Below are 56,796 nucleotides of genomic sequence, written 5' to 3'. Positions count from 1 at the left end.
TCCAGGTCGCCGTGATGACGCAGCGCATCCTCGACCTGACCGAGCACCTCAAAGAGCACAAGCACGACCACCACTCGCGTCGTGGCCTGCTGCTGCTCGTCGGCCAGCGCCGTCGCCTCCTGGGCTACCTGTCCAAGGTCGACATCGAGCGCTACCGTACGCTCATCGGTCGTCTCGGCCTGCGCCGCTAGTCTTCGCGCTCCGAACATCTCGACGACGGCCCTCTCGGCACTCAGCTCCGGCTGCACGCCGAGGGGGCCGTTCTCTCGTTCCCGCCGAGGCGCTCCCGACTGCCGGTCGACGCGACCGGACTCAGTACCAGTTGTGCGCGACCGAGTGCGCCCACGCAGAGCACATGGTGCCGTAGCTGCTCTGGATGTACGAGATGCCCCAGTTCACCTGGGTCCTGTAGTTCGTCTGCCAGTCCAGCCCGAACGAGGCCATCTTGTTGCCCGGCAGCGACTGGGGTATCCCGTACGCACCGCTGGACGGGTTGGACGCGTTCGTCCGCCAGCCGGACTCCTTGTTCCAGAGCTGCACGAGGCAGGTGTACTCGGCTCCGCCGCCGACCTTCGTGGCGGCGTAGGCCTTCGCACTGGCCGGATCGTTCACGGCACCGACCGGGGGAGCCGTGCCGCCGCCGCCCGAACCGCCGCCGGTGCCGGGCGCCGTGCCTCCGGACGAGGCGCTGCCTCCCGACGATGCCCCACCGGCTCCGGACGAGCCCGACGGAGCCTTCGCCGCCGACGCGGCCTGAGCCTTCGCCGCCGCCTGTTGCGCCGCGAACGCCTGCTGAGCCGCGACCCCGGTCCGGTACTGCTGTTCGAGCTCGGCCGTCGAGTCCTTGAGGGCGGCGAGCTGGGCGTAGAGATCGGCCGATCGTTCGGTGGCGTCGGCGACCTCGCCGTCCGCGGTCGCCTGCGCCGCGGTGGCCTGGTCGGCCGTGGCCTGCGCGTCGCGGGCGAGGGCGTCGCGCCGATCGGCCGCGGTGGTCGCCTGCTCGCTGAGCGAGGACACCGTGTTGCTCGCGGAGGTGGCATCGGCCAGCACCGTCTGCCACCGGTCGCCGAGTTGCGTCAACGAGCCCAGTTGGTAGAGGGCGGCGCCGGGGTCGGGCGACGTGAAGAGGTCGGTGCCCATGGTCTGCGTGCCGCCGGTGCGGAACAGGCTGCCGGCCAGCTGGCCGGCCTCCCGCTTCGCGGTGTCGGCGGTGGCCCGCGCACGCTCGGCGTCCGCGGCGAGTTCGTCCGCCCGTTGCGCGGCAGCCGCGAGGTCTGCCTGGGCCGTCGCGTTCGCCTGGTCGGCGAGGACGGCCTCGTCGCTGCGGTCGGACGCGGCCTTCTCGAGGCTGTCGAGCGACGCGTCGATCAGGTCGACCTGCGCCTGGGTCGCCGCGGCGTTCCCCTTCGCGGCCTCGACCTGTTCCCAGGTCGGGTACCCCGCGGCGGACGCGGCGGACGGTGCCACGAGCGTCGTCAGGACGAGAGCCAAGGAGGCGCCGGTCGCCACCGCGAGACGGCTCGCGCGACGATCCCGGCCGGACCTGTCGTGAGAACGCATGATCTCGACCCTAATGCCGTCCCCCCGGCACCGCGCCTCCCCGTCCGGGCGACACCCACCGTCCGCACCCCGGCCGGACGGGTGCGAGTGCTAGCATCGCCCTCGGAGCAGGCCGGTACGGCTGCTGGTCACCGGTGGTGACAGGCGGAATGCCCCGACCGGCGCCGAGCGTCCGGGTCGGGCGCGGGGTCCGACCGTTTCTACTGTTGGCCAGACGTGCCACCGCCTCCGTCGCGTTGTTGCACGTGCATGTCGCCATGCCGTCCACGCCGCCCGCTCCGGTACACATCGATGCCCACACGGGGCCTCGATGCAAAACAAAGAGGAGTAGCCCCCACATGGAGGGTCCAGAGATCAAGTTCGGCGAAGCCGTCCTCGACAACGGCAAGTTCGGCAAGCGCACCATCCGATTCGAGACCGGTCGTCTCGCCCAGCAGGCTCAGGGAGCCGTCGCTGCCTACCTCGACGAAGACACCATGCTTCTGTCGGCCACGAGCGCCAGCAAGAAGCCGAAGGACAACTTCGACTTCTTCCCGCTCACCATCGACGTCGAAGAGCGTTCGTACGCCGCGGGCAAGATCCCCGGCTCGTTCTTCCGTCGCGAGGGTCGTCCCTCGACCGAGGCCATCCTGGTCTGCCGCCTCATCGACCGGCCGCTGCGTCCCTCGTTCGTCGAGGGCCTGCGCAACGAGGTCCAGGTCGTCATCACGGTGCTGAGCATCGCTCCCGACGAGTTCTACGACGCCCTCGCGATCAACGCGGCCAGCGCCTCCACCCAGATCTCGGGTCTGCCGTTCTCCGGGCCGATCGCCGGTGTGCGTCTCGCCCTGATCGGTGAGCAGTGGGTCGCCTTCCCCAAGGCGAGCCAGCTCGCCGACGCCGTCTTCGACCTCACCGTCGCGGGCCGTGTCGTCACCGACGCCGCCGGCAACGAGGACGTCGCGATCATGATGGTCGAGGCCGAGGCCACCGAGCACGCCTGGGGTCTCATCCAGGGCGGCGCCACGAAGCCCGACGAGGCGATCGTGGCCCAGGGCCTCGAGGCCGCCAAGCCTTTCCTCAAGCAGCTCGTCGACGCCCAGGCGACGATGGCCGCCCAGGCCGCGAAGGAGATCGCGGACTACCCGGTCTTCCTGCCCTACACCGACGAGGTGCTCGAGGCCGTCACGGCCGCCGCCGGCACCGAGCTCGCCGAGGTCTACAAGATCGCCGGCAAGATCGAGCGCCAGGACGCCGACGACGCCCTCAAGTCGCGCGTGAAGGACGTCATCGCCGCCAAGGTCGACGCGGGCGAGCTGCCCGACACGTCCCTCGGCCAGGTCGGTGCCGCCTACAAGTCGGCCACGAAGAAGGTCGTCCGCGACCGCATCCTCACCGAGCAGATCCGCATGGACGGCCGCGGCCTCGCCGACATCCGTCCGCTCGACGCCGAGGTCCAGGTCATCCCGCGCGTCCACGGTTCGGCCATCTTCCAGCGCGGCGAGACCCAGATCATGGGTGTCACCACGCTGAACATGCTCAAGATGGAGCAGCAGATCGACTCGCTGAGCCCGGTCACCAAGAAGCGCTACCTGCACCACTACAACTTCCCGCCCTACTCGACCGGTGAGACCGGCCGCGTGGGTTCGCCGAAGCGTCGTGAGATCGGGCACGGCTTCCTCGCCGAGCGCGCCCTCGTTCCGGTGCTCCCCAGCCGCGAAGAGTTCCCCTACGCCATCCGTCAGGTGTCCGAGGCCCTCGGCTCGAACGGCTCCACGTCGATGGGTTCGGTCTGCGCGTCGACCCTGTCGCTGCTGAACGCCGGCGTGCCCCTCAAGGCCCCGGTCGCCGGCATCGCCATGGGCCTCGTCTCCGACACGGTCGACGGCCAGACGCGCTACGCGGCCCTGACCGACATCCTCGGCGCCGAAGACGCCCTGGGCGACATGGACTTCAAGGTGGCCGGCACGAGCGAGTTCGTCACGGCGATCCAGCTCGACACCAAGCTCGACGGTCTGCCGACCGCCGTGCTCGACGCCGCCCTCAAGCAGGCCAAAGAGGCGCGTACCGCGATCCTCGGCGTCCTCAACTCGGCGATCGACGCCCCCGACGAGATGGCCCCGACCGCACCCCGCGTGATCTCGGTCCAGATCCCGCAGGACAAGATCGGCGAGCTGATCGGCCCCAAGGGCAAGACGATCAACGCCATCCAGGACGAGACCGGCGCCGACATCAGCATCGAAGAAGACGGCACCGTCTACATCGGTGCCGTCGACGGCCCCTCGGCCGAGGCCGCCCGTGCCCAGGTCAACGCCATCGCGAACCCGACCAACCCCGAGATCGGCGAGCAGTTCCTCGGAACGGTCGTCAAGATCGCGTCGTTCGGTGCGTTCGTCTCGCTCCTCCCCGGCAAGGACGGCCTGCTGCACATCAGCGAGGTCCGCAAGCTCGCCGGTGGCAAGCGCGTCGAGAACGTCGAGGACGTCCTCGGCGTCGGCCAGAAGATCCTCGTCGAGATCACCAAGATCGACGACCGCGGCAAGCTCTCGCTCGCCCCGGTCGTGGCCGACGAGGCCGACACCGACTCGAGCGGAGCGACCGAGCAGTCGACCGACGAGTCCGTCGACGCGTAGTCAGCACGCCACGAAGGGCCCGTTCCGACCTCGGTCGGGGCGGGCCCTTCGCCGTCGGTGCAGCGCTCCCGGGTCGCGGTCCGACCAGGAGGCGCGCCCCCCGGACCGGGGCGGCGACACGGCGTAACGATTGGGTGCGGCGGCGGTGGAAACCGGGCGCGTGGCCGTATTCTTGATGGTGGAGGGCGAACCATACCCCATGCGATCGCACAGAGTCGCATCGGCGGTTCGCGACGAGAAAGGGACGGCGTGACCGAGACGACGGCCGAACTCGCCCGTTCAGCCATGTCCGACTTGGCCGCTGCCGCGGTCGCTGCGGCCCGTGCCTCGGCTGCCCAGCCCACCGTTCCCGTCGACCTCGGCATCATCCAGCCGCGTCGGCGCCTCGGTCTCTCCGACCTCAAGGTCTTTCCCCTCGCTCTCGGTGGCAACGTCTTCGGTTGGACGGCCGACCAGGCCGAGACGACCTCCGTGCTCGACGCCTACTTCGACCTGGGCGGCAACTTCGTCGACACGGCCGACTCCTACGCGGGCGGCCGCAGCGAGATCATGATCGGATCGTGGATGCGTTCTCGCCGATCCCGGGACGACATGGTCGTCTCCACCAAGGTGGGCAAGAGCGCCGACAACCCCGGGTTGACCCCGCGGTCGATCGAGCGAGCCGTCGACGCGTCCCTCGAGCGGCTCGGCACCGATCGCATCGACCTTCTCTACCTGCACGTGGACGACACCGAGGTGGCGTTCGAGCGCACGCTGCTGGCCGTCGACCACCTCATCCGGGTGGGCAAGGTCCGGTGGTTCGGTGGCTCCCACCACTCGGGCAACCGCCTCTATGAAGCCCGCATCGCGGCGGGGATGCTCGGCATCGCCCCGATGGTGGCGCTGCAGAACCAGTACAACCTCCTCGACCGTGCCGAGTACGAGAAGGGCCTGGCGCACGTCGCCGCACAGCAGCGTCTCGCCGTCATGCCGCGCTTCGCCCTCGCGAGCGGCTTCCTCACGGGCAAGTACCGATCGCGATCCGACGTGGCGCACAGCCCACGTCGTCGCGTCCTGGCGAAGTACCTCTCCAAGAGAGGACTCAAGGTCGTCCACGAGCTCGACCGCATCGCGTCCGTGCACGAGGTCTCGAGTGCCGCCATCGCGCTCGCCTGGCTGCTCGCCAAGCCGAACGTCGTGGCCCCGGTCGCGAGTGCGACGAACGCCAAACAGGTCTACGAACTCGCACAGGCCGCACGGGTCCAGCTCACGCGCAACCAGGTGCTCGACCTCGACCGCGCCTCCGCCTGATCGTCGGACGTCATGGTCGAGAGGTGACCTGCGCGCTGTGTGACCGAGACGCCCGCGGACACCCGGGCGTCCGGTGGAATCGGCCGGTGACCTAGGCGGCGAGGAGTCGTTCCGCCGTGCGGCGGAGCGACGCGGCCGCCGCGATGGCGTCGCCGGCGTAGGCGCCCACCTGGGCACCGTCCAGGGCGAGGACGAGATCGTCGGCGGCGTCGCCCGGCAAGGGGTGGCCGGCCGCCTTGAAGAGGGAGACCATCTCGCCCGTCAGCCACTCGCGGTGTTCGGCGATGGTGACGCGCACGGGGTGGGTCGGGTCGCTGAACTCGGACGCCGCATTCGCGAAGGCCGAGCCTCGGAACGAGACGGTCTGGACCCGGGTGACGACCGCGTCGAGGTAGGCCTCGAGGGTCGCGCGACCGCCGTCATGGGCCTCGACGAGGGCCGCCAGCTCGGCGGCCTCGAGGTCGTGCCGACCGGCGAGGTACTCGAGCACGAGCGTGTCCTTCGCGCCGAAGTGTTTGTAGAACGTGGCCTTGGTCACCGAGGACTCGGCGATGAGACGGTCGACGCCCACGACGCGGACGCCCTCGTCGTAGAAGAGGCGGTCGGCGGTCGTGAGGACGCGGGCCCGAGCGCCGGGGACGGGGGAGTCGGCGCGAGGGCGACCAGGGAGACGCTGGACGGCCGGTTGGGGGGAATCGACCGTCACAGCGTGGCTCCTTGGGACGTCTCGGCTTAGAGCCGCGTGGGGGACGCGCGCTCCGGACCTTCTGACGACGTCCGACCAGCCGCCGACGGCGACCATCAGGGGGGATGCGGTCGTCGTCGGTGGATCGACTCTAACACCGATGAGGACAAACAGAGTTGTCTGTTTGTCCCCAAGATCGTCCCCCAATTCGGGTGCCAGCCGTTCCGAGCCGTTCACGGACGACTGCGGGGGAGGTCGCCTAGGCTCGACGTGATGAACGGCCCTGTCTCCTTCCCGCTCGACGAGGTCGAGATCTCCTTCCGCGCCACGGGCGACGCGCTCGTGAGGCGCACCGTGTTGCCCTCCGGCGTCCGCGTGCTCAGCGAGCGCATGCCGGGGGCTCGCAGCACGACCATCGGTCTGTGGGTGGCGGTCGGTTCCCGCGACGAGTCCGACGCCGAACGGGGGTCGACGCACTTCCTCGAACACCTCCTCTTCAAGGGCACGCCGACCCGCTCGGCCCTCGACATCGCCGTGGCGTTCGAGTCGGTGGGCGGCGAGCACAACGCCGCGACCGCCAAGGAGTACACCTGCTACTACGCGCGGGTGCGCGACGTCGACCTCGACGACGCGATCGACGTGCTGAGCGACATGGTGACCTCGTCGACCCTCGACCCGGCCGAGTTCGAGACCGAGCGCGGGGTGATCCTCGAAGAGCTCGCGATGGCGGACGACGATCCCGCCGACATGGCCGGTGAACGGCTGTTCGAGTCGGTCTTCGGCGACCATCCGCTCGGGCGTCCGATCGGAGGCTCACCCGAGAGCATCCGTGCCGCGGCACGCGACGACGTCGACCGGCACTACCGCGAGAACTACCGTCCCCGAGACCTCGTGGTGTCGATCGCCGGTGCCGTCGACCACGACCGCGCCCTCGACCGGTTGACGGCGGCGCTCGACCGGGCCGGGTGGCCCACCGACGCGGCGTCGCCCGTGCCCCGTCGCGACGACGCGCCCGTCGGACTCGTCGCCGGCGAACCGCTGCAGGTGATCCGTCGTCCCCTCGAGCAGGCCACCGTCCTGCTGGGCCTGCCGGGCATCTCCGTCGGGGACGACCGTCGACCCACGTTGGCCGTGTTGAACTCGGTGCTGGGCGGGGGCATGTCGTCCCGCCTGTTCCAAGAGATCCGTGAGCGCCGTGGCCTCGCCTACTCGGTCTACTCGTTCGCTCCGAGCTACTCGGACGCCGGTCTGTTCGGGCTCTACGCCGGGTGCACCCCTGCCAACGCCGGAGACGTCGCCCGCCTCATGCTCGACGAACTCGCCGGACTCGCCACCGACGGCATCACCGACGACGAGCGTCGTCGGGCCCTCGGCCAGTTGGGAGGGGCTGCAGCCCTCGCCCTCGAGGACAGCGACACCCGCATGAACCGCCTCGGTCGAGCCGAGATCTCGACGGGCGAGTTCGTCGACCTCGACACCTCCCTCGCTCGCGTCGAGGCCGTCACGTCCGACGACGTCCGATCGTTGGCGGCCCAGCTGCTCTCCGGCCCCTTGTCGACCGTCGTGGTCGGCGAGGTCGACGAGACGTCCTTCCCGGTCCCGACGACGACGTCGGGAGCGACCCCTCGATGAACCAGGAGACGACGGTGTCCCATTACCTCTACCTCGTCCGGCACGGCGAACAGCAGGACGCCGAGCACGGGCTGCCCGACGGTCCCCTGAGCGAACGGGGCAAGCGTCAGGTGCGCCTCCTCGCCGAACGGCTCGGCGGCGTTCCCTTCGACGCGGCGTGGCACTCGCCCCTCGAGCGTGCCGAAGAGACGGCCGCCATCATGACCGAGCGCATGCCGGCGCTCGAGTCGCAGCCCTCGACCCTCCTCTTCGACTGCGTGCCGTCCGGACCGACGTCCGACATGCCGTCGTCGTACAAGCCGTTCTTCGGCGGGGTCACCGACGAGCAGATCGAGGCCGGGCAGGCCCAGATGGCCGACGCCGTCGCCGAGTGGCTCACCCCGGCCCGAGAGGACCGCCACGACCTGCTCATCACGCACAACTTCGTGATCGGATGGTTCGTCCGCGAGGTGTTCGGGGCGCCCGACTGGCGGTGGATGGGCGTCAACCAGGCCAACGCGGGGTTGACGATCATCCGGGTGCGATCGGCGAAGCCACCCGAGCTCGTGACGCACAACGACCTCGGCCACCTTCCGGTCGAGCTGCGCACCGGTCTTCCCGTCGAACAGCCTTTCTGACCCGTCGTCCGCCCGGGCCGCCTCTCGTCAGGCGGGGCCGTGCGGGGTCCCGGCCCGGACGATCTTGCCGTACCAGGTCGTCGCATTCGGATTCGCGTTGTACGGCTCGATCGTCCCGTACCCCGCGCTGCGGTACAACCCTCCGGCAGCCGCCAGGCTGTCGTTCGTGTCGAGGACGATCTCGTCGGCACCGAGAGCAGAGGCCCGACGTTCGAGCTCGTCGAGAAGGGCCCGCCCGAGTCCCTGCCCCCGACCGGTGGGACGCACGTAGAGGTGCTTGACCTCGTACCGCACGGCCCCCGAGGCCGAGGGGGCGATGAGTCGGATGCCTCCGCACGCGGACGGCTCGGCGGCCCGGCCGGGGTCCGAGTCGGCCGTCTCGCCGTCGACGACGACGAACACGCCGCCCGGGGGAACGAAGGCCGTGGCGTCGGGCAGGGTCGTGGTGTAGCTCCCCTGTGCCGAGGGGAACGTGTTCTCGCGCTCGGTGAAGTACTCGGTCAGGAGGGCGGCGGCATCGGGGGAGGAGACGCTCGTCTCGCGGAACCGGGGCATGCCCTCCATGGTAGGTCGGGGTTCCGCCCTCGTCCGTCCGGGTGCCCCCGGTAGATTGGACGGCATGACTTCGCGCATCGCCGTGGTGGGAGCCACCGGCACCCTCGGCTCGTTCATCGTCGATCTCGTCGAGCGCACCCCGGGCCTCGAGCTCCACGCCGGTCTCTCGTCCCGTGACGATCTCGACGACGTCCTCGGAGCCGACCTCGTCATCGACGTCACGCACCCGGCCGTCAGTCCGGGGATCGTCGAGCACGTCGTCCGCGCCGGCATCCCGGTGCTCGTCGGCACCTCGGGCTACAACGCCGAACGGCTGGCCCGTCTCGCGACGGTCGTCGCCGACGCGGGTGGTCCCGGCGTCCTGGTGGTGCCGAACTTCTCGATCGGCTCGGTCCTCGCGACCCGGTTCGCCACTCTGGCGGCGCGATTCTACGAGTCCGTCGAGATCGTCGAGGCACACCACCAGGGCAAGGTCGACTCGCCCTCGGGCACGGCCGTCCGCACGGCCGAACTCATCGCCGAGGCCCGCCGCGACCTCGGCCCGGTGTCGGCACCGCACGCTGACCAGCGGGCCAGGGGGCAGCAGGTGGCGAGCGTGCCGGTGCACAGCATGCGCCTGCGCGGCATCGTCGCGAAACAGGAGGTCGTCTTCGGCGGAGAGGGCGAGACCCTCACGCTCACGCACGACACGCTCTCGCAGCGCGCCTACGAGCAGGGGCTCCGCGTCGCCATCGAGGCCGCCCTCGGCGTCACCGGGGTCGTCGTGGGTCTCGACGCCGTCCTGCCCCTCGAGTCGTGAAGGGACGTACTGCGGCGCTCCTCATGGCGCTGCTCCTGCTGCTCTACGTCGTGCTGGTCGGTCAACGGGCCGTGCTGTTCCTGTCGACCGGCGAGCCGGTGGCGATCGCGCTCGGCGTCGCCCTGCTCGTCCTTCCCCTCCTGGGGCTCTTCGCCCTCGTGGTCGAACTGCGCTTCGGCCTCCGCACGCAGCAGATCGTCCGACAGCTCGCCGACGAGGGCGCGCTGCCGGTCGACGACCTGCCGCGCCGCACCTCCGGTCGGTACGAGCGGGAGGCGGCGGACGCCGCGTTCCCGGCCTACAAGACGGCCGTCGAGGCGGCGCCCGACGACTGGCGGGCGTGGTTCCGGCTCGGCCTGGCCTACGACGCCTGCGGCGATCGCCGACGGGCCCGTCAAGCCCTGCGTTGGGCCATCAAGCTCCGACGCGAGACGACCGACTGAGCACGCCGGCCCGGTTCGGCCGAGTGGTCAGAGTGCGTCGACGAACGCCGTCAGTGCGTCCTCGACCGTGCGGTGCTGGAACACGAAACGGTCGCGCTCGAGCGCCTCGGGCACGACCTGCTGGCTGGGCAGCAGCATCTCGCGCCCGGCCTCCTGCATGGCGGTCGAGATGACGACCTCGGGCACGCCCAGCAGGTAGGGGCGGTGCAGGTCGGCGGCCAGGGTCCGCGTGATCAGGTCGCTCGTCGCCGGCGTGGGGCCGACCAGGTTCACGGGGCCCGAGACGGACGACGTGAGCAGGTGCACGATCGCGGCGGCCTCGTCGTGCAGGCTGATCCAGGGCCAGAACTGGTCGCCGGTACCCAGTCGCGAGCCCAGGCCCAGCTTGGTGAGGGGCAGCAGGGGCTTGAGCGCGCCTCCTCCGGGGCCGATCACGATGCCGGTCCGCAGCGTGACGACGCGCGTGGCCTCGGGGGCCTTCTCGGCGGCGGCCTCCCAGGCGACGACGACGTCGCTGAGGAATCCCTCACCCCGGCCGCTCGCCTCGGTCAGGCGTTCGCCGGGACGGTCGCCGTAGACGCCGACGGCCGAGCCGCTGAGGAACGTCGCGGGTGGTGTCGAGGCCGCCGCCATGCCGTCGACGAGCGTCGACGTCGCGGCGAGGCGCGATTCGAGGATGTCGCGCTTGTACCCGGCCGTCCAGGGCAGACGACCCAAGGAGGCGCCGGCCAGGTTCACGACGGCGTCCGCGCGGGCGATCAGGTCGTGGTCGACGATGCCGGCACTCGGCACCCAGGTGTACTCGTCCTCGGCTCGGGGTTCGTGACGCACCAACGAGAGCGGACGGTGGCCTGCCTCGCGCAGCTGGCGGGTGAGTTCGGTGCCGATCATGCCGCTGGCGCCGGAGATCAGGACGGTGAGTGCGTCGGTCATGGGGACACCGTATTCCGGCCCGCTGGGGGAGCGTCCGCCGGCGGCCACGGTGCTTCCCGGCGGGGGCGCCCTGCGAGGTAGAGTCGACGCCGTGCCCGAGACCGAAGCCACCCCCGCCGTGCCCTCCGCCAAGACCCCCGAGTTCCGCTCCGACGTCACCGTCGAGTTGGTCCGCTCGAGCGCCCACGACTCCGACGTGCTGTTCGCGGCCCGGGTCTCCACCATGGGTGAGCTGACCCTCGACGGCGCCCAGGCATCGGCCGACGGTGCCCAGGCGACCAAGGGTGCCGGTCTCATCAACTACCTGATGCGCGATCGCCACGGCTCGCCGTTCGAGCACAACTCGATGACCTTCTACGTGCAAGCGCCGATCTTCGTGTTCCGCGAGTTCATGCGTCACCGCATGGCGAGCTACAACGAAGAGAGCGGTCGTTACCGCGAGCTCAACCCCGTCTTCTACGTGCCCGCCCCCACCCGCAACCTGCAGCAGGTCGGCAAGCCCGGCGCGTACGACTTCCTGCCCGGCACGCCCGAGCAGTCCGCCCTGGTCGACGAGGCCACCCGCGCCGCGTCGGTCCAGGCGTTCGAGGCGTACCAGCGCATGCTCGACGCCGGCATCGCCCGTGAGGTCGCGCGCATCGTGCTGCCGTTGAACATCTACTCGTCGATGTACGTGACCGTGAACGCCCGGTCCCTGATGAACTTCCTCAGCCTCCGCACCAAGCGCGAGGGCACCCACTTCCCCTCCTTCCCGCAGCGTGAGATCGAGATGTGCGCCGAGAAGATGGAAGACCTCTGGGCCGAGCTCATGCCCCTCACCTACGCGGCATTCGGGGCGAACGGGCGCGTCGCCCCCTGACGGCGGTCCTCGCCGACGCGACCCGCGCCTCCTGACCGGGGCGTCGGACGCGGCGCGGGGAGGTCGGGCCCGACGCGAGACAGTACGCTGGAGGGCGTGTCGAACATCAGCAACCCCTTCGGTCAGGTCCTCGTCGCCCTCGTGACGCCGTTCACCGCTGACGGCGAGGTCGACTGGCCGGCCGTCGAGAAGCACATCGACGACTGCATCACCGCGGGGGCCGACGGCATCGTCGTCACCGGCACCACGGGCGAGACCAGCACCCTGACCGACCCCGAGAAGCTCCGTCTCGTCGAGGTGGGCAAGTCGGTGGCCGCCGGCCGGGCCAAGATCATCACGGGTGGCGGGTCCAACGAGACCGCGCACGCCATCCAGCTCTACAAGGCCAGCGAGAAGGCCGGCGCCGACGGCGTCATGATCGTCACCCCCTACTACAACAAGCCCACGCAGGCCGGTGTGCTGACGCACTTCCGCATGATCGCCGATGCGACCGACCTGCCGGTCATCCTGTACGACATCCCCGGCCGCACCGGCATCCCGATCAAGTACGAGACCCTGCTCCGGGCCGCCAAGCACCCCAACATCGTCGCGGTGAAGGACGCCAAGGGCGACTTCGCCGAGGTCAGTCGTGTCCTCAACCAGACCGACCTGCTCTACTTCTCGGGCGACGACGCGAACGTGCTGCCGCACCTGGCCATCGGCGCCTCGGGCCTCATCGGCGTCACCGCGAACATCGCTGCAGCCCCGTACCGCACCATCGTCGACGCCGTGAACGCCGGCGACCTGCACACGGCGACCGAGGCGCACCAGATGCTCGAACCCCTCGTCCGCGCCGTCATGACCCACGTGCCCGGCACCGTCGCGGCGAAGTACATCCTGCACGGCCTCGGTCGCATCTCGAGCCCCCGGGTGCGCCTGCCCCTGGTCGGCCCGGAAGACAGCGAGGCCGCTCTCATCGAAGACGAACTGTCGCACGTCGGGTCCATCCCCGGCCTCGACCTCAGCCGCTTCCGGCCCGACCGCAACGCGGCGGCCGGCGGTGCGCTGCCCAAGGTGCACGGCACCACGCGCTGACCTCCTGATCCCCGCCGACGACGACGTCGGCCGCACACCTCCCGCACACAGGGGCACGAGCCCCACCCCAACCGAAGGAACAGATGCCCACGACAATTCACGCTCCCCGAGAACTCGCCAAGGGCACGCTCCGCGTGATCCCCGTCGGCGGTCTCGGCGAGATCGGCCGCAACATGACGGTCTACGAGATCGACGGCAAGCTGCTGATCGTCGACTGCGGCGTGCTCTTCCCCGAAGAGCACCAGCCCGGAGTCGACCTGATCCTTCCCGACTTCTCGCCCATCCGCGATCGCCTCGACGACATCCTGGCCGTCGTGCTCACGCACGGGCACGAGGACCACATCGGTGCCGTGCCCTACCTGCTGCGCCTCCGTAAGGACATCCCGCTCATCGGCTCGCAGCTGACGCTCGCGCTGATCGAGGCGAAGCTCAAAGAGCACCGCATCACGCCGTACACCCTCGCCGTCAAAGAGGGCGGGCGTGAGTCGCTCGGGCCGTACGACCTCGAGTTCATCGCGGTCAACCACTCGATCCCGGACGCCCTCGCGGTCGCCATCCGCACCTCGGCGGGCACCGTGCTCCACACCGGCGACTTCAAGATGGACCAGCTGCCGCTCGACGACCGCATCACCGACCTGCGGGCGTTCGCCCGCCTCGGTGAAGAGGGCGTCGACCTGTTCCTGCCCGACTCGACGAACGCCGACGTGCCCGGGTTCACCGCGCTCGAGCGGGACATCGGGCCCGTGCTCGACGACGTGATCCGCCGGGCTCCCCGCCGCGTGGTCGTCGCGAGCTTCTCGAGCCACGTGCACCGCGTCCAGCAGGTGCTCGACGCGGCCCACGCCAACGGCCGCCGTGTCGCCTTCATGGGGCGCTCGATGGTGCGCAACATGGGCATCGCCGCCGACCTGGGCTACCTCAAGGTGCCGGACGGCGTCCTGATCGACGCCAAGAAGGCGAAGGACCTTCCCGACGACCGCATCGTCTACATGAGCACCGGGTCGCAGGGCGAGCCGATGGCCGTCCTCGCCCGCATGGCGAACCTCGAGCACCAGATCGAGATCGGCGCGGACGACACGATCATCCTCGCGTCGAGCCTGATCCCCGGCAACGAGAACGCGGTCTACCGCGTCATCGACGGCCTCACGAAGCTCGGGGCCAAGGTCGTCCACAAGGGCAACGCCAAGGTGCACGTCTCGGGGCACGCCTCCGCCGGCGAGCTGCTGTACTGCTACAACATCCTGCGACCGAAGAACGTCATGCCGGTCCACGGCGAGCACCGTCACCTCTACGCCAACGCGGCGCTGGCGGTCCGGACCGGTGTGCCGCAGAAGAACACCATCCTCGGCGAGGACGGCATCGTCGTCGACCTGCGCGACGGCGTCGCCGAGGTCGTCGGCCAGCTCGACATCGGCTACGTCTACGTCGACGGCTCGACCGTCGGCGAGATCACCGACGCCGATCTGAAGGACCGCCGCATCCTGAGCGAAGAAGGCTTCATCTCGGTCTTCATCGCCATGGACGCGTCGACGGGCCGTGTCGTCGTCGGGCCCGAGATCCAGTCGCGCGGCTTCGCCGAAGACGAACGGGTGTTCGACGACGTCAAGCCGAAGATCATCGCAGCCCTCACCGAGGCCGCCGAGAACGGCACACGAGACACGCACGCCTTCAGCCAGGTCGTGCGTCGCACGGTCGGCCGGTGGGTGAACACGCAGCACCGTCGTCGTCCGATGATCGTGCCGGTGGTCATCAGCGCCTGAGCCACGAGTTCACGACGACGGCCCGCGGGGGAGACCCGGCGGGCCGTCGTCGTCCCCGGGGCCGGTCCCGGGCCGCCCCGATCCCCGCGGAGGAGATCTCATGCTCCCGATCATCCTCCGGGGTGAGGCGGTGACGCGCCTGGCCTCGCTACGGTGACGTCTGACACGTCAGTACATCGACCGGGGGTAGCCGTGCGCATCGCCAAAGTCTGGGTCTTCCCGATCCTGCGCATCCTGATCTTCGTCGCCATCGCGGCGGCACTCGTCAAGCTCGCGTTCTTCGCGGCCCCGGCTGCCGGTGACGACACCGTCGCCGTCCCGACCGGCGAGCTCGTCGAGCCGCAGATCGCGGTGGCCGTCGGCACGATCACCAACGACGTGTCCGTCGACGCGACCGTGGTCGCCGACCCGGCGGCTCCCGTGCCCGCGACGCTCGCGGGCACGGTCACCGGCGTCGACGTCGTCAAGGGGCAGGCGGTCGCCGCGGGCGACCGGCTCGCGACACTCCGGTCCGAGACGCCACAAGAGCCCCTCGTGGCCGCCGACGGCACCGTGACCGAGCGCAAGCCGATCGTCAAGACGGCCGTCATCACGTCACCGGTGGCCGGGACGATCACGTCGGTCGCCGTGATCAAGGACCAGACGGTCGTCGTGGGTGACGCGGTCGCGCAGGTCGCGCCTCCGACGTTCCACGTGACGGGATCACTCGCCGCGGACCAGCTGTACCGTCTGGTCAGTCGGCCGGCCGAGGGGTCCGTCGCCATCACCGGGGGGCCGGCGCCGTTCCCGTGCACGGCGCTCACCGTCGGGGGGAGCACCTCGTCGTCCGCGGGGCCGGACGACGGCGGGGAGGCCGGTGCGCCGACGGGGGACTCGTCGGGACAGAGCGTCTCCTGCGTCGTGCCGGGCGACGTCACCGTGTTCAGCGGACTCGCCGCCAGGCTGACCATCCCTGCCGGTGTCGCCACGGACGTCCTGACCGTGCCCCTCACGGCTGTGGAGGGCGCGGCGGGCAAGGGCGTCGTCTCGGTCGTCGGAGCGGACGGCTCCACCGAGAAGCGCGACATCACGCTCGGCATCAACGACGGCACGATCGTCGAGGTCACCGGCGGCCTGGCCGAGGGCGACCTGGTGCTCGAGTTCGTCCCGGGCGCCGCTGCGGCGCCGCAGGGTGACTGCGTCGACCCCGCCACGGGCGCGGACCTCTGCAGCTGATGGCCCTGATCAGGCTCGAGGCGGTCACCAAGACGGTGCCGCTCGCCGATGACCGGACACTGGACATCCTGACGGGCGTCGACCTCGAGGTGGACGCGGGCGAGCACGTCAGCATCGTGGGGCGTTCGGGGTCGGGCAAGTCGACGTTGCTCAACATCCTCGGTCTCATCGACGAGCCCACCACGGGGACGCACTGGTTCGACGACGTCGACGTGCGCGCGATCCGGCGCGGTCGGCGCGATCGGCTGAGGGGCGCCCAGGTCGGGTTCATCTTCCAGCAGTTCAACCTGCTGCAAGGGCGCACGGCACTCGAGAACGTCATGACCCCGCTGCTCTACTCGTCGGGTGCCGAGTTCTGGCGTCGGCGGTCCATCGCGGGCGAGATGCTGGAGCGCGTGGGTCTCGGTCACCGGGCCGACTCCATGCCCCATCGCCTGTCGGGCGGCGAACAGCAGCGCGTGGCGATCGCCCGCTCGCTCGTCCGCCGGCCGCGCGTCATCCTCGCCGACGAACCGACCGGTGCGCTCGACGTCGAGACGGGCGCGGGGGTGATGACGCTGCTCGACGGCATCGCGACCGAGAACGAGGCGGCCCTGGTGACGATCACCCACGATCTCGCGGTCGCCGCGCGCGCCTCGAGGCATTACCGGCTCGACGAGGGTGTCCTCTCGGCATCGGCCGACGGAGCTCTCCGGACACCGACGCCGACGTCGTCGCCCGTCGCGTCGACGTCGTCCCCCCGCGACGAGGTCGACGCGTGAGGCGTGTGGTGGCCGACGTGGTGGGGGCCGTCGCCGAGGCCTGGGCCGAACTGCGCGTCAACAAGCTCCGCGTGCTGCTCAGCCTGATCGGGGTGGCCGTCGCCGTCGCGGCCCTGACCGGCGTGGTCGCCCTCGGCGGGCTCGCCGAGCAGTCCTCCCGCGAGAACGCCGAGCGGTTCGGTGGCCGTCCCGCGAACTACTACGTCAACGCCTATTCCGACGGCGCCACGTCGCCGAGCACCGAGGCGATCGCGGACGCCTTCGCCACGACGACGGCACGCTACGGGATCGAGCAGACCAGCCGCGTCGTGTACGGCAATCGAGCCGTCCAGCTGCCGGACGGTGTGACCGAGGTCGGGGCCGTCACGGTCGACGTCCCCTACGGCGAGATGCACCGGGTCGTCATGACGGAGGGGTCGTGGTTCACGGACGGGGACGCGTCACGTCTCGCGCCGCCCGTCATCGTCAACGAGGTGCTCTGGCGGCAGCTCGGCTCCCCGCCGTTGTCGTCGCATCCGACCTTGCTGGTCCGGGGGTCGGACTCGGCGACGCTCGTCGTCACCGGAGTCTCGGCGGCGACCGAGTACGACGGCCCGCAGATGTACCTGCTGCCGATCACCGACTACGACCTCGCCCTGGCGAGCTACGGCGCCGAGACCCCGCAGTACGAGATGTGGCTGCCGCCCGAGACCAGCGATGCCCTGAGCGCTCAGGTGGCGTCCGACATGGGGGCGAGCCTCGGCGACGACGTGCAGGTCGACGTGTCACGACAGGACTACGCCGCCGGCGGCGACGCCGACCCCTTCGGTCCCATCAAGCTGATCATCACGGGGGTCGGCGTGCTGGTGTTGCTCCTCGGCGGTCTCGGCCTCGTCAACATCGCGCTCGTGACGGTCCGTCAGCGCATCCGCGAGATCGGCGTGCGTCGGTCCTTCGGGGCCACGGCTCCCCGGGTCTTCTTCTCGGTCATGCTCGAGAGCGTCGTCGGCACGGTCGTGGCGGGCGCCGCGGGCGTCATGGTGGCCGTCCTCGTCGTCGAGAACCCGACGGTGCAGGGTTACATCGCCCAGGGCGCCGTCAGCGATCTCCCCCCGTTCCCTGTCGAGGCGGCGCTGATCGGCCTGGCATCGGCAACGGCCATCGGGGCGGTGGCCGGTCTGCTGCCGGCTCTCGTGGCGATCCGTGTCAAAGTGATCGACGCCATCCGCTACTGACACACACCGGAGCACCTGCGGCCGCTGTCGGTGCTGAGAGGTACCTTGGAGCCCATGGCCACGCCCACCAAGTCGACCGCGCGCGCGCGCTCGTCGTCGCGAGCGTCGCAGACCTCCGGCGCCACGAAGGCGACCAAGAAACTGCCCGCACCCCGCCAGCCCGACCCGGTCCGCGAGGGTCCGGGGCCGTTCGTCGCGGCATGGATGGGGCTCGCACACCTGACCGGCGGCGCGTTCCGGCTCCTGGGCAAGGAGTCCTTGGCGAAAGACGAGCGACGGGACGGCGTGCCCTTCCTGCTCGTCCTGCTCGCGATCGCCGGGGCGGTCGTCGAGTGGCTGAACCCGACCAGCCCCGTCGCGATCGGATTCGACGCCTACACGTTCGGCGGGCTCGTGGGACGCGTCGCCTACGCCCTGCCGGTCATCATGGTCCTCTTCGCGGGCTGGCTCTTCCGTCACCCGGCATCCGTTCACGACAACACGCGCATCGGCATCGGACTCGGCCTCTCGATCGTCTCGATCAGTGCGCTGTGCCACATCTTCGGCGGGCAGCCCGAAGCCGCAGCAGGGCTCCGCGCCCTCGCCACGGGTGGTGGCGTGCTGGGCTGGGTCGTCGCCTCCTGGCTCGTGGCCCTCGCCACCGAATGGGTCGCGGTCCCTCTGGTGGTCGTCCTGCTGGCGTTCTCGCTGCTGATCATCACCAAGACCCCGCCGAACCGCATCCACCGTCGGCTCGGCGAGCTCTACTCCTACCTCTTCGGTGAGACGACCTCGGCGGCGGCCGGGGCCGACGGTGATCCCGACCTCGTCGACCTGGCCGAGTCCGAGTCGCTGCCCTGGTGGCGGCGGAACAAGGATCAGCGCGAGGACGACCCCGCGTACGACACCCCGCTGGTGAAACCGGACGAGTCCTCCTCCACCGACACGCTCGGGCGCCGTCGACGGAAGAAGCCCGTCTTCGAGCCGGGCGTGGACGACGGGGGCAGTGCTGCCGCGGCGGGTGCGGCAGGGGCCGCCGCGCCGACGACGGCTCCGACCGACGTCTTCTCCGCCGACCTCCTCGGCGATCTCGATCGGGCAGAGGACGCCGTCCGTGCCCAGGGGTTCGACGTCCCGTCCGTTCAGCCCACCGCGGCGACCACGGTGCTCCCGGTCGTTCCGTCCGAGCCCGTCGGCGAGAGCGACGCAGCGGCCGACTTCCTGGCGGTCGACCCCGACGAGGCTGCACCGCCCTCTCTCGACGAGGTCGACGACGGTGCCGAGAGCGCCCCGTATCGTCTCCCGGCCGCCTCGAGTCTGTCGGTGGGCGAGCCCGCGAAGGCGCGCAGCGAGGCGAACGACGCGATCGTGGCCGCCATCAGCCAAGTGCTCGACCAGTTCAACGTCGACGCCAAGGTGACCGGCCTCAAGCGCGGTCCGACCGTCACGCGTTACGAGATCGAACTCGGCCCCGGCGTCAAGGTCGAGCGGGTCACCGCCCTGACCAAGAACCTCGCCTACGCGGTGGCCTCCAACGAGGTACGCATCCTGTCCCCGATCCCCGGCAAGAGCGCGATCGGCGTCGAGATCCCCAACACCGACAAAGAGATCGTCGCCCTCGGCGACGTCCTGCGGTCCTCAGCGGCGAGCAAGAGCGTCCACCCGCTGACCATCGGCGTCGGCAAGGACGTCGAGGGGGGCTACGTCGTGGCCAACCTGGCCAAGATGCCGCACCTCCTCGTGGCCGGCGCCACCGGGTCGGGCAAGTCCAGCTTCATCAACTCGATGATCACCTCGTTGTTGATGCGCGCGAAGCCGACCGACGTCCGCATGGTGCTGATCGACCCCAAGCGGGTCGAGCTCTCGATCTACGCCGGCGTGCCGCACCTGATCACGCCCATCATCACGAACCCCAAGAAGGCCGCCGAGGCCTTGCAATGGGTCGTCAAAGAGATGGACATGAGGTACGACGACCTCGCCAGCTTCGGCTTCCGACACATCGACGACTTCAACCGTGCCGTCGTCGGCGGCGAGATCGTCCTCCCCGCCGGCAGTCAGCGCAAGCTCAAGCCGTACCCCTACCTCCTCGTGGTCGTCGACGAGCTGGCCGACCTCATGATGGTGGCTCCGCGCGACGTCGAGGACAGCATCGTCCGCATCACCCAGCTCGCCCGTGCCTCCGGAATTCACCTGGTCCTCGCCACGCAACGCCCCTCGGTCGACGTCGTGACCGGACTCATCAAGGCGAACGTCCCCTCCCGGTTCGCGTTCGCCGTCTCGAGCGTCACCGACTCGCGGGTGATCCTCGACCAGCCCGGGGCCGACAAGCTCATCGGTCAGGGTGACGGGCTGTTCCTCCCCATGGGTGCCTCAAAGGCCATGCGCGTCCAGGGCGCCTGGGTGCAAGAGAACGAGATCGCCCAGGTCGTGGCCCACGTCACCCGCCAGGCGCGTCCCGACTATCGTCCCGACGTCGCCGCGGTGGTCGAGAAGCGCGAGATCGACGGTGACATCGGTGACGATCTCGAGCTGCTCCTCGCGGCGGCCGAGCTCGTGGTCAGCACACAGTTCGGTTCGACGTCGATGCTCCAACGCAAGCTGCGCGTCGGGTTCGCCAAGGCGGGCCGCCTCATGGACCTCATGGAATCGCGCGACATCGTCGGTCCGTCCGAAGGGTCGAAGGCTCGCGACGTGCTCGTCACGACCGAGCAGCTCCCCGGCGTGCTCGCGAAGCTGCGCGGCGGTGACGCGGCCCCCGAGACCGGCGCCGGTCGCACCTCCTCGGGTTCGGCCTCCGCCTCGCGGGGCGACGCCGGAGACTACGACGGCGACCCGGTCGAGGCCATGACCCGTGGGTACGCGGAAGACGACGACGCCGGAAGCGAAGACGCCTGGCACCTGACGGGCAGGGAGTAGAGCATGAGCCACGACGACGACGCCGCCGCCCGCCCGCCCGCCCCGCGTTCGGCCTTCTCGTTCCACGGACGGGTGGCCTCGAAAGGGCCCGGGCCGGCCAGCACCGCCAACATCGCGAACGTCATCACGGTCGTCCGCATCCTCATGGCCCCGTTGTTCATCGCCTGGTTGCTGATCGACGACGGGGCGGATGGTTCGCTCCGTGTCTGGGCTGCTGTGTTGTTCGTCGTGGCGATCCTGACCGACAGCCTCGACGGCATGCTGGCCCGTGGCCTCGACCTCGTGACCGACTTCGGCAAGATCGTCGATCCGATAGCCGACAAGGTGTTGATCGGCGGAGCGCTCGTCTCGCTCACGATCCTGGGCGAGCTGCCGTGGTGGGTCACCGCTCTCATCCTCGTCCGCGAGGTCGGCATCACCGTCTACCGTTTCGCCGTGCTGCGTGATCGTGTGATCCCGGCGTCCCGCGGCGGCAAGGTCAAGACGGTGCTGCAAGCGGCCGCGGTCACCCTGGCACTCTTCCCCCTCTGGAACGTCGTCGGCGAAGGCATGCACTGGGTCAACGGCGTGCTGATGACCGCGGCAACGGTCGCCACCCTCGTCTCCGGGGCGGACTACATGCGCGTCGCGATGAGGCACGGGCGGGCCGCCGCGTGACCACGGCTGCCGACCTCGTGGCCGAGTTGACGAGCAGGGGTCTCACGGTCGCCGTCGCCGAGTCCCTGACCGGCGGCGCCCTGGTCGCCGAGCTCGTGTCCGTGCCCGGGGCCTCGGCCGTCGTCCTGGGAGGGGTGGTCGCTTACCAGACGGAGCTCAAGCACACGTTGCTCGGCGTCGATGCAGGACTGCTCGCACGACACGGGCCGGTGCATCCCGACGTGGCCGCGTCCATGGCCGTCGGGGTACGGGACCGGCTGACGACGGGCGGCCACCCGGCCGACATCGGTCTCGCGACCACCGGCGTCGCCGGCCCCGACCCCCAGGGCGGACACGCACCCGGAACGGTCTTCGTCGGTCTGGCGGTACCTGGCGACGTCCGCGTCGCCGAGCTCACGCTCGCGGGCGACCGGCAGGCCATCCGAAACGCCACGGTCTCCGAATCCCTCACAGCACTCGATCGATGGCTGGTCGAGACGAGGGAATAGCCGGCGTTTCGGTCTCGTTACATCTCTCGAGTTCACAACAGGTGCACAGTCCCCGATGGCTACAGTCGTGGTCAGTCGGTCCGAGCACCATCCGCCGTCCCCCATCTGCAATCATCCCGTCAGATGGGTCGTCCCCGAAGGAGGGTCCCATGGTCCTGGTACGTCAAGAAATCGGCGACGTCCTTCGCGACTTCCGTCTGCAGAAGGGTCGCACGCTCCGTCAGGTCGCGAGCAAGGCCAGCGTCGCCCTCGGCTACCTGAGCGAGGTCGAGCGGGGCCAGAAAGAAGCGAGCTCAGAGATCCTCGCTTCCGTCGCGGACGCCCTCGAGACGCCCATCTCGGTCATCATGCGTGAGGTCGGTGACCGCATGGCCGTCATCGAGGGGCTCAACCCGATCCCCGACACCCTTCCGGACGACCTCGTCGCCGAGTTCGACTCCGACCTCGCGGTCCGCTGACCATCCGTCGTCGCCACGAACGCCCCCGGCTCGCGCCGGGGGCGTTCGTCGTCCAGGGTACCCTCGTCTGATGCGCAAGAGCGAGTTCGCCCGGGCCGTCGAGGACGAGTTCGGAGAAGCCTACGGTCGGGTGGTCACCCGGGACCTCGTCATCCAGTCGCTCGGTGACAGGACCGCCGACCAGGCGATCGCGCAGGGGGAATCGCCCCGCGACGTGTGGCTCGCACTCTGCGAGGCCGAGGGCGTCCCGGAGTCCCGTCGGTACGGTGTCGGGCTGCCCGAGCCGACGAGCTGAGCCGCTGCTCGCTCGGGCGTGTGTTCGACACGCCGGAGGCGATGGGTCGAACACGTGTTCGGACGGGTGGTAGCGTCCTCCACAGGGACGTCGACGATCGAGTTCTGCACGTCGGGCAGTCACCGCCACCGCGATGTCGGGGGTGGCCCGTAGCGTTTCTCGCATCGACGTCCCGCGTCACCGGCACCTGCCGGCGACACCAGCCTTGTCGTAGCGACGACGACCCTGCACCACCGGTCGACGTGGACGCGACAGCCTACAGGCGCACGGACGACCACCACGAAGGAGAAAGACATGCCCTCAGCCGAAAACCGCGAGAAGGCCCTCGAGACGGCTCTCGCCCAGATCGACCGACAGTTCGGCAAGGGCGCCGTCATGCGCCTCGGCAGCGACGAGCGTGCTCCCGTGGCGGTGATCCCGACCGGCTCGATCGCTCTCGACGTCGCTCTCGGCATCGGTGGCATCCCCCGTGGCCGCATCGTCGAGATCTACGGTCCCGAGTCGTCGGGTAAGACGACCCTGACCCTGCATGCCATCGCCAACGCGCAGCGCAACGGCGGCATCGCCGCCTTCATCGACGCCGAGCACGCCCTCGACCCCGAGTACGCCAAGAAACTCGGCGTCGACATCGACGCCCTGCTCGTGTCGCAGCCCGACACCGGCGAGCAGGCGCTCGAGATCGCCGACATGCTGGTCCGTTCGGGGTCGATCGACCTCGTCGTCATCGACTCGGTCGCCGCCCTCGTACCGCGTGCCGAGATCGAGGGCGAGATGGGCGACTCACACGTCGGTCTGCAGGCTCGCCTCATGTCTCAGGCGTTGCGCAAGTTGACCGGTGGACTCAGCCAGACCGGCACCACGATGATCTTCATCAACCAGCTGCGCGAGAAGATCGGTGTCTTCTTCGGTAGCCCTGAGACGACGGCCGGCGGAAAGGCGCTCAAGTTCTACGCGTCCGTGCGTCTCGACATCCGCCGCATCGAGACCCTGAAGGACGGTACCGACGCGGTCGGCAACCGCACTCGCGTCAAGGTCGTCAAGAACAAGATGGCGCCGCCCTTCAAGCAGGCCGAGTTCGACATCCTCTACGGTGTGGGCATCTCGCGCGAGGGCAGCCTCATCGACTTCGGTGTGGAGCACGGCATCGTCCGCAAGTCGGGTGCCTGGTACACGTACGACGGCGACCAGCTCGGTCAGGGCAAAGAGAACTCGCGGAACTTCCTCATCAAGAACGCAGCCATCGCTCAAGAGATCGAGCAGAAGATCCTCGCCAAGCTCGGAGTCGGCGGTGCCAAGCCCGTCGAGGCACCCGTCGAATCGATCGAGGCGAAGATCGCCGCTCGAAAGGGCGCATGACGTCGCGCGACGACGACGCCACAGGGGCGGGTCCGACTGACGACAACAGGCGGCTCGCGCCGGTCACGCCCCTCTTCGGTGCTTCGACCGGATCGCCGTCGTCCGATGCGAGGGTCGACCCTGTGGCCCCGGATGGCCCGTCTCACGGTACCGAAGCCGTCCTGACGGCCATCAGCGCCCACTGGGTGGGCGACGCGTCCCCGCTGGCTTCGGGGGCCGACCACCCGTCTGCCCGAGGTTCTCGGGCGGGCGCGGCCGGGCGTCCCAAGGCGACGGGGTTCGACGATCAGTCCGACGGTGGGCCGGAGGACCGAGAAGCGCAACAGCGACGGGCGGAGAACGTCAGTCTGCATGCCCTCTCGCGCCGTGGTGTGTCCTCGTTCGAGATGGAGAAGCTGCTCCGCTCTCGCGACCTCGACGAATCGGTCGTCGCCGACGAGATCGCTCGTCTCGAGCGGGTGGGTCTCCTCGACGACAGCGAACTCGCCGCGACCCTGGTCCGGTCGAAGCAAGAGCGTAAGGGACTGGGCCGCGGGGCTGTCACGTCCGAACTCCGCGCCCGCGGCATCGACCCGTCGATCATCGACGAGGCCCTGTCCGACACGGACGACGACGAAGAGCAAGAACGTGCCGACGAATGGGCTCGCAAACGGGCCGGTTCGCTGCGCGGGCTCGACCGCGAGACGGCCGAGCGTCGCCTGAACGGGTATCTGATGCGCCGCGGGTACCGCTCCGAGGTCGTCCGCCGTGCCGTCGAGAAGGCCCTGCCCCGGGGTGGCAGCGGTCGCGGCGGCGTCCGCTTCGAGTGATCGGCTCGGGGGTGGCGGCGATCTACACTGAGTCACCATGACGACGGTCGCCACCACCCGCATCCCCTCGGCCGTCGACGGCCCGGCCCGCACGTACGAGGTCCGTACCTTCGGGTGCCAGATGAACGTCCACGACTCCGAGCGGTTGAGTGGTTCGCTCGAGGCGGCCGGCTACGTGGCCGCCGACGGAGCGGAGGCCGACATCGTCGTCATCAACACCTGCGCAGTGCGTGAGAACGCCGACAAGAAGCTCTACGGCACGCTGGGGACCCTCGCCGGCCTGAAGAAGAAGCGCGAAGGCATGCAGATCGCCGTCGGCGGGTGCCTGGCTCAGAAAGACAAAGACGTCATCCTCGACAGGGCGCCGTGGGTCGACGTGGTCTTCGGTACGCACAACATGGGTGCCCTGCCGACACTGCTCGAACGCGCGCGGCACAACGACGAGGCTCAGCTGGAGATCCTCGAGGCGCTCGACGTCTTCCCTTCGACCTTGCCGACCAAGCGCGACTCCACACACAGCGGTTGGGTCTCGATCTCGGTCGGCTGCAACAACACCTGTACTTTCTGCATCGTCCCCTCTCTTCGGGGCAAGGAGAAGGACCGCCGACCCGGCGACATCCTCGCCGAGGTCCAGGCGCTAGTCGACGACGGTGCCGTCGAGGTGACGCTGCTCGGGCAGAACGTGAACTCGTACGGTGTCGAGTTCGGCGATCGGTTCGCCTTCGGCAAGTTGCTGCGGGCCGTCGGGGCGATCCCCGGGCTCGAGCGGGTGCGCTTCACCAGTCCGCACCCGGCGTCCTTCACCGACGACGTCATCGCCGCCATGGCCGAGACGCCCGCCGTGATGCCGCAGCTGCACATGCCCCTGCAGTCGGGGTCCGACCGGGTGCTGCGGGCCATGCGGCGCAGCTACCGCAGCGAGAAGTTCCTCGGCATCATCGACCGTGTGCGGGTGGCCATGCCCGACGCCGCCATCAGCACCGACATCATCGTCGGATTCCCCGGCGAGACCGAGGACGATTTCGCCGAGACCCTCCGGGTCGTCGAGCGGTCCCGGTTCGCCTCGGCCTTCACGTTCCAGTACTCGGTGCGCCCCGGGACGCCCGCGGGCGACATGGCCGAGCAGATCCCGAAGGCCGTCGTCCAAGAACGGTTCGAGCGCTTGACGGCGGTGCAGGACCGCATCTCGGCCGAAGAGAACCGTCTCCGGGTCGGCCGTCCCGTCGAGGTCCTCGTGGCCACCGGCGAGGGGCGGAAGGATGTCTCCACGCACCGTCTTTCGGGTCGTGCCGAAGACAGCCGTCTCGTCCACTTCGAGGTACCGACGGGTCGTGCCGTCCCGCGACCCGGCGACGTCGTCAGCGTGAGGATCACCGACGCCGCACCGTTCTACCTGCTCGCCGATGCGATTGAAGGGCCGAAGTCCCTCTACGAGGTCCGTCGCACGCGCGCGGGCGACGCCTGGGACGCCGCGCAGGCCGCTTCGTGCGGGGTGCCGTCCAGGGGCGACGCGACCCGCGCCTCCTCGACCCGGCCGGCGAGGGTGAGCCTCGGTCTGCCCACGCTGCGGGTGGCGACGACACCGATCTACAGCACGACCGACGACCTCCGCTGACGTGCTGGTCGCGATCGTCGGGGCGACCGGCACAGGGAAGTCCGCCTTCTCGCTGGACCTCGCCGAGGCACTGTCGGCCCGGGGCGAGACGGTCGAGATCGTCAACGCGGACGCCATGCAGCTCTACCGAGGAATGGACGTCGGTACGGCCAAGCTGCCGTTCACCGAGCGGCGAGGCATAGCGCATCATCTCCTCGACGTCCTCGACGTCACCGACGAGGCGAGCGTCGAGTGGTATCAGCGCGAAGCCAGGGGTCTCATCGACGGCATCGTGGCGCGCGGGGCGGTGCCGGTCCTCGTCGGTGGGTCCGGGCTCTACGTCTCGAGCGTGTTGTTCGACTTCCGGTTCCCCGGCACCGACCCCGCGATCCGGAGTGGTTACGAGGCGATCGCGGACGAGCGAGGGGCAGGGGCACTGTACGAGTTGCTGCGAGAGCGTGATCCGGCGTCCGCGACGTCGATCGGGCCTTCCAACGCCCGGCGTCTCGTCCGGGCGCTCGAGGTCGGGGACCTCACCGGACGCCCCCTCTCGGGAACGCTGCCCGAGAAATCGTCGCCGTGGCGGCCGTCGAGCGTTTTCGGTGTGGCCGAGGAGCGACCCGTGCTCGTCGAACGTCTCGACCGACGCGTCCACGAGATGTGGCGAGACGGTCTCGTCGACGAGGTACGGCGTCTGCTGCCTCTCGGGCTCGAGCGAGGGGTCACGGCGAGTCGGGCGATCGGCTACGCGCAGGCCGTCGCGCAGCTCCGGGGCGAACTCAGCGAGGGCGACGCCATCGATGCCACGGCGGCCCTCACCCGTCGCTACGCCCGCCGCCAGGCGAGCTGGTTCCGCCGGTACGACGACGTCGAGTGGTCCCGCTCGGGCGACGCCCAGGCGATCGACCGGGCCGTGGCTAGGATTCTGGGGTGACCACCACGCTGCAGTTCACCAAGGGGCAGGGCACGGGCAACGATTTCGTCCTGTTCACCGATCCCGATGCGGGCACCGACCTGAACCCCGCCATGATCCGGGCCCTGGCGGACCGGAGGTTCGGGGTGGGTGGTGACGGGGTCATCCGTGCGGTCCGCACGGCGGCGTTGTCCACCGAGGCGGGCCTGCTCGAGACCGAGCCGCGCGCCGAGTGGTTCATGGACTACCACAACGCCGACGGCAGCCCTGCCGAGATGTGCGGCAACGGCATCCGTGTCTTCGCGCGCTACCTCCTCGAGCGAGGGCTGGTCCAGCTGGGCGAGGACGACGTGCTCGTCGTCGGCACGCGGGCCGGCGCGCGCGAGGTGCGTCGCGACGGCACGGGTTTCCGCGTCGACCTGGGGCCGTGGAGACTCGGCGACGACGATCCGGTCGTCCGAGCGCGAGAGTTGCACGCCGCACGCCCCGGGCTGCCGATCTCGGTGGGCAACCCCCATGTGGTGGTCGCACTCGCCGGTGACGACGAACTGGACGGTCTCGACCTGACCTACGTGCCGATCGTCGACCCGGCCCCGGCCGACGGGGCGAACGTCGAATTCGTGGTCCCGGCCGATCCGCTCGTGGTCGACGGGCTCGGTCGCATCCGCATGCGCGTCCACGAACGCGGCAGTGGCGAGACCCTCTCGTGCGGCACCGGAGCGGCAGCGGCCGCGCTGGCGACGCGGTACTGGGCAGGAGCCTCGGCACCCGAGGCCTGGTTGGTCGAGGTTCCCGGCGGCGTCGTCGGCGTGTCGGTCAGCCATCACGCCGATGGCGAGCACGTCTCGCTCAGCGGGCCGGCCGAACTGGTCTTCACCGGCGCGCTCGAGCTCTGAGCCTCGGCGGGCGCGGCGTCCGGGTCTCGGCGAAGAGTCCGATCAGCCGGCGTCGGTGAGACGCTCGGCGCGCAAGATCCGGTATCCCTTGCTGGTGGAGGCGCGGGTCACGTCCACGACGTCGGCCATGGTCTCGTTCATCCAGCGCTGGAGGGAGTCGGCCCCCAAGTTCTTCTGCACGACCAGCCACGCGTCCGACCCCACGTCGAGGCGGGGGAGCCACCGTTCGAGCAGGGAGTGCAGTTCGGCCTTGCCGACCCGGATCGGCGGGTTCGACCAGATCGTCGCGAAGCGGAGGCCGTCGGGAACACCGTCGGGGGTCACGGCGTTGACGTTCTCGAGGCCGACCGACCGCGCGTTCTCGCGCACGAGGTCGAGCACTCTCTCGTTCACGTCGACGGCCCAGACCGTCGCGTCGGGTGACGACAACGCGAGGCTCAGTGTGATGGGGCCCCAGCCGCACCCGACGTCCAGCAGATGGCCCGCCCTCGGCGGCGTCGGCGTGCCCGCCAGCAACACCGAGGTGCCGGGGTCCACGCGGCCCGGGCTGAAGACCCCCGCGGCCGTGGTGAGCGTCAACTCACGCCCCGCGAGGACGACGTCGATCGTCCTGGGCTTGGCCGCGCTGCCGGGCTGGGGTGAGAAGTAGTGCTCGCTGGCCATGCTCGCCAACCTACCGAACATCCGCAGGGGCATCGTTCCCTGCTCTCCGCACACCGAAAGGGTTAGTATCACCCCGATGACAGACCACACCACGACACCGCTCGACTCCGAGCGGAACGACCAGCCCGACGACGTCGTCGCGCGCGTCCTCGATCGTGCGGCCCAGAGGGCCTCTGGTTACACCGTCTTCTCGCCCGCCCAGGCCATCCAGACGCGCTCGCTTCACGACGGGAGCGGCTCCGACGGTGACCAGTCGGAGCGCGACGATCGCCAGGCCCTCCGCCGCGTCGCAGGCCTCTCGACCGAACTGCAGGACGTCACCGAGGTCGAGTACCGCCAACTGCGCCTCGAGAACGTCGTCCTCATCGGCGTGTACTCGCAGGGTTCGATGTCCGACGCCGAGAACTCCCTGCGTGAGCTCGCCGCCCTGGCCGAGACGGCGGGCGCCGTCGTCCTCGACGGGCTGCTGCAGCGACGACCGAACCCCGACCCGAGCACGTACCTGGGCAAGGGCAAAGCCGAAGAGCTGCGGGGAACGGTCGCAGCGCTCGGTGCCGACACCGTCATCGCCGACACCGAACTGGCCCCCAGCCAGCGTCGCGCCCTCGAGGACGTGGTCAAGGTGAAGGTCATCGACCGCACCGCCGTGATCCTCGACATCTTCAGCCAGCACGCCAAGAGCCGCGAGGGAAAGGCGCAGGTCGAACTGGCCCAGCTCGAGTACCTCCTGCCGCGCCTCCGCGGTTGGGGCGAGTCGATGTCGCGCCAGGCCGGTGGGCAAGTCGGAGGCGCGGGTGCCGGCATGGGCAGCCGCGGGCCCGGTGAGACCAAGATCGAGCTCGACCGGCGCCGCATCCACACCCGCATGGCCCGGCTCCGCAAGCAGATCAAAGAGATGAAGCCCGCCCGCGATGCCAAGCGGGCCAACCGTGACCGAAACGAGGTGCCCACCGTCGCCATCGCCGGGTACACGAACGCCGGGAAGTCCAGTCTCCTGAACCGGTTGACGAGTGCGGGCGTCCTGGTCGAGAACGCGCTGTTCGCGACCCTCGACGCGACGGTCCGCAAGAGCGTGACGGCGGACGGCCGTCCCTTCACGTACGCGGACACCGTCGGATTCGTGCGCAACCTGCCGCACCAGCTGGTCGAGGCGTTCCGGTCGACGCTCGAAGAGGTCGAGGCGTCCGACGTGATCGTGCACGTCGTCGACGGGTCGCACCCCGACCCTGCCGCACAGCTCGCCACCGTCCGCGACGTCATCGCCGAAGTCGACGGTCGTGACATCGCCGAGATCGTCGTCTACAACAAGAGTGACCTCGTCGACGACGACCAGCGTCTCGTCCTGCTCGGGCTCGAGCCGACGGCGGTCTTCGTCTCGGCACGGACGGGCGAGGGAATCGACGAGCTGCTGGCTCGCATCGCGGCCGTCCTGCCCGAACCCGAGATCGAGCTCGACCTGTTGGTGCCGTACGACCGGGGCGACGTCGTCTCCCACCTCCACGACTCAGGGCGCATCGTCAGCACCGACTACGAAGAAGAAGGCACACGGGTCCACGCCCGTGTGTACCCGAGCGACGTCGCCGGGCTGACGCCGTACGTNGTCGGCGCTTCGTCGTCCCCGGGGCGGATCGCCACCGCGGGCAGGGGATCAGACGGAGCGCAACACGGCGACGACCTTGCCGACGATCTGTGCATGGTCGCCGACGATGGGCTCGAACGCACTGTTGCGGGGAAGCAACCAGGTGTGGCCGTCTCGCTGGCGGAACACCTTGACGGTCGCTTCGTCGTCGAGCATGGCCGCGACGATGTCACCGTTCTCGGCGTCCTGCTGCTGCCGTACGACGACCCAGTCCCCGTCGCAGATGGCCGCGTCGATCATCGAGTCGCCGACCACCCGCAACATGAACAGTTCGCCCTTGCCGACGAGTTGACGCGGTAGGGGCATCACGTCCTCGATCTGCTGCTCCGCCGTGATGGGGATGCCGGCGGCGATCCGTCCCACCATGGGGACGTGAGCCGTGTCGCCGTCGTCACTCGTCGCGAAGACCGTGGCCGGAGCCACCGCCGGGGCCGTCGCGTCCACGAGGACCTCGAGGGCTCGGGGACGGTTCGGGTCACGGCGGATCTTGCCGGCGAGTTCGAGCTGGTTCAACTGGTGCGTGACGCTCGACAGGGACTTGAGGCCGACGGCGTCGCCGATCTCGCGCATGCTCGGGGGATACCCGCGGTGGCCGATGCTCTCGGTGATGGCGGCGAGGATCGACGCTTGCTTCGCCGTCAACTCCTTGCGGGGGAGGACGCCGGGATCGAGCTGACGGGGGGCGTCGGGGGCCGCCTGCGGGATGCGCTTCGGGTCGCTCATGGGTCTCCTGCCGTCGATGTCGGTGGTCCCTGTTTGACTCCTACCACCGATCGAAACCGTATCCGATCAGGCGGTGTCGACAAAACACATGTTCGAGTGTGTCGCGTTCTCGCTCGCAGATCCCCACCAATTTCGACCGGGATCACACATCACAGGGGTTGAAAGCACCGGCAATCGAATGTATGTTCGGAACACGTCTTCGTGTCCGGCATTCCCGGCCGAGTGCCGGGCACGAACTCGTCCCCTGTCTTCCACGGTGAAAGGACCACCTCATGAGCGTCACCTCAGCATCAGCAGTTGCGTCCCCCGTCGACTCGACCCGAGTCGTGCGCACGCGTCTGCGCATCACCCGGCGGGGCCGCGCGGTCGTCGCCGCGCTCGTGGCGGTCCCGCTCGTCGTCGTGGCAGGCGCGCTCGTCCTCAACGGCGGCGGCGCGGTCGCGTCCGACACGACTGGTGTCACCGAGTTCCAGCACGTGACCGTCGACGGTGGCGAGACGCTCTGGCAGGTCGCGTCAGAGATCGACCCCGACGCCGATCCTCGCGACGTCATCGCCGACCTCGTCTCGCTCAACAACCTCCCGAGCGCCGAGGTCTCCGCCGGTCAGAGCCTCGCGGTCCCCGCTCAGTACGCTCGCTGACGCGTCGTCGCCGACGAAGTGGGCGGTCCGGCCCTCAGGCATCGTGTCTCCGCGATGGCGACAGCCCCGACACATCGTCGGCCCGCCCGTACGATGGTGGGGTGTCCTTCAGTCTCGACGACCTGCCCATCCGTGACGATCTCCGGGGATTGACGCCGTACGGCGCTCCCCAGAAGAAGGTCCCGGTCGCTCTCAACGTCAACGAGAACACGCATCCCATTCCCGAAGACGTCGCACGTGACATCGTCGAGTCGGTGGCCCGGGCGGTCCTCGACGTCAACAGGTACCCCGATCGCGAGTTCACGACGCTGCGCGACTCGCTGGCGGCTTACCTCGGGCACGATCTGACCCGCGACAACATCTGGGCGGCGAACGGCTCCAACGAGGTCATCCAGCAGCTCCTCCAGGCCTTCGGTGGCCCGGGCCGCTCGGTCCTGGGGTTCCCTCCCACGTATTCGATGCACTCGATCATCGCCACGGGCACCGGCAGCCGGTGGGTCGAGGGGCGTCGTGACGAGGGGTTCCGCATCTCTCCCGAGACCGCGGTCTCCGAGATCGAGCGCACCCGTCCCGACATCGTCTTCTTCTGCGGACCGAACAACCCCACGGGCACCCCTCTCGACCTCGCCACGATCGAGGCTGCCTACGACGCGACGGACGGCATCGTCTTCGTCGACGAGGCCTACGCCGAGTTCATGCCGGCCGATCAGCCGACGGCACTGACCCTCCTGGCGGGCCGCGAACGGCTGGTCGTGTCCCGCACGATGAGCAAGGCGTTCGCGTTCGCCGGTGCCCGGGTCGGCTACCTGGCCGCGCACCCGGCCGTGGCCGACGCGTTGCGTCTCGTGCGCCTCCCGTACCACCTCTCGTCCCTGACGCAGGCGGCGGCCGTCGCCGCGCTCTCGCACGCGAGCGAGATGCTCGCCATGGTCGACGACATCAAGGCCCAGCGTGACCGCATCGTGCACGAGTTGACCGAGCTCGGGTACGAGCCGTGGTCCACCTGGTCGAACTTCGTGCTCTTCGGTGGGGTCGACGATCCGACCGACGTCTTCGAGCGTCTGCTCGAACGGGGCGTCATCGTCCGCAACCTCGGCATCCCGAACCACCTCAGGGTCAGCGCGGGCACCGAGGCCGAGACCACCGCGTTCCTCGAGGCGCTCCGCGACATTAGGCTCTCTTCGTGACCGACGTGACCGAGACGACCCGTGCCTCCCGTACCGCCTCCCTCTCGCGCGAGACGAGCGAGTCCAGCATCACGCTCGCCCTCGACCTCGACGGTTCGGGCCGATCGACGGTCGACTCGTCGGTGCCGTTCTTCGACCACCTCCTGACGGCGTTGTCGAAGCACTCCCTGATCGACCTCGAGGTCACCGCCAAGGGCGACACGCACATCGACGTCCACCACACCGTCGAAGACATCGGCATCACGTTCGGCACCGCCTTGAAGCAGGCGCTCGGCGACAAATCGGGCATCTCGCGCTACGGTGACGCGCTCGTCCCGCTCGACGAGGCCCTCGTGCAGGCGGTCGTCGACGTGTCGGGGCGTCCGTACCTCGTGCACACGGGTGAGCCAGACGGCTTCGAGTACCACCTCATCGGCGGGCACTTCACCGGCTCGATGGTCCGGCACGTCTTCGAGGCGATCACCTTCCACGCGGGCATCACCGTGCACGTCCGTGTGCTGGGCGGGCGTGATCCGCACCACATCGCCGAGGCCGAGTTCAAGGCGTTCGCCCGGGCGCTCCGTCAGGCCGTCCAGCCCGACCCTCGCGTCAGTGGCATCCCGTCGACGAAGGGCGCCCTGTGACCGGCGCCCGTCCCTCCGTCGTCGTCCTCGACTACGGCAGCGGCAACGTCCACTCCGCCGTCAAGGCCCTCGAGCTCGCGGGTGCCGACGTCGAGCTCACGTCCGATCGTGCCCGGGTGCAGGCGGCCGACGGCCTCTTCGTCCCCGGTGTCGGCGCCTTCGCGGCCGTCATGAGCCAGCTCGAGTCCGTTCGCGGTGGTGAGCTGATCGACCGACGGTTGGCCGGCGGGCGTCCGGTCATGGGCATCTGCGTCGGCATGCAGGTCTTCTTCGAGGGCGGCGTCGAACGCGGCAACAGCACCGGTGGCCTCGGGGCGTGGCCCGGGGTGGTCGACGAACTGAAGGCCGACGTCCTGCCCCACATGGGCTGGAACACCGTCGACGTGCCCGAGGGCAGTGTGCTGTTCGACGGTGTGGCCGACGAGCGGTTCTACTTCGTCCACTCGTTCGCCGCGCAGGAGTGGTCCCTCGACGTGATCCGTCCCTTCACCGAGCCGCACGTGACCTGGGCCGACCACGGCGGCCGTTTCGTCGCCGCCGTCGAGAACGGCCCGCTCTGGGCGACGCAGTTCCACCCCGAGAAGTCGGGGCAGCCGGGCATCCGGTTGCTCTCGAACTGGCTCGGCACCCTCTGACCCCGACGCGACCGACCCGATCGCGCCTCCTGACCCCGACGCGACCGACCCGATCGCGCCTCCTGACCCTGCGGTGCCCCGGCGCTGTGAGAGAGACGACATGAGCGAGTTCTGCACCACCCCCGCCCTGACCCTGTTCCCCGCCGTCGACGTGGCGGGTGGTCAGGCCGTGCGCCTGACCCAGGGTGAGGCCGGCAGCGAGACGAACTACGGCGACCCGGTCTCGGCAGCCGACGACTGGGCGAGCCAGGGCGCCGAGTGGCTGCACCTGGTCGACCTCGACGCCGCCTTCGGGCGCGGTGACAACCGCGCCGTGATCAAGAGGGTCATCAAGCAGGTCAAGGGCGTCAACGTCGAGCTCAGCGGGGGCATCCGCGACGACAAGTCCCTCGAGGACGCGTTGAGCACCGGCGTGAAGCGCATCAACCTCGGCACCGCGGCCCTCGAGAACCCCGAATGGGCCGCCCACGTCATCGCCGAGTACGGAGAGGCGGTGGCCGTCGGGCTCGACGTCCGCGGCACCACGCTGGCGGCGCGGGGTTGGACCGAAGAGGGCGGCGATCTCTGGACCGTCCTCGCCCGGCTCGAAGAGGCCGGCTGTGCGCGCTACGTCGTGACCGACGTGACGAAGGACGGCACGCTCCAGGGTCCCAACGTCGACCTGCTGCGTCAGGTGATGGAGCACACCGATCGTCCGGTGATCGCCTCGGGGGGGATCTCGAGCCTCGACGACCTCGTGGCTCTGCGTGAGCTCGTGCCGCAGGGACTCGAGGGCGCCATCGTCGGCAAGGCGCTCTACTCGGGAGCCTTCACCCTCGGCGCAGCCCTCGACGTCGCGTCGAACTGATGACCACCGCGCCGGGCGGACCGGGGCACGCACACGACGATCCCGGCCACGGCCGTGACAGCGCCGGGCGGCCGTGGGCCGGGCGCACCTTCGACCATCACGACACGGCGCACGCCGGCGATGACGGGTCCGCGGACCCGCACCTGCTCGACGCCCTCCTCGGGTTCCGCGAGGGGCGGCTCGGAGAGAGCGAGGTCGTCGACGCCCTCCGCCCGGCGCGCCTGCTCGTGCCGCTGGTCGCCGTGGCGGGAGACGAAGGTCACGACGACCACGGTCGCCGCATCGACAAGACGCAGGAGCTCTCCATCGTCACGGTCTCCGGTCCGGACGGCCGGGACGTGTTGCCGGCCTTCACCTCGGTCGAGACCTTGACGCGGTGGCGTCCTGCTGCCCGGCCGGTGCCGGTGGAGGCTCGGCGCGTGGCCCTCGCGGCCGCCTCGGAGTCGACCGACCGCATCGTGATCGACCCCGGATCGATCACCGAGTTCGGTCTGCGCCGTCCGGCCGTCTGGGCGGTCGCGCAAGACTTGCCGTGGGTGCCGAGCCATCATGACGAGGACGTCCTGCGCGCGTTCCTCGACGCGTCACGCGACGAGGAGGCGCTGGTCAGCCTGGTCGTCGCGCCCGGTTATCGAGACGCCCGACTCGGTGCGCCCGAGATCGTCGTCCAGCTGGGCGTGGCGCGCGGTCTGGACCGCGACGCCCTGCAAGCGCTGCTGCAGCGACTGCAGGCGGCCTGGGCCGCCGATCCGGTGATCGCCGACCGGGTCGACAGCATGTCGGTGAAGGTCGTCCCGGGCTGAGGAAGAGCCGTCCGTCGGGGCGCGGGAGCCGGATGGCCCCTGGGCGCGCGGGTCACGGGACGCGTGGATCTGGCGACGCACCGGTCAGGGGAGGCGCGGGCCTGGGGACGCGCGGTTCAGGCGACGACGCTCGGCTCAGTTGACGGGGCCGGTGTACTTCTCGCCGGGGCCCTGGCCGATCGCGTCGGGGATGGCCGACGCCTCACGGAAGGCGAGTTGCAGCGATCGCAGGCCGTCGCGGAGCGCCCGGGCGTGCTGGTCGCCGATCTCGGGTGCGCTGGCGGTCACGAGTCCGGCGAGGGAGGTGATGAGCTTGCGGGCCTCGTCGAGGTCGGTCTGTCGCTGCGGGTCGTCGGCCAGGCCGACCTTCACCGCGGCAGCGCTCATCAGGTGGACGCACACGGTGTTGATGACCTCGACCGCGTTGACGTCGGCGATGTCGCGGGCGGCGTCGTCGCCGAAGTGCAGATCGTCCTCGAACCGCGCCGTCGCGGGGGAGGTGTCGGGCGACGTGGCGGGTGCCGGATCGCCGAAGCGGGCGTCGGGAATGGGTGCGTCGTCGGGGGAGTGGCTCACGAACTGATCCTCTGCTAAACTCGTCCAGGCTCGGAGCGTCTGCTCCGTGCGAAAGTGGAGATTCTCCCACCCGCGCTTGACCGTTAGACAAGGTTACCGGGTTGTTGGCACCCCGTTCGATCAGCACCACCGTTCCACCTGGTTCCTCGTCAGAGGCATCGGGCAGACGGCGATCGAGCAGCCAGGGTGCGGTGTGATGCGTCGTCAGACGGTGCGCGCACGAAACTCCTCTTTCTCTGGTGAGGCCGTCCGGCCCCGCCAGATGCAGAAATGACGACAGAGGAGTTCCGCATCAGCGATCCCCGTACGAACGACCGTATCCGCGTCCCCGAGGTCCGCCTCGTCGGGCCCGCAGGTGAGCAGATCGGCGTCGTTCCCATCGCCATGGCCCTGCGTCTCGCCGCAGAGGCCGAGCTCGACCTGGTCGAGGTGGCCCCCAACTCGAAGCCTCCCGTGGCCAAGATCATGGATCACGGAAAGTTCAAGTACGAGGCTGCGCAGAAGGCGAAAGAAGCCCGTCGCAACCAGGCGAACACGATCCTCAAAGAGGTCCGTTTCCGCCTGAAGATCGACAAGCACGACTACGAGACGAAGCGCAAGCGCGCCGAGGGCTTCCTCCAGGGCGGCGACAAGGTCAAGGCCATGATCCTGTTCCGTGGTCGCGAGCAGTCGCGTCCCGACCAGGGCGTCCGCCTCCTCCAGCGCTTCGCCGAAGACGTCTCCGAGTGGGGCAGCGTCGAGTCGACGCCCACCATCGACGGCCGCAACATGGTGATGGTCATCGGCCCGCACAAGAACAAGTCCGAGGCCAAGGCCGAGGCAGAAGCTCGCAAGGCGGCCAACAAGCCGCCGAAGCACCCGACGTCCGACGAGGTCCCGGCCGATGCACCGGCCGAGCGACCGACAGAAGAAAGTAAGTAAGACATGCCCAAGCAGAAGACCCACTCCGGCGCCAAGAAGCGCTTCAAGGTCACCGGTTCCGGCAAGATCATGAAGCAGCAGGCCGGTATGCGCCACAACCTCGAGGTGAAGAGCGCCAAGCGCAAGGCTCGCCTGAACCAGGACCAGGTGCTCGCTCCCGCCGACGCCAAGGTCGCCAAGAAGCTTCTCGGTCACTGACCGCTGACACGAACGTAGAGGAACAAGAAAATGGCAAGAGTCAAGAGAGCGGTCAACGCCGCCAAGAAGCGTCGCGTCATCCTCGAGCGTGCCGAGGGTTACCGCGGTCAGCGTTCGCGCCTGTACCGCAAGGCCAAAGAGCAGGTCACGCACTCGCTCGTCTACTCGTACCGTGACCGTCGTGCACGCAAGGGCGAGTTCCGTCGTCTGTGGATCCAGCGCATCAACGCCGCGTCGCGTGCGAACGGCCTGACCTACAACCGCCTCATCCAGGGTCTGTCCCTGGCCGGCGTCGAGGTCGACCGTCGCATCCTGGCCGAGCTGGCCGTCAACGAGCCCGCCACGTTCGCGTCGCTCGTCGCCACCGCCAAGGCGGCGCTGCCCGCCGACACCTCGGCCCCCAAGGTCGCCGCGTAGTCGCACCCGCACCACCCTCGAGGCCCGACGGCCCGACACCCATCCCGGTGTCGCCGTCGGGTCTCGTGCGTCCGCGGCAGGCGATGGTCCTCGTGCGGCATCATGGACGGGTGCCCCACGACTCCTTGCTCGACAATCCCCGTTCACCCCGAGTCCGGGCGGTGGCCAAGCTCTCGAAGCGCGACGCTCGCACCGAGACCCGTACGTTCCTGCTCGAAGGGCCGCAGTCGGTCGGTGAGGCCCTGGCCTTCCGGCCCGAGCTGATCGTCGAACTCTTCGGCACCCCGACGGCTCTCGAGCGTTACCCCGAGGTGGCGGTCGCCGCCGACGCGGAGGGCATCGACGTCCAGTTCGTCACCGAGCCGGTGCTCGAGGCCATGGCCGACACGGTCACGCCACAGGGCATCGTCGCCGTCTGTCGGCAGTTCCCCACGTCGGTCAAGGACGTCTTCGCCGCCGAGCCGAAGCTCGTCGTGATCCTCGAAGAAGTCCGCGACCCCGGCAACGCGGGCACCATCATCCGGGCAGCGGACGCCGCGGGTGCCGACGCCGTCATCATGACCGGTCGCAGCGTCGACCTCTACAACCCCAAGGTCGTCCGGTCCACGACGGGTTCGCTGTTCCACGTGCCGGTCGCCGTGGGCGTCGAGTTGCCTGCGATCGTCGACCGGTGTCGTGAGGTCGGCCTCCAGGTGCTCGCCGCCGACGTCAAGGGAGACGACCTGCTCGCCGCCCGCACCGAGGGCGTGCTCGCCGAGCCGACCGCCTGGCTCTTCGGCAACGAGGCCCGAGGTCTCACCGACGTGGACCTCGCGCGTGCCGACCGCGCCCTGGTCGTGCCCATCTACGGTCACGCCGAATCGATGAACCTCGCGACGGCGGCCTCGGTGTGCCTCTACGAGAGCGCCTTCGCCCACCGCAGCTAGCGCCTCCTCGTCCCGCAGGAGGCGCGGGTCGGGCCGTGTGCTCTCGTCGCGGTGGGACGCGTCGTTTCGTTTTCATTAAGAATCCACTGTGAATTTGACCCCGACCTGGGGGTCTGTTTGTGTGGGCGCATGGAACCCCTCGTCGTGGTCGACCACGTCAACAAGCACTTCGGTGACCTCCACGTCCTGAAGGACATCACCACGACGGTGGGCAAGGGTGAGGTGGTCGTCGTGATCGGCCCGAGCGGTTCGGGCAAGTCCACTCTTTGCCGCGCGATCAACCGCCTCGAGACCATCGACGACGGCGTCATCACGATCGACGGCATGCGTCTGCCGGAGGAGGGGGCGGCCCTCGCCCGTCTGCGCGCCGATGTCGGCATGGTGTTCCAGAGCTTCAACCTGTTCTCGCACAAGACGATCCTCGAGAACGTCATGTTGGGCCAGCTCAAGGTCCGCAAGCGCAGCAAGGCCGAAGCCCGTGAGCGGGCGATGCAGCTGCTCGAGCGCGTCGGTGTCGCGAACCAGGCCGACAAGATGCCGTCCCAGCTCTCGGGCGGGCAGCAGCAGCGCGTCGCGATCGCCCGGGCGCTGGCGATGGACCCCAAGGTGATGCTCCTCGACGAGCCCACCAGCGCGCTCGACCCCGAGATGATCACCGAGGTCCTCGACGTCATGGTGCAACTCGCGAAGGACGGCATGACGATGATCGTCGTCACCCACGAGATGGGGTTCGCCCGCAAGGCCGCCGACCGGGTCGTCTTCATGGCCGACGGTCAGATCGTCGAAGAGGCGACGCCCGAGAAGTTCTTCACCGACCCCCAGTCGACCCGCGCCCAGGACTTCCTCGCGAAGATCCTCACGCACTGAGCGGGCGCGGCCGAGTCCGCGACCCGTTCCCCGGCACCCGAACAGCCGGCCCACGACACCCGATCGCCGCCCGGCGTCCGGGTCACCCAGCAAGGAGATCAGAATGCGACTCAGCAAGGGATTCGTCGCCGTAGCCGCAGCAGCCGCCGTGGTCCTCGGCCTCACGGCCTGCACCGACTCGTCGGCCCCGGCCGTCGACGTCGAGACGCCGGCCGACTTCGCCGAAGGCAGCACCATGGCCCGCCTCGCCGACGCCGGTGAGATCACCATCGGCACCAAGTTCGACCAGCCGCTGTTCGGCCTGGCCAACCCCGACGGCGTGCCCGAGGGCTTCGACGCCGAGATCGGCAAGCTCGTCGCCGCGAAGCTCGGCATCGAGGCCGACAAGATCACGTGGGTCGAGACCGTCTCGGCCAACCGCGAGCCGTTCATCCAGAACGGCCAGGTCGACCTCGTCATCGCGACCTACACGATCAACGACGATCGCAAGAAGGTCGTCTCGTTCGCCGGCCCGTACTACACGGCCGGTCAAGACCTGCTCGTGCTCGACGGCAACCCCGAGGGGATCGAGTCCGCCGACGACCTGGCCGGCAAGAAGGTCTGCACCGTCAGCGGCTCGACCAGCGAGAAGAACGTGGCCGAGTACACCACCGACATCCTCGCGACCGACACGTACTCGAACTGCCTCGAGCCCCTCCGCACCGGTGCGGTGTCGGCCGTGACGACCGACAACGTCATCCTGGCCGGCCTCGCCGACCAGAACGAGGGCGAGTTCGAGGTCGTGGGGGAGACCTTCACCGAAGAGCCCTACGGCATCGGTCTGGCACTCGACGACACCGACTTCCGCATGTTCGTGAACGACACGCTCCAGGACGCCGAGGACGACGGCACCTGGGACGAGCTGTGGGAGAAGACCGCGGGCAAGGTGCTCGACACCCCGACGCCCCCCACGATCGACCGCTACTGACACCGCGCGGGCACTCGGGGCGACCAGCCCCGGGTGCCCGCGTCCTGCTCCGACCGAAGGACCCTGTTGAACCCCTTGGACGTCATCCCCGGCTTCGACGCCGTGACCGACAACTGGCCCCGCTTCTGGGGCGGTTTCGTCACGACGCTGCAGTTGCTCGTTCTGTCGGGCCTCGGGGCCCTCGTGATCGGCTTCTTCGTGGCCGCCCTGCGCATCTCGCCCGTGGCGTCATTCCGCACGTTCGCGACGGTCTACACCGAGGCTCTGCGCAACATCCCGCTCACGCTCGTGCTCTTCTTCTGCGCCTTCGTCCTGCCGTACCTCGGAGTCGACTTCGGCACGTACTTCCCATTGGCCGTCATCGGCTTGACGGCGTACACCTCGCCGTTCGTCGCCGAGGCCATCCGATCGGGCATCAACGGGGTCCCCGTCGGGCAGGCCGAGGCGGCGCGCAGCATCGGGCTCGGTTTCGGCCAGACGCTCGGCCACGTGATCCTCCCGCAGGCCATGCGCATGGTCGTGCCCCCGCTGATCAACGTCTTCATCGCCCTCACCAAGAACACCTCGGTGGCCGGTGGTTTCTTCGTGGCCGAGCTCTTCGCCGCGGGACGCTACATCGCGAACGATCGTGGTGACGCCGTCATCACGACGCTGCTCGCCGTGGCGTTCTTCTACCTGCTCGTCACCATCACGCTCGGCCGTCTCGCCGCCGTGGTCGAGAAGAAGGTCGCAGTCCTCCGATGAGCACCTCCGTCCTCTACGACGCCCCGGGGCCGAGGGCCCGCCGCACCTCGCGGATCATCTCGGTGGTCGGCGTCGTGCTCGTCCTGGCCCTGGTCGCCTACCTCGTGTACCTCCTCGGCCGCCCCCGCATCAGTGCGAACGGTGCCGAGAGTCCCGGCGTGCTCGACGCGTCGCGGTGGGACATCCTCGGTGACCTCGCGCTCTGGCGGGCGATCGGTCGGGGCTGGTTGGCGACCATCCAGGCCGCGGCCGTCGCGTCGGTCCTCGCGGTGGTCATCGGCGTCCTCTTCTCGTTCCTCCGGACGGCCCGGTCCGCCTGGGTGCGCGTCCCCACGACGGTGCTGCTCGAGTTCTTCCGCGGCATGCCCGTCCTGCTGATGATGCTGTTCATCCTGTTGGTCTTCTCGACCGGGGCCTTCTGGGCCGTGGTCGCGGCGCTGGCGGTCTACAACGGGGCGCTCATCGGCGAGGCGTTGCGCGCGGGCATCGCCTCGTTGCCGCGGGGGCAACGCGAGGCCGGCCTCGCGATCGGGCTCACCCCGATCCGCACGCGCTTCGCCATCGAGTTCCCGCAAGCCTTCCGTCAGATGCTGCCGATCATCCTGGCCCAGCTCGTCGTCCTGTTGAAGGACACCTCGCTCGGCTACATCGTCGGTTACGTCGAACTGACCCGGAGCGGTCTCACGCGTCTGGGCACCTACTACGGCAGCACGTACACGTTCACCCTCTTCGCGGTCGTCCTCGTCGTCTACCTCGCCACGAACCTCCTGCTCTCGTGGGTCGTCCGCGTCGTCGACCGACGGACGGGGCGGCGTGCGGTCGTCGCCAAGCGCCCGGGCACGCCGAAGGACCCGGGCATGTTCGGACGCGGTGGCCGCTACGAGTCCGACCACGTGTCGGGCCGCGCGACCTGACCCGGTCCGTCCACCCGATCCCAGCCCGCGCCTCCTCGTCCGTCACGACCAGGAGGCGCGGGTCGCCTCCCAACGATCGCTAAGCTTGGTTCTCGTGTCAGACTCCGTCCCCCTCTCCGAAGACGCCGTCGCGTCGGCGGTCGACGCCGCCCTCGCGGCGATCGCCACGGCGGCCACCGTCGCCGAGCTCAAGACCGCCCGTGCCCAGCACGTCGGCGAGGCCTCGGTGCTGGCCCGCCTGAACGCCGGTCTGCGCGACCTGCCGAACGACCAGAAGGCCGCGGCGGGCAAGCTCGTCGGCCAGGCCCGGGGTCGCGTCGGCCAAGCCGTCGCCACGCGCGAGGCCGAGCTGGCCGTGATCGAAGAGGCCGCCCGGCTCGAGGCCGAGACGGTCGACGTCACGGCCCTGCCGTCTCGTCGTCGCCCCGGGGCCCGTCACCCCTTGACGCTGCTGCAAGAGCGGATGGCCGACCTGTTCGTCGGCATGGGGTGGGAGGTCAACGAGGGCCCCGAGCTCGAGCACGAGTGGTTCAACTTCGACGCCCTGAACTTCGACGCCGACCACCCGGCGCGCGCCATGCAAGACACGTTCTTCGTCGACCCCGTCGACCGTCACCTGGTGCTGCGCACGCACACGTCGCCGGTGCAGATCCGCACACTGCTGTCGAAAGAGCTCCCGGTCTACAACGTCGCCGTCGGCCGCGTGTTCCGCACCGACGAGCTCGACGCGACGCACACGCCCGTCTTCACGCAGCTCGAGGGGATCGCCGTCGACGAGGGCCTGACGATGGCCCACCTGCGCGGAACCCTCGAGCACCTCGCCCGGTCGATGTTCGGCGCCGAGGCGCAGATCCGGCTGCGCCCCAACTACTTCCCCTTCACCGAGCCCAGCGCCGAGATGGACGTCTGGCAGCCGAACGCCAAGGGCGGCGCACGGTGGGTCGAGTGGGGCGGTTGCGGGATGGTCAACCCGAACGTGCTGCGGGCGGCCGGCATCGACCCCGAGCGCTACCAGGGTTTCGCCTTCGGCATGGGCATCGAGCGCACGCTGCAGTTCCGCAACGACCTCAACGACATGCGCGACATGGTCGAGGGTGACGTCAGGTTCAGCGAGCAGTTCGGGATGGTGGTCTGATGCGGGTTCCGCTGAGTTGGCTCGGTGAGTTCGTCGAGCTGCCGGGCGACGTGTCGCTCGAGAGCGTCCACGCCGCCCTCGTGTCGGTCGGGTTCGAAGAAGAAGACGTCCACGTCGGCGACGTGACCGGGCCCCTCGTGGTCGGTCAGGTGCTCGAGTTCACGCCCGAGCCGCAGAAGAACGGCAAGACGATCAACTGGTGCCAGGTCGCCGTGGGGCCGAACGCCTCGACCGACCCCGATGACGTCCGCGGCATCGTCTGCGGTGCCCACAACTTCGTCGTCGGCGACAAGGTCGTCGTGTCGTTGCCCGGTGCGGTGCTGCCCGGGCCGTTCCCGATCGCCGCCCGCAAGACCTACGGGCACGTCTCCGACGGCATGATCGCCTCGTCCCGCGAGCTCGGCCTCGGCGACGAGCACGACGGCATCCTCGTCCTCTCGTCGCTCGGTCTCGATCCCGAGGTCGGCACGGACGCGATCGCGCTGCTCGGCCTCGACGAGGCCGCGGTCGAGATCAACGTGACGCCCGACCGGGGCTACGCCTTCAGCATCCGGGGGGTGGCCCGCGAGTACTCGCACGCCACCGGGGCGACCTTCCGCGACCCGGCGTCGCTCGTCTCTCCGACCCCGTCGTCCGGCTTCCCGGTCGTCGTGGACGACCAGGCCCCCGTGCGCGACCGGGTCGGCGTGCAGACCTTCACCACCAAGGTGGTCCACGGCATCGACGCGACCCGTCCGACCCCTCCGTGGCTCGCGTCGCGCCTGCGGCTGGCGGGGGTCCGCAGCATCTCGCTGCCGGTCGACGTCACCAACTACGTCATGTTCGAGCTCGGCCAGCCGATCCACGGCTACGACCTCGACAAGGTCAGCGGCGGCCTCTCCGTCCGCCGGGGGGCTCCTGGCGAGCGCCTCGAGACCCTCGACGGCCAGGTCCGCGACCTCCACGCCGAGGACCTCGTGATCGCCGACGAGTCGGGTGCCATCGGCCTGGCCGGCGTCATGGGCGGTGCCTCGACCGAGATCGGTGCGACCACGACCGACGTCCTCGTCGAGGCCGCGACCTTCGACCCCACGTCGATCGCGCGGACCGCCCGCCGCCACAAGCTGCCGAGCGAGGCGTCCAAGCGCTTCGAGCGCGGTGTCGACCCGCAGGTGGCCGAGGCGGCCGCCCAGCGCGTGGTCGACCTGCTCGTCGAGTTCGCCGGTGGCACGGCCGACACGCTCGGGTCACGGTGGGACGTCTCCACCCCTCCCGACACGATCACCCTGGCGGCCGACCGCGCCGCGCGCCTCATGGGCGTCGACTACACCGACGACGAGGTCTCCGGTGCCCTCACGGCCATCGGGGCGAGCGTCGAGCGGTCCGGTGACGACTGGCTCGTCACCCCGCCGACCTGGCGCAGCGACCTGGTCGACTCCGCGTCGCTCGTCGAAGAAGTCGCTCGCATCACGGGTTACGACCGCATCCCGTCCGTCCTGCCCGTCGCCCCGGCCGGTCGTGGGTTGTCGCGCGAACAACAGCTGCGTCGGCAGGTGTCGAACGGGCTCGCCGCGGCCGGCTCGACCGAGGTCGCCGCGTACCCGTTCGTCTCCTCGGCCCAGAACCTCGCCTTCGGCTCGGCCGACGGCGCCGAACGGCCCGCCGTCCGCCTCGCCAACCCTCTCGACTCGGCAGCGCCCGAACTGCGTCGGTCGCTGGTGCCGGGGCTGCTCGAGGTCGCCCGTCGCAACCTCGGTCGCGGTCTCGTCGATCTCTCGGTGTTCGAGGTGGGCACGGTCTTCCTGCCTGTCGAGGGCGTCGTCTACGGCAGCGACGAGGTCCCGTTCGGGGCCACCCGCCCCGACGACGCCACGCTGGTCGCCCTCGCCGATGCCCTGCCGCCCCAACCGCGACACCTCGGCCTCCTGACGGTCGGCACGGTCGTCGACCGCGCCCCTGGGCAATCCGCCGTCCCGGCGTCCCTCGCCGACGTGCTCGACGCCGTGCGCGTCGCCGCGTCCGCCGTCGCCGCCGAGGTCACCTTCCGTCAGGCCAGTCACGTGTCGCTGCACCCCGGCCGTACGGCCGAGGTGCTCGTCGGCGACGAGGTCGTGGGCATCGCGGGCGAGCTGCTGCCCAGCGTGGCAGCCCAGCTCGACCTGCCCCGGGTGGTCGCCGTGGCCGAGCTCGACCTCGATCGCCTCATCGCCCTCGCCGTCGTCGAGCCGGTCACCTCGGCCCTGTCGTCCTACCCCGCGGCGACCCAGGACCTCTCCCTCGTGGTGAGCGTCGACGTCCCCGCGGGCGACGTGCTCGCGACCGTGCGCGAGGGTGCGGGCCCTCTGCTCGAGAGGGTCCGGCTGGTCGACGACTACCGAGGTGCCGGACTGCCCGACGCGTCGAAGTCGCTCACCTTCGCCCTGCGTTTCCGGGCCGACGACCGCACCCTCACCGCGGCCGAGGCCTCCGAGGCCAAGTCCGGCTCCGTCCGCCTGGCCGGCGAGCGATTCGGGGCGGCGCTCCGCGACTGACACTCGCCCGGCGCCGCCGCCCCTGATCTCAGGCCGAATTCGAACATTAGGGTGGACGCATGCCTTTCTCCGTTGCCGTGGCCGGCGCGAGTGGTTACGCCGGTGGTGAGCTCCTGCGCTTGCTGGCCGGTCATCCCGACTTCGAGGTGCAGACCGTCACCGCGTTCCAGAACGCCGGTCAGCCACTCCTCGCGGTCCAGCCGCATCTGCGCTCGCTGTCGCACCTGACCCTGGTCGACACGACGCCCGAAGCCCTCTCGGGGCACGACGTCGTCTTCCTCGCCCTTCCCCACGGCAAGTCGGGGGCGATCACCGCCCAGCTGCCCGACGACACGCTCGTCGTCGACTGCGGGGCAGACCACCGCCTGACCGACGAGTCCGCTTGGCAGGCGTTCTATGGCGGCGAGTTCTACGGGGCGTGGTCGTACGGCCTGCCCGAACTCGTCCTCGGCGACACGCCGGGTCGCCAGCGCGACGTCCTGGTCGGGGCCAAACGCATCGCGGTGCCCGGCTGCAACGTCACGGCGGTCACCCTGGGGCTGGCCCCAGGCGTCCAGGCGGGCGTCGTCGAGACCGCCGACATCGTCACCGTGCTGGCCGTGGGCCCGTCCGGGGCGGGCAAGGCGCTGAAGACGCACCTGCTGGCCAGCGAGCTCATGGGGTCGGCGTCGGCCTACGGCGTGGGCGGCAGCCATCGACACATCCCCGAGATCCAGCAGAACCTCCGCCTGGCCGGTGCCACCGAGGTGAACGTGTCGTTCACCCCGGTGCTCGTCCCGATGGCCAGGGGCATCCTCGCCACGACGACCGCGCGTCTCGCGCCGGGCGTCACCGCCCACGACGTGCGATCGGCCTGGCAGCAGGCCTATGCGAACGAGCCCTTCGTGCACCTCCTGCCCGACGGCGAGTTCCCCCGGACGGCCGACACGATCGGGGCCAACACCGCCCTGATCGGACTCGCCGTCGACGAGGCCGCTGACCGCGTCGTCGTGGTCACGGCCCTCGACAACCTCGTCAAGGGCACGGCCGGTGCGGCCGTCCAGTCCGCCAACATCGCCCTCGGCTTGCCCGAGACCACCGGCCTCGGCCAGAACGGAGTCGCCCCGTGAGCGTCACCGCAGCAGCTGGCTTCGAGGCCTCCGGCGTCGTCGCCGGCCTCAAGAGTTCGGGCGCGCCCGACGTCGCCCTGGTCGTCAACCGAGGTCGCAGCACGGCCGCGGCGGCCGTCTTCACCAGCAACCGGGCCAAGGCGAACCCCGTCCTCTGGTCGCAGCAGGTGATCGCCGACGGTCGCGTGGACGCCGTCGTCCTCAATTCCGGAGGCGCGAACTGCTTCACGGGAGCGTTCGGCTTCCAGACGACCCACTCCACGGCCGAGACCGTGGCCGCCGCCCTCGAGCTGTCGGCGACGGACGTCCTCGTCTGCTCGACCGGCCTCATCGGAGTCGGCGACCAGACCTTCCGCGACAAGGTGCTGAGTGGCTCCACCGCGGCGGCCTCTGTCCTGTCGGCCGACGGTGGCCTCGATGCCGCCACGGCCATCATGACGACCGACACCAAGCCCAAGCAGGCCGTCGTCTCGGGTGACGGCTGGGTCGTCGGCGGAATGGCCAAGGGCGCGGGCATGCTCGCCCCCGGCCTCGCCACGATGCTCGTGGTGCTCACGACGGACGCCGACGTCGACGCGTCCGGTCTCGACTCCGCGCTCCGCGAGGCGACCCGGGTCACCTTCGACCGTCTCGACTCGGACGGCTGCATGTCGACGAACGACACCGTCGTGTTGTTGGCCAGCGCCGAGTCCGGTGTCGCGCCTCCTGCCGGCGACTTCGCGGCGGCGGTCACGGCGCTCTGTGCCGACCTCGCCGAGCAGTTGCAGGCCGACGCCGAGGGTGCCTCGCACGACATCCGCATCGAGATCGTTGGGGCGGCGTCCGACGACGACGCCGTCGAGGTGGGCCGTTCGATCGCCCGCAACAACCTGTTCAAGGCAGCCGTCTTCGGCAACGACCCCAACTGGGGTCGAGTGCTCGCCGCCATCGGCACCACGTCGGCCGAGTTCGACCCGTACGACGTCGACGTGACCATCAACGGCGTCCGCGTCTGCCACGCCGGGGCACCCGATCGGCCGAGCGACGACGTCGACCTGACGCCGCGGGCGGTCCACGTGCTCGTCGACCTGAAGACGGGGCCGGTCGAGGCGACCATCCTGACGAACGACCTCACGCACGACTACGTGCACGAGAACAGCGCGTACTCCAGCTGATGGGCGTCCACACGAGCACCGGCGCCACGGCGGCCGACGAGCAAGAGCTCGCGGCGGTCAAGGCCTCGACCCTGATCGAGTCCCTGCCCTGGCTGAAGCGCTTCTCGGGCAAGGTCGTCGTCGTGAAGTTCGGCGGCAACGCCATGGTCGACGACGCCCTCAAGCAGGCGTTCGCCGAGGACATGGTCTACCTGCGGTACGCCGGGTTGCACCCGGTGGTCGTCCACGGCGGGGGACCGCAGATCTCGGCCGCCCTCGACGCCGCCGGCATCGAGAGCGAGTTCCGGGGCGGCTACCGCTACACGTCGACCGAGGCGATCTCGGTCGTGCGCGACGTCCTGGCCGGCGAGGTCAACCGCGAGATCGTCGACCTGATCAACGAGCACGGCGACCTGGCCCGAGGTGTCTCCGGCGAGGGGTCGACCTTGTTCGAGGGTCGCAAGCGCGGTGTGGTGGTCGACGGCGAGACCTTCGACCTGGGACACGTGGGCGACGTGACACACGTCGACCCGTCGTCGGTTCTGGCCGAGATCGAGGCGGGACGCATCCCCGTGGTGTCGTCGATCGCGACGAACACGATCGACCCGGAACACGCCCTCAACGTCAACGCCGACGCGGCGGCGGGAGCCCTGGCCATCGCTCTCGGTGCGGCGAAGCTCGTCGTCCTGACCGACGTCGCCGGGCTCTACGCCGACTGGCCGAACCGCGACTCGCTCGTCGAGGCCATCACCGTGTCGGCCCTCACCGACATGCTCCCGACCCTCGAGTCGGGCATGATCCCCAAGATGCGCGCCTGCCTCGACTCGGTCGTGGGCGGCGTGGGCGGAGCGACCATCATCGACGGTCGCATCCCGCACTCGATCCTCCTCGAGGTGTTCACCCAACGCGGGTCGGGCACCGAGGTGGTCCCCGACGACCGGGCGGCGTCGACCGGCGCCCCCGTCGTCACCTCGTTCGGCACCCCCGCCGGCGAGATCGTCACCACCGGGGGCACCGCCCCGGGTGGCCCTGCCGTGAGCGGCACCGACACGAAAGGACAGTCGTGACCATGATCCAGACCCAAGGCGGTACCTGGCAGCGCCGATTCGGCGACTCGATGATGCGTTCGCTGTCCACTCCGAAGGTGATGCTCGACCGCGGCGAAGGCTGCCAGGTCTGGGACGTCGACGGCAAGCGTTACCTCGACTTCCTGGCGGGCATCGCCGTGAACGCCCTCGGACACGCCCACCCGGTGCTCGTCGAGGCGCTCACCGATCAGGCGAGCAAGCTGATCCACGTCTCCAACTACTTCGCGACGGCCCCGCAGGTCGAGCTCGCCGAACGGCTGACCCGCATCAGCGGCGCCGGCGAGCGTGGGCGCGTCTACTTCGGCAACAGCGGAGCCGAGGCCAACGAGGCCGCGGTCAAACTGGCTCGCCTCAACCGCGGTGACGGCTCGCGCACCCGCATCCTCGCCCTGCAGAACTCGTTCCACGGGCGCACCATGGGCTCGCTCGCGCTGACCGGCAAGCCGGCGCTGCGCGAACCGTTCGAGCCGATGATGCCCGGGGTCGAGCACATCGACACGACCGTCGAGGCACTCGAAGCGGCCCTCGACGGTTCGGTGGCCGCCCTGTTCGTCGAGCCGATCAAGGGCGAGGCCGGCGTCGTCGACCTGCCCGAGGGCTACCTCGAGCGCGCCCGCGAACTCACCACGGAGCACGGGGCCCTGCTGATCCTCGACGAGATCCAGACCGGCATCGGCCGGACCGGCTCGTGGTTCGCCTTCCAGCAGCACGACATCGTCCCTGACGCCATCACCGTCGCCAAGGGCATCGCCGGGGGAGTCCCCATCGGTGCGCTCATCACCTTCGGCGACACGTCCGACCTGTTCGAGGCCGGGCAGCACGGCAGCACCTTCGGCGGCAACCCCCTCGCCACCGCCGCGGCCAACGCCGTGCTCGGCGAGATCGAGGCCAGCCAGCTCGTGCTGAACGCGATCGTCAGGGGAGATCAGCTTCGTGCGGCGATCGCATCCATCGGTTCGCCCCTCGTCCGCGAGGTCCGGGGCAACGGCCTCCTCATCGGCCTCGGGCTGGCGCAGCCCGTCGCGGCGCAGATCGCCGCCGACGCCCTCGAGGCCGGCCTCATCGTCAACGCACCGAACGACTCGAGCATCCGCCTCGCGCCTCCTCTGATCGTCGGCGACGACGAGATCGCCGAGTTCACCCAGATCATGACCACCGTCCTGAAAGGCCTCGAATGACCCGCCACTTCCTCCGGGACGACGACCTGACCACGGCCGAGCAGCTCGAGGTGCTCGACCTCGCCGACGAGCTCAAGCGCGACCGCTGGTCGCAGCGCCCGCTGGCCGGTCCTCAGACCGTCGCCGTCATCTTCGACAAGTCGTCGACCCGTACTCGGGTGTCGTTCGCGGTCGGCATCGCCGACCTCGGCGGCAGCCCGCTGATCATCGCAACCGCGAACAGCCAGCTCGGCGGCAAGGAGACTCCCTCCGACACGGCGCGCGTGCTCGAGCGCATGGTGTCCGCCATCGTCTGGCGCACCTACGCGCAGTCCGGCCTCGAAGAGATGGCGGCCGGCACGACCGTGCCCGTCGTCAACGCGTTGAGCGACGATTTCCACCCGTGTCAGCTGCTCGCCGACCTGCAGACCATCCGCGAGAAGAAGGGCACGCTCGCCGGGCTCTCGGTGGCGTTCGTCGGTGACGGACGCTGCAACATGGGCCAGTCGTACCTGCTGGCCTGCGCGACCGCAGGCATGCACGTCCGCATCGGCGCCCCCGAGGGCTTCCTGCCCGACCCGACCGTCGTCGCCGACGCCGAGGCCATCGCCACGCGGACGGGCGGCTCGGTGCTCGTCACGACCGACGCGACCGAGGCCGTCGCCGGCGTCGACGTCGTCGTGACCGACACCTGGGTCTCGATGGGCAAGGAGGACGAGAAAGACGAGCGAGTCGCCGTCTTCGGATCGTTCAAGGTCGACCAGGCGTTGATGGCTCAGGCCGACGACGACGCGATCTTCCTGCACTGCCTCCCCGCCGACCGCGGGTACGAGGTCACGGCCGACGTCATCGACGGCCCGACCAGCGTCATCTGGGACGAGGCCGAGAACCGGCTGCACGCCCAGAAGGCGTTGCTCACCTGGCTGCTGGCCCGCTGAGCACCCCCACCACCTCACACACGTAGACACACACACACCACACAAGGAGAACCATGGCGGAACGCGTCGTACTCGCATACTCAGGGGGCCTCGACACCTCGGTCGGCATCGGCTGGTTGGCCGATGCCACCGGAAAAGAGGTGGTCGCCCTCGCCGTCGACGTCGGACAGGGCGGAGAGGACATGGAAGACATCCGACAGCGCGCCCTCGACTGCGGTGCGGTGGAATCGGTCGTCGTCGACGCCAAAGAAGAGTTCGGGACCGATTACCTGATGCCGGCCCTCAAGGCCAACGCGCTGTACCAGAAGACCTACCCGCTGGTGTCCGCCCTCAGCCGTCCGCTGATCGCCCGCCACCTGGCATCGGTCGCGAAAGAGCTCGGTGCGAACAGCGTGGCCCACGGTTGCACCGGCAAGGGCAACGACCAGGTCCGCTTCGAGGCGGCCGTCGCGGCCCTCGCCCCCGACCTGACGAGCATCGCCCCGGTCCGTGACCTGGCCCTCACCCGCGACAAGGCGATCGTCTACGCGGAAGAGCACAACCTCCCCATCCGCCAGAGCGCCAAGAACCCCTACTCGATCGACAAGAACGTCTGGGGCCGTGCGGTCGAGACCGGGTTCCTCGAGGACCCCTGGAACGCTCCCATCGAGGACCTGTACGAGTACACGCAAGACCCGGCCGTCGTCAAGGACGCCGACGAGGTCGTCATCACCTTCGAGGCCGGAGTCCCGACGGCGATCGACGGCGTGGCGTTCACCCCGCTGGGCATCGTCGAGCGCATGAACGAGCTCGCCGGCAAGCACGGCGTCGGCCGCATCGACGTCGTCGAGGACCGTCTCGTCGGCATCAAGAGCCGCGAGGTCTACGAGGCACCCGGCGCGATGGCCTTGATCGCCGCGCACGAGGCGCTCGAGGCGCTGACCATCGAGCGCGACCTCGGCCGCTACAAGCGCGGGGTCGAGGCCGAATGGTCGAACCTGGTCTACGACGGCCTGTGGTTCTCGGGTCTCAAGCGCTCGCTCGACGTCTTCATCGACGACACGCAGAAGTACGTGTCGGGCGAGATCCGTCTCAAGCTGCAGGGCGGACGCGCGGTCGTCACCGGGCAGAAGAGCGACGCGAGCCTCTACGACTTCGACCTCGCGACCTACGACACGGGCGACACCTTCGACCAGTCCTTGTCGAAGGGCTTCATCGAGATCTGGTCGCTGCCCAGCAAGATCTCGGCTCGTCGCGACCTGGCCCACGGGGCGTGACCGACGCGAGCGGGCTCGGCGAAGGGTCGGGCAAGAACGAGCGAGCAGGCGAGGCGGGCGCCCTCTGGGGCGGCCGCTTCGCCTCCGGGCCGTCCGCCGAGCTCGCCGCGCTGAGCAAGTCGACGCAGTTCGACTGGCAGCTGGCCTCGTACGACATCGCCGGGTCGCGCGCACACGCCAGGGGTCTGGCGGCGGCGGGTTACCTCGACGCGTCCGAGCTCGACGCCATGTTGTCGGCGCTCGACCGGCTCGAGTCCGACGTGCTCGACGGCACGTTCACCGCGGCCGAGACCGACGAGGACGTGCACTCCGCCCTCGAGCGGGGCCTCATCGGCATCGCCGGTGCCGAGCTCGGCGGCAAGCTCCGGGCGGGGCGTAGCCGCAACGACCAGATCGCGACGCTGGTGCGCTTGTACCTGCGCGACCACGCCCGAGTCATCGGTCGGCAGGTCGTCGACCTGGTCGACGCGATCGCCGGTCAGGCGACGGCCCACCCGACGGCCGTGATGCCCGGCCGGACGCACCTGCAGCACGCCCAGCCGGTGCTGCTGGCGCACCACCTCCTCGCCCACGCCTGGCCTCTGGTCCGAGACCTCGAGCGCCTGCGCGACTGGTCGCGTCGGGCCGGTGCCTCGCCGTACGGCGCAGGTGCCCTCGCGGGTAGTTCGCTGGGGCTCGACCCGCTCCTCGTCGCGACCGATCTGGGCTTCGACCGCACGACCGAGAACTCGATCGACGCGACGGCCAGTCGTGACGTCGTGTCGGAGTTCGCGTTCGTCATGGCGTCCGTCGGCATCGACCTCTCGCGGCTGGCCGAAGAGATCATCCTCTGGAACACCCGCGAATTCGGCTTCGTCCGTCTGCACGACGCGTTCTCGACCGGGTCGAGCATCATGCCGCAGAAGAAGAACCCCGACATCGCCGAGCTCGCGCGCGGCAAGTCGGGGCGGCTCATCGGCAACCTGACGGGTCTGCTCGCGACGCTCAAGGGGCTGCCCCTGGCCTACAACCGAGATCTCCAAGAAGACAAAGAGCCGGTGTTCGACTCGGTCAGCCAGCTCGAGGTGCTGCTCCCGGCGTTCACGGGCATGGTGGCGACCCTCGATTTCGACGAGGTCCGCATGGCCGAGCTCGCGCCGCAGGGATTCTCACTCGCGACCGACGTCGCCGAGTGGCTCGTCCGTCAGGGGGTCACGTTCCGTGACGCACACGAGATCAGCGGCGAGCTGGTGCGGTTCTGTGAACAGCACGACCTCGAGCTGCACGAGCCCACCGACGAGCAGTACCGGTCGATCTCGGCGCATCTCACGCCCGAGATCCGGCCCGTCCTGACGGTCGAGGGCTCGATCGCCAGCCGTCGAGGGGCCGGCGGCACGGCTCCCGAGCGGGTCGCCGAGCAGCTCGTACAGCTGACCGAGCAGATGCGCCACCTCGTCCAGGCCCTCGCCCCGGCGGCGGCGTGAGTCGTCGGCGACCGGGGTCTCGGGACGACCGGCCGGTCCGCGCCTGGGTCGTGCCGGTCGTCGTCGCGATCGCCGTGGCGGTGCTGGTCGCCGTCGCGGTGATCGCGGCCGCGAGCGGCCAGCGCTTCTTCTGACCGCGATGATCGCGGTGGTCACGGGGGAGCGGTGACGACGACACCCGACGACGACGTGCTCGCGGCACTGCTGGCCGAACCGGCGCTGGCCGTCGCGCCGCGCCTCCTGGGCTCGGTCTTCTGGTCGGGTGGCGTGGGGATTCGCCTCACCGAGGTCGAGGCCTACCACGGTCAGGGGCAGGACCCCGGATCGCATGCCCACCGGGGCCGGTCGGCGCGCAACAACAGCATGTTCGAACGCGGCGGAACGCTCTACGTGTACCTGTCCTACGGCATCCACCGCTGCGTCAACATCGTGTGTGGGCCCGAGGGCTACGCGTCCGGTGTCCTCTTGCGTTCGGGCGAGGTGGTGGCCGGCGTCGACGAGGCACGAGCCCGCCGGTCGACGTCGCGGACCCCGGCCGACCTGGCTCGCGGTCCCGGCCGACTGGGTTCCGCGCTCGGCATCGAGCTCGGCGACGACGGCTCACGCCTCGTCGCCGACACCCCCGGTCAGGAGGCGCGGTTCCGTCTTCGCCTCCCGTCCGCACCGGTCGGCCCGGTCGCCGCCGGCCCGCGTGTCGGTGTGTCGGGTCACGCCGGTGGTGACGCGTTCCCGTGGAGGTTCTCGCTCGAGGGTGATCCGACGGTCTCTCCGTACCGCGCTGCCGTCTCGCGAGGGCGCGGTGGGGCGTGAAGGCGCAGACGGTGGCCGCTGGTAGCGTTTCGCAGGTGACCAGTGAAACGACCGCAGACGTCCTGGCCGCCCAGAGCAACGATCCCTCGTTCGACGACGTGTGGGACGAGATGCAGTGGCGCGGTCTGGTGCACGTGTCGACCGACGCCGACGCCCTGAAGACCCTGCTCGCCGGTCCGCCGATCACGTACTACTGCGGTTTCGACCCGACCGCCCCCAGCCTTCACCTCGGCAACCTCGTGCAGTTGCTCACCATGCGTCGGCTCCAGCTCGCCGGTCACCGGCCCCTGGGTCTCGTGGGTGGGTCCACCGGTCTCATCGGCGATCCGCGTCCGACCGCCGAACGGGTGCTCAAGACACCCGAGCAGACGGCCGAGTGGGTCGACCGCATCCGTGTGCACGTCGAGAAGTTCCTCTCGCCCGACGGTGACAACGGTCTCCGGGTGGTGAACAACCTCGACTGGACGTCCCCGCTCAGCGCCATCGAGTTCTTGCGCGACATCGGCAAGAACTTCCGCGTCAACACGATGCTCAAGAAAGACGCCGTGGCCGCGCGTCTGAACTCCGATGCCGGAATCAGCTACACCGAGTTCAGCTACCAGATCCTCCAGGGTCTCGACTTCCGTGAGCTCTACCGCAGCTACGACTGCGTCCTGCAGACCGGTGGCAGCGACCAATGGGGCAACCTCACCAGTGGCACCGAGCTGATCCGCCGTACCGAGGGCGTCTCGGTGCACGCGATCGGCACGCCGCTGATCACCAACACCGACGGCACCAAATTCGGCAAGAGCGAGGGCAATGCGGTCTGGCTCGACTCCGAGCTGACCAGCCCGTACGCGATGTACCAGTTCTGGCTGAACACCGACGACGCCGACGTCGTCCCGCGGCTCAAGGTCTTCACGTTCCTCTCGCGTTCCGAGATCGAACGACTCGAGAAAGCGGTCGCCGACGAACCCTTCCGTCGGGAGGCGCAGCGCGCGTTGGCCTGGAACGTTACGTCCCTGGTCCACGGCACCGCAGCCACCCAGTCGGCCATCGACGCCGCTGCAGCCCTCTTCGGCCAAGGGGATCTGTCCGTGCTCGATCCGGGGACCCTCGCCAGCGCCATCGCCGAGTTGCCGGCGGCCTCGGCCGACGGGACGACCACCGTGGCGCAGGCGTTGGTCGACACCGGACTCGTCGCTTCCCTGGGTGCCGCTCGTCGGGCCACGGCCGAGGGCGGCGTCTACGTGAACAACGCCCGGGTCGCGAACGGTGATGCCCTCGTCGCGGACTCGCGACTCGACGGGGGGGTCGTCGTGCTCCGGCGCGGCAAGAAGACGTTGGCGGGAGTCACCGTCCGGGTCTGACGTCGCGTCCGTCGGATTCATCAGAGAAGCCCGCTTCCTCCTCGAGGAAGCGGGCTTCCCTTCGTTCCGGGGCGCCCGGGGAGACACGCACCGCCGTTTCCGGGCCTTCCGGGGCGACACGCCCGGGATGCATGGGTATTTGGGGGTGGGGCCGGGGGGCTGTGTAAAGTAATCCGAGTCAGCCCAA

At 69.7% G+C, this 56,796-nt stretch carries 56 protein-coding genes and 1 pseudogene (1 of these 57 only partly in view); 50 read left to right on the top strand and 7 right to left on the bottom strand.

The genetic code is table 11. The annotated features are described in order from the left end of the window. A protein-coding gene (gene rpsO / locus IFT88_RS12805) for a 30S ribosomal protein S15 (RefSeq protein WP_043596660.1) crosses the window boundary here: on the top strand, nucleotides 1-191 show its 3' portion. It extends 79 nt beyond the left edge of the window; 191 of the gene's 270 nt are visible here — the last part of the coding sequence; the start codon falls outside the window, past its left edge; it ends in the stop codon at nucleotides 189-191. Between the two features lie 121 nt (nucleotides 192-312). Here the strand turns inward: rpsO and IFT88_RS12800 are convergent, their stop codons facing one another. Next, a complete protein-coding gene (locus IFT88_RS12800) occupies nucleotides 313-1,560 on the bottom strand; it encodes a coiled-coil domain-containing protein (protein WP_192121031.1) in 1,248 nt (415 codons plus the stop codon). Nucleotides 1,561-1,898: 338 nt separating this feature from the next. Between IFT88_RS12800 and IFT88_RS12795 the strand changes: the two genes are divergently transcribed. Beyond that, on the top strand, nucleotides 1,899-4,172 hold the full coding sequence (locus IFT88_RS12795) for a polyribonucleotide nucleotidyltransferase (RefSeq protein WP_192121029.1): 2,274 nt from the start codon (nucleotides 1,899-1,901) through the stop codon (nucleotides 4,170-4,172). Nucleotides 4,173-4,421: 249 nt separating this feature from the next. After that, nucleotides 4,422-5,462: an aldo/keto reductase gene (locus IFT88_RS12790; protein WP_231567171.1), complete on the top strand. Its 1,041-nt coding sequence runs from the start codon at nucleotides 4,422-4,424 to the stop codon at nucleotides 5,460-5,462. Between the two features lie 91 nt (nucleotides 5,463-5,553). Here the strand turns inward: IFT88_RS12790 and IFT88_RS12785 are convergent, their stop codons facing one another. Beyond that, nucleotides 5,554-6,168, bottom strand: a complete 615-nt coding sequence (locus IFT88_RS12785) for a TetR/AcrR family transcriptional regulator (protein ID WP_056227101.1) — start codon at nucleotides 6,166-6,168, stop codon at nucleotides 5,554-5,556. A gap of 252 nt (nucleotides 6,169-6,420) precedes the next feature. Here IFT88_RS12785 and IFT88_RS12780 point away from each other — a divergent pair, with 252 nt between their 5' ends. Beyond that, on the top strand, nucleotides 6,421-7,779 hold the full coding sequence (locus tag IFT88_RS12780; protein WP_192121028.1) for a M16 family metallopeptidase: 1,359 nt from the start codon (nucleotides 6,421-6,423) through the stop codon (nucleotides 7,777-7,779). A gap of 14 nt (nucleotides 7,780-7,793) precedes the next feature. Continuing rightward, entirely contained in the window at nucleotides 7,794-8,396 is a 603-nt protein-coding gene (locus IFT88_RS12775; protein WP_054147267.1) for a histidine phosphatase family protein, read from the top strand. Between the two features lie 27 nt (nucleotides 8,397-8,423). On the opposite strand, the gene IFT88_RS12770 is transcribed toward IFT88_RS12775, so the two are convergent. After that, a complete protein-coding gene (locus IFT88_RS12770) occupies nucleotides 8,424-8,951 on the bottom strand; it encodes a GNAT family N-acetyltransferase (protein ID WP_137847653.1) in 528 nt (175 codons plus the stop codon). 64 nt (nucleotides 8,952-9,015) lie between these two features. On the opposite strand from IFT88_RS12770, the gene dapB reads away from it, so the two are divergent. Next, nucleotides 9,016-9,750, top strand: coding sequence for a 4-hydroxy-tetrahydrodipicolinate reductase (dapB, locus tag IFT88_RS12765; RefSeq protein WP_192121026.1), 735 nt, complete (start codon nucleotides 9,016-9,018; stop codon nucleotides 9,748-9,750). Then, a complete protein-coding gene (locus IFT88_RS12760) occupies nucleotides 9,747-10,193 on the top strand; it encodes a tetratricopeptide repeat protein (protein ID WP_369700712.1) in 447 nt (148 codons plus the stop codon). The genes dapB and IFT88_RS12760 overlap by 4 nt, the downstream gene beginning before the upstream one ends. 27 nt (nucleotides 10,194-10,220) lie before the next feature. Here IFT88_RS12760 and IFT88_RS12755 read toward each other — a convergent pair whose 3' ends face one another. Then, nucleotides 10,221-11,126, bottom strand: a complete 906-nt coding sequence (locus tag IFT88_RS12755) for a TIGR01777 family oxidoreductase (RefSeq protein WP_192121024.1) — start codon at nucleotides 11,124-11,126, stop codon at nucleotides 10,221-10,223. Nucleotides 11,127-11,217: 91 nt separating this feature from the next. On the opposite strand from IFT88_RS12755, the gene thyX reads away from it, so the two are divergent. The 16 genes from thyX (at nucleotide 11,218) to dapF (ending at nucleotide 28,370) form a co-directional block, all read left to right on the top strand. Next, nucleotides 11,218-11,985: an FAD-dependent thymidylate synthase gene (thyX, locus tag IFT88_RS12750; protein WP_231567172.1), complete on the top strand. Its 768-nt coding sequence runs from the start codon at nucleotides 11,218-11,220 to the stop codon at nucleotides 11,983-11,985. A gap of 96 nt (nucleotides 11,986-12,081) precedes the next feature. Next, entirely contained in the window at nucleotides 12,082-13,059 is a 978-nt protein-coding gene (gene dapA / locus IFT88_RS12745) for a 4-hydroxy-tetrahydrodipicolinate synthase (RefSeq protein ID WP_043596672.1), read from the top strand. Nucleotides 13,060-13,142: 83 nt separating this feature from the next. Next, a complete protein-coding gene (locus tag IFT88_RS12740) occupies nucleotides 13,143-14,819 on the top strand; it encodes a ribonuclease J (protein ID WP_043596674.1) in 1,677 nt (558 codons plus the stop codon). Between the two features lie 192 nt (nucleotides 14,820-15,011). Next, entirely contained in the window at nucleotides 15,012-16,034 is a 1,023-nt protein-coding gene (locus tag IFT88_RS12735) for an efflux RND transporter periplasmic adaptor subunit (protein ID WP_192121022.1), read from the top strand. Further along, nucleotides 16,034-16,795 carry an ABC transporter ATP-binding protein gene (locus IFT88_RS12730; RefSeq protein WP_192121020.1) on the top strand — a complete coding sequence of 254 codons (762 nt, stop codon included), beginning with the start codon at nucleotides 16,034-16,036 and terminating at the stop codon, nucleotides 16,793-16,795. The genes IFT88_RS12735 and IFT88_RS12730 overlap by 1 nt, the downstream gene beginning before the upstream one ends. Further along, nucleotides 16,792-18,009: an ABC transporter permease gene (locus IFT88_RS12725; protein WP_342212155.1), complete on the top strand. Its 1,218-nt coding sequence runs from the start codon at nucleotides 16,792-16,794 to the stop codon at nucleotides 18,007-18,009. Before IFT88_RS12730 ends, IFT88_RS12725 begins: the two co-directional genes overlap by 4 nt. A 54-nt stretch (nucleotides 18,010-18,063) precedes the next feature. Beyond that, nucleotides 18,064-20,904 carry an FtsK/SpoIIIE family DNA translocase gene (locus tag IFT88_RS12720; protein ID WP_043596677.1) on the top strand — a complete coding sequence of 947 codons (2,841 nt, stop codon included), beginning with the start codon at nucleotides 18,064-18,066 and terminating at the stop codon, nucleotides 20,902-20,904. Between the two features lie 3 nt (nucleotides 20,905-20,907). After that, nucleotides 20,908-21,561 (top strand): CDP-diacylglycerol--glycerol-3-phosphate 3-phosphatidyltransferase, encoded by a 654-nt coding sequence (pgsA, locus tag IFT88_RS12715; protein WP_192121018.1) that lies wholly within the window; start codon nucleotides 20,908-20,910, stop codon nucleotides 21,559-21,561. Continuing rightward, complete coding sequence (locus tag IFT88_RS12710) at nucleotides 21,558-22,049, top strand: nicotinamide-nucleotide amidohydrolase family protein (protein ID WP_192121016.1); 492 nt, start codon at nucleotides 21,558-21,560, stop codon at nucleotides 22,047-22,049. The genes pgsA and IFT88_RS12710 overlap by 4 nt, the downstream gene beginning before the upstream one ends. A gap of 149 nt (nucleotides 22,050-22,198) precedes the next feature. Further along, on the top strand, nucleotides 22,199-22,507 hold the full coding sequence (locus tag IFT88_RS12705) for a helix-turn-helix domain-containing protein (RefSeq protein ID WP_043596680.1): 309 nt from the start codon (nucleotides 22,199-22,201) through the stop codon (nucleotides 22,505-22,507). Between the two features lie 70 nt (nucleotides 22,508-22,577). After that, entirely contained in the window at nucleotides 22,578-22,802 is a 225-nt protein-coding gene (locus IFT88_RS12700; RefSeq protein ID WP_043596682.1) for a DUF3046 domain-containing protein, read from the top strand. Nucleotides 22,803-23,096: 294 nt separating this feature from the next. Beyond that, the gene (gene recA, locus IFT88_RS12695; protein WP_043596683.1) at nucleotides 23,097-24,158 is read left to right on the top strand and encodes a recombinase RecA; all 1,062 of its coding nucleotides are present in this window, start codon (nucleotides 23,097-23,099) and stop codon (nucleotides 24,156-24,158) included. Between the two features lie 386 nt (nucleotides 24,159-24,544). Further along, nucleotides 24,545-24,967, top strand: coding sequence for a regulatory protein RecX (locus IFT88_RS12690; protein WP_192121009.1), 423 nt, complete (start codon nucleotides 24,545-24,547; stop codon nucleotides 24,965-24,967). A gap of 37 nt (nucleotides 24,968-25,004) precedes the next feature. Beyond that, a complete protein-coding gene (gene miaB, locus IFT88_RS12685) occupies nucleotides 25,005-26,582 on the top strand; it encodes a tRNA (N6-isopentenyl adenosine(37)-C2)-methylthiotransferase MiaB (RefSeq protein ID WP_192121006.1) in 1,578 nt (525 codons plus the stop codon). Between the two features lies 1 nt (nucleotide 26,583). After that, nucleotides 26,584-27,495: a tRNA (adenosine(37)-N6)-dimethylallyltransferase MiaA gene (gene miaA / locus IFT88_RS12680; RefSeq protein ID WP_043596687.1), complete on the top strand. Its 912-nt coding sequence runs from the start codon at nucleotides 26,584-26,586 to the stop codon at nucleotides 27,493-27,495. Next, entirely contained in the window at nucleotides 27,492-28,370 is an 879-nt protein-coding gene (gene dapF, locus IFT88_RS12675) for a diaminopimelate epimerase (protein ID WP_043596689.1), read from the top strand. Before miaA ends, dapF begins: the two co-directional genes overlap by 4 nt. Nucleotides 28,371-28,412: 42 nt before the next feature. Here the strand turns inward: dapF and IFT88_RS12670 are convergent, their stop codons facing one another. Continuing rightward, nucleotides 28,413-29,033 (bottom strand): class I SAM-dependent methyltransferase, encoded by a 621-nt coding sequence (locus tag IFT88_RS12670; RefSeq protein WP_043596691.1) that lies wholly within the window; start codon nucleotides 29,031-29,033, stop codon nucleotides 28,413-28,415. A gap of 76 nt (nucleotides 29,034-29,109) precedes the next feature. Between IFT88_RS12670 and hflX the strand changes: the two are divergent. Further along, a pseudogene (gene hflX / locus IFT88_RS12665) lies at nucleotides 29,110-30,632 on the top strand (GTPase HflX); the annotation flags it as partial. A gap of 49 nt (nucleotides 30,633-30,681) precedes the next feature. Here hflX and lexA read toward each other — a convergent pair. Continuing rightward, nucleotides 30,682-31,395: a transcriptional repressor LexA gene (lexA, locus tag IFT88_RS12660; RefSeq protein ID WP_192121004.1), complete on the bottom strand. Its 714-nt coding sequence runs from the start codon at nucleotides 31,393-31,395 to the stop codon at nucleotides 30,682-30,684. A 272-nt stretch (nucleotides 31,396-31,667) separates the two neighbouring features. Here lexA and IFT88_RS12655 point away from each other — a divergent pair, with 272 nt between their 5' ends. From IFT88_RS12655 to IFT88_RS12630, 6 genes are all read left to right on the top strand, one after another. After that, a complete protein-coding gene (locus IFT88_RS12655) occupies nucleotides 31,668-32,036 on the top strand; it encodes a LysM peptidoglycan-binding domain-containing protein (RefSeq protein ID WP_056227127.1) in 369 nt (122 codons plus the stop codon). Nucleotides 32,037-32,137: 101 nt separating this feature from the next. Further along, nucleotides 32,138-33,223 (top strand): histidinol-phosphate transaminase, encoded by a 1,086-nt coding sequence (locus tag IFT88_RS12650; protein ID WP_192121002.1) that lies wholly within the window; start codon nucleotides 32,138-32,140, stop codon nucleotides 33,221-33,223. Between the two features lie 5 nt (nucleotides 33,224-33,228). After that, nucleotides 33,229-33,846 (top strand): imidazoleglycerol-phosphate dehydratase HisB, encoded by a 618-nt coding sequence (gene hisB, locus IFT88_RS12645; RefSeq protein WP_342212160.1) that lies wholly within the window; start codon nucleotides 33,229-33,231, stop codon nucleotides 33,844-33,846. Next, entirely contained in the window at nucleotides 33,843-34,481 is a 639-nt protein-coding gene (gene hisH / locus IFT88_RS12640; RefSeq protein ID WP_043596699.1) for an imidazole glycerol phosphate synthase subunit HisH, read from the top strand. Before hisB ends, hisH begins: the two co-directional genes overlap by 4 nt. Nucleotides 34,482-34,581: 100 nt before the next feature. Next, on the top strand, nucleotides 34,582-35,328 hold the full coding sequence (gene priA / locus IFT88_RS12635) for a bifunctional 1-(5-phosphoribosyl)-5-((5-phosphoribosylamino)methylideneamino)imidazole-4-carboxamide isomerase/phosphoribosylanthranilate isomerase PriA (RefSeq protein WP_043596701.1): 747 nt from the start codon (nucleotides 34,582-34,584) through the stop codon (nucleotides 35,326-35,328). Then, nucleotides 35,328-36,131 carry an SseB family protein gene (locus tag IFT88_RS12630; protein ID WP_043596702.1) on the top strand — a complete coding sequence of 268 codons (804 nt, stop codon included), beginning with the start codon at nucleotides 35,328-35,330 and terminating at the stop codon, nucleotides 36,129-36,131. The genes priA and IFT88_RS12630 overlap by 1 nt, the downstream gene beginning before the upstream one ends. Before the next feature lie 135 nt (nucleotides 36,132-36,266). Here the strand turns inward: IFT88_RS12630 and IFT88_RS12625 are convergent, their stop codons facing one another. Continuing rightward, the gene (locus tag IFT88_RS12625; protein ID WP_043596743.1) at nucleotides 36,267-36,599 is read right to left on the bottom strand and encodes a DUF1844 domain-containing protein; all 333 of its coding nucleotides are present in this window, start codon (nucleotides 36,597-36,599) and stop codon (nucleotides 36,267-36,269) included. 378 nt (nucleotides 36,600-36,977) lie between these two features. Here IFT88_RS12625 and infC point away from each other — a divergent pair, with 378 nt between their 5' ends. The 20 genes from infC to tyrS all read left to right on the top strand — a co-directional run bounded on the left by infC (nucleotide 36,978) and on the right by tyrS (nucleotide 56,609). Further along, nucleotides 36,978-37,628, top strand: coding sequence for a translation initiation factor IF-3 (gene infC, locus IFT88_RS12620; RefSeq protein WP_082060163.1), 651 nt, complete (start codon nucleotides 36,978-36,980; stop codon nucleotides 37,626-37,628). Between the two features lie 3 nt (nucleotides 37,629-37,631). Further along, a complete protein-coding gene (gene rpmI, locus IFT88_RS12615; protein WP_043596704.1) occupies nucleotides 37,632-37,826 on the top strand; it encodes a 50S ribosomal protein L35 in 195 nt (64 codons plus the stop codon). Nucleotides 37,827-37,856: 30 nt separating this feature from the next. Continuing rightward, entirely contained in the window at nucleotides 37,857-38,243 is a 387-nt protein-coding gene (rplT, locus tag IFT88_RS12610) for a 50S ribosomal protein L20 (protein WP_043596706.1), read from the top strand. 125 nt (nucleotides 38,244-38,368) lie between these two features. Further along, nucleotides 38,369-39,169, top strand: coding sequence for a TrmH family RNA methyltransferase (locus IFT88_RS12605; protein WP_192121182.1), 801 nt, complete (start codon nucleotides 38,369-38,371; stop codon nucleotides 39,167-39,169). Nucleotides 39,170-39,298: 129 nt separating this feature from the next. Then, nucleotides 39,299-40,036 (top strand): amino acid ABC transporter ATP-binding protein, encoded by a 738-nt coding sequence (locus IFT88_RS12600; protein WP_192120998.1) that lies wholly within the window; start codon nucleotides 39,299-39,301, stop codon nucleotides 40,034-40,036. Nucleotides 40,037-40,139: 103 nt separating this feature from the next. Next, nucleotides 40,140-41,003: a glutamate ABC transporter substrate-binding protein gene (locus tag IFT88_RS12595; RefSeq protein WP_137847529.1), complete on the top strand. Its 864-nt coding sequence runs from the start codon at nucleotides 40,140-40,142 to the stop codon at nucleotides 41,001-41,003. A 75-nt stretch (nucleotides 41,004-41,078) separates the two neighbouring features. Beyond that, on the top strand, nucleotides 41,079-41,747 hold the full coding sequence (locus IFT88_RS12590) for an amino acid ABC transporter permease (RefSeq protein WP_056227141.1): 669 nt from the start codon (nucleotides 41,079-41,081) through the stop codon (nucleotides 41,745-41,747). Then, nucleotides 41,744-42,661, top strand: coding sequence for an amino acid ABC transporter permease (locus IFT88_RS12585; RefSeq protein ID WP_082452458.1), 918 nt, complete (start codon nucleotides 41,744-41,746; stop codon nucleotides 42,659-42,661). Before IFT88_RS12590 ends, IFT88_RS12585 begins: the two co-directional genes overlap by 4 nt. A 94-nt stretch (nucleotides 42,662-42,755) precedes the next feature. Further along, nucleotides 42,756-43,796 (top strand): phenylalanine--tRNA ligase subunit alpha, encoded by a 1,041-nt coding sequence (gene pheS / locus IFT88_RS12580; protein ID WP_192120996.1) that lies wholly within the window; start codon nucleotides 42,756-42,758, stop codon nucleotides 43,794-43,796. Beyond that, nucleotides 43,796-46,306, top strand: coding sequence for a phenylalanine--tRNA ligase subunit beta (gene pheT, locus IFT88_RS12575; RefSeq protein ID WP_192120994.1), 2,511 nt, complete (start codon nucleotides 43,796-43,798; stop codon nucleotides 46,304-46,306). Before pheS ends, pheT begins: the two co-directional genes overlap by 1 nt. A 59-nt stretch (nucleotides 46,307-46,365) precedes the next feature. Beyond that, on the top strand, nucleotides 46,366-47,415 hold the full coding sequence (gene argC / locus IFT88_RS12570; RefSeq protein ID WP_192120993.1) for an N-acetyl-gamma-glutamyl-phosphate reductase: 1,050 nt from the start codon (nucleotides 46,366-46,368) through the stop codon (nucleotides 47,413-47,415). Then, entirely contained in the window at nucleotides 47,412-48,569 is a 1,158-nt protein-coding gene (gene argJ / locus IFT88_RS12565) for a bifunctional glutamate N-acetyltransferase/amino-acid acetyltransferase ArgJ (protein ID WP_137847533.1), read from the top strand. The genes argC and argJ overlap by 4 nt, the downstream gene beginning before the upstream one ends. Further along, nucleotides 48,569-49,615, top strand: a complete 1,047-nt coding sequence (gene argB / locus IFT88_RS12560) for an acetylglutamate kinase (protein ID WP_137847534.1) — start codon at nucleotides 48,569-48,571, stop codon at nucleotides 49,613-49,615. Before argJ ends, argB begins: the two co-directional genes overlap by 1 nt. A gap of 2 nt (nucleotides 49,616-49,617) precedes the next feature. Further along, nucleotides 49,618-50,814 (top strand): acetylornithine transaminase, encoded by a 1,197-nt coding sequence (locus tag IFT88_RS12555; protein WP_192120990.1) that lies wholly within the window; start codon nucleotides 49,618-49,620, stop codon nucleotides 50,812-50,814. Next, complete coding sequence (gene argF, locus IFT88_RS12550; RefSeq protein WP_056227159.1) at nucleotides 50,811-51,731, top strand: ornithine carbamoyltransferase; 921 nt, start codon at nucleotides 50,811-50,813, stop codon at nucleotides 51,729-51,731. Before IFT88_RS12555 ends, argF begins: the two co-directional genes overlap by 4 nt. 53 nt (nucleotides 51,732-51,784) lie before the next feature. Beyond that, on the top strand, nucleotides 51,785-52,987 hold the full coding sequence (locus IFT88_RS12545) for an argininosuccinate synthase (protein WP_043594141.1): 1,203 nt from the start codon (nucleotides 51,785-51,787) through the stop codon (nucleotides 52,985-52,987). Beyond that, the gene (gene argH / locus IFT88_RS12540) at nucleotides 52,984-54,450 is read left to right on the top strand and encodes an argininosuccinate lyase (protein WP_043594139.1); all 1,467 of its coding nucleotides are present in this window, start codon (nucleotides 52,984-52,986) and stop codon (nucleotides 54,448-54,450) included. Before IFT88_RS12545 ends, argH begins: the two co-directional genes overlap by 4 nt. After that, a complete protein-coding gene (locus tag IFT88_RS12535; protein ID WP_171007293.1) occupies nucleotides 54,447-54,584 on the top strand; it encodes a hypothetical protein in 138 nt (45 codons plus the stop codon). The genes argH and IFT88_RS12535 overlap by 4 nt, the downstream gene beginning before the upstream one ends. A gap of 31 nt (nucleotides 54,585-54,615) precedes the next feature. Continuing rightward, a complete protein-coding gene (locus tag IFT88_RS12530; protein WP_192120988.1) occupies nucleotides 54,616-55,260 on the top strand; it encodes a DNA-3-methyladenine glycosylase in 645 nt (214 codons plus the stop codon). A gap of 110 nt (nucleotides 55,261-55,370) precedes the next feature. Continuing rightward, nucleotides 55,371-56,609, top strand: coding sequence for a tyrosine--tRNA ligase (gene tyrS / locus IFT88_RS12525; RefSeq protein ID WP_192121180.1), 1,239 nt, complete (start codon nucleotides 55,371-55,373; stop codon nucleotides 56,607-56,609). Nucleotides 56,610-56,796 lie beyond the last annotated feature (187 nt).

It is taken from the genome of Frigoribacterium sp. CFBP 8751, from assembly GCF_014841545.1.
Lineage (GTDB): Bacteria > Actinomycetota > Actinomycetes > Actinomycetales > Microbacteriaceae > Frigoribacterium.
The sequence above is the reverse complement of the archived record's forward strand: the minus strand, read 5'-3'. Positions and strand labels throughout refer to the sequence as shown.

Bases quoted from the DNA above. Each gene is read 5' to 3' on its own strand.
- priA (WP_043596701.1), top strand. From the start codon at position 34,582: ATGAGCGAGTTCTGCACCACCCCCGCCCTGACCCTGTTCCCCGCCGTC.
- IFT88_RS12730 (WP_192121020.1), top strand. From the start codon at position 16,034: ATGGCCCTGATCAGGCTCGAGGCGGTCACCAAGACGGTGCCGCTCGCC.
- IFT88_RS12720 (WP_043596677.1), top strand. From the start codon at position 18,064: ATGGCCACGCCCACCAAGTCGACCGCGCGCGCGCGCTCGTCGTCGCGA.
- argB (WP_137847534.1), top strand. From the start codon at position 48,569: ATGGGCGTCCACACGAGCACCGGCGCCACGGCGGCCGACGAGCAAGAG.
- IFT88_RS12740 (WP_043596674.1), top strand. From the start codon at position 13,143: ATGCCCACGACAATTCACGCTCCCCGAGAACTCGCCAAGGGCACGCTC.
- IFT88_RS12690 (WP_192121009.1), top strand. From the start codon at position 24,545: ATGGAGAAGCTGCTCCGCTCTCGCGACCTCGACGAATCGGTCGTCGCC.
- rpmI (WP_043596704.1), top strand. From the start codon at position 37,632: ATGCCCAAGCAGAAGACCCACTCCGGCGCCAAGAAGCGCTTCAAGGTC.
- IFT88_RS12670 (WP_043596691.1), bottom strand. From the start codon at position 29,033: ATGGCCAGCGAGCACTACTTCTCACCCCAGCCCGGCAGCGCGGCCAAG.
- IFT88_RS12770 (WP_137847653.1), bottom strand. From the start codon at position 8,951: ATGCCCCGGTTCCGCGAGACGAGCGTCTCCTCCCCCGATGCCGCCGCC.
- IFT88_RS12780 (WP_192121028.1), top strand. From the start codon at position 6,421: ATGAACGGCCCTGTCTCCTTCCCGCTCGACGAGGTCGAGATCTCCTTC.
- IFT88_RS12600 (WP_192120998.1), top strand. From the start codon at position 39,299: ATGGAACCCCTCGTCGTGGTCGACCACGTCAACAAGCACTTCGGTGAC.
- IFT88_RS12700 (WP_043596682.1), top strand. From the start codon at position 22,578: ATGCGCAAGAGCGAGTTCGCCCGGGCCGTCGAGGACGAGTTCGGAGAA.
- recA (WP_043596683.1), top strand. From the start codon at position 23,097: ATGCCCTCAGCCGAAAACCGCGAGAAGGCCCTCGAGACGGCTCTCGCC.
- rplT (WP_043596706.1), top strand. From the start codon at position 37,857: ATGGCAAGAGTCAAGAGAGCGGTCAACGCCGCCAAGAAGCGTCGCGTC.
- infC (WP_082060163.1), top strand. From the start codon at position 36,978: ATGACGACAGAGGAGTTCCGCATCAGCGATCCCCGTACGAACGACCGT.
- IFT88_RS12555 (WP_192120990.1), top strand. From the start codon at position 49,618: ATGATCCAGACCCAAGGCGGTACCTGGCAGCGCCGATTCGGCGACTCG.
- IFT88_RS12800 (WP_192121031.1), bottom strand. From the start codon at position 1,560: ATGCGTTCTCACGACAGGTCCGGCCGGGATCGTCGCGCGAGCCGTCTC.
- lexA (WP_192121004.1), bottom strand. From the start codon at position 31,395: ATGAGCGACCCGAAGCGCATCCCGCAGGCGGCCCCCGACGCCCCCCGT.
- IFT88_RS12705 (WP_043596680.1), top strand. From the start codon at position 22,199: ATGGTCCTGGTACGTCAAGAAATCGGCGACGTCCTTCGCGACTTCCGT.
- tyrS (WP_192121180.1), top strand. From the start codon at position 55,371: ATGCAGTGGCGCGGTCTGGTGCACGTGTCGACCGACGCCGACGCCCTG.
- argC (WP_192120993.1), top strand. From the start codon at position 46,366: ATGCCTTTCTCCGTTGCCGTGGCCGGCGCGAGTGGTTACGCCGGTGGT.
- IFT88_RS12545 (WP_043594141.1), top strand. From the start codon at position 51,785: ATGGCGGAACGCGTCGTACTCGCATACTCAGGGGGCCTCGACACCTCG.
- IFT88_RS12595 (WP_137847529.1), top strand. From the start codon at position 40,140: ATGCGACTCAGCAAGGGATTCGTCGCCGTAGCCGCAGCAGCCGCCGTG.
- argF (WP_056227159.1), top strand. From the start codon at position 50,811: ATGACCCGCCACTTCCTCCGGGACGACGACCTGACCACGGCCGAGCAG.
- dapB (WP_192121026.1), top strand. From the start codon at position 9,016: ATGACTTCGCGCATCGCCGTGGTGGGAGCCACCGGCACCCTCGGCTCG.
- miaB (WP_192121006.1), top strand. From the start codon at position 25,005: ATGACGACGGTCGCCACCACCCGCATCCCCTCGGCCGTCGACGGCCCG.
- IFT88_RS12755 (WP_192121024.1), bottom strand. From the start codon at position 11,126: ATGACCGACGCACTCACCGTCCTGATCTCCGGCGCCAGCGGCATGATC.
- IFT88_RS12655 (WP_056227127.1), top strand. From the start codon at position 31,668: ATGAGCGTCACCTCAGCATCAGCAGTTGCGTCCCCCGTCGACTCGACC.
- pheT (WP_192120994.1), top strand. From the start codon at position 43,796: ATGCGGGTTCCGCTGAGTTGGCTCGGTGAGTTCGTCGAGCTGCCGGGC.
- IFT88_RS12585 (WP_082452458.1), top strand. From the start codon at position 41,744: ATGAGCACCTCCGTCCTCTACGACGCCCCGGGGCCGAGGGCCCGCCGC.
- pgsA (WP_192121018.1), top strand. From the start codon at position 20,908: ATGAGCCACGACGACGACGCCGCCGCCCGCCCGCCCGCCCCGCGTTCG.
- IFT88_RS12795 (WP_192121029.1), top strand. From the start codon at position 1,899: ATGGAGGGTCCAGAGATCAAGTTCGGCGAAGCCGTCCTCGACAACGGC.
- IFT88_RS12630 (WP_043596702.1), top strand. From the start codon at position 35,328: ATGACCACCGCGCCGGGCGGACCGGGGCACGCACACGACGATCCCGGC.